This is a genomic window from Streptomyces flavalbus (assembly GCF_042674625.1).
Lineage (GTDB): Bacteria > Actinomycetota > Actinomycetes > Streptomycetales > Streptomycetaceae > Streptomyces > Streptomyces flavalbus.
The window spans coordinates 3009962-3063652 of the sequence record NZ_JBHTEB010000001.1 but is presented as its reverse complement, the minus strand read 5'-3'; the positions used below and the strand labels follow the sequence as shown (position 1 = coordinate 3063652).

The window sequence follows — 53691 nt, the reverse complement described above, 5'->3', positions numbered from 1 at the left end:
CCACGGCCGCCGTCGGCCGTCGGCTGGCCTGGGCCGAGGTCGTCGCCGTGGGGCAGAACGTGCGCACCGTGGAGCCCGGCGACCGGGTGCTGTACGACCCCGAGGACCGCGCGGAGGTCGAGGTGCGGGGGGTGCCGTACGTGCTGATGCGCGAGCGGGACCTGCACGCCGTGGCCGCCGACCGCTTCGAGGGGTCGGAGGACTCCACGGGGCTGTACCTGTAGGGACATCCGACCGAGAAGGGCCGGTGACCGTCGTCACCGGCCCTTCTCGCGCCCGGTTCATGCCGTTTGTTAGCGTTGGGGGCAGCCCGACGAGACGCGCCGTACCGGGTCCAAGGCAAAGACGACGCACCTTTCCGTTGCCGTCCTCGTCTCGGAGGTGCCCGTCATGGCCTGGGTTCTGCTCGTCGTCGCCGGTCTGCTCGAAGTCGGCTGGTCGATCGGGATGAAGTACACCGAGGGGTTCACTCGCCTCGTCCCCAGCCTGTTCACCGGAGCCGGGATCGTCGCCAGCATGGTGCTGCTGTCGTACGCCGCCAAGTCGCTGCCGATCGGCACCGCCTACGGCGTGTGGGTGGGCATCGGGGCCGCCGGGTCGGCGGTGCTCGGGATGGTGGTGCTCGGGGAGCCCGCCACCGCCGCCCGGATCTTCTTCGTCTGCCTGCTGCTCGTCGCCGTCGTGGGCTTGAAGGCCACCTCCGGGCACTGAGGGCGCCACGCCGCCTCAGCCGGTCGTCCCCTGCGTCAGGCCCGGGTCCGGGAAGCCCTCCGGGAAGTCCACGGTCGGGGTGGCGGCGGGGGACGTGCCGGTGGTGGGCGGCGGCGCGGTCGTCGACGTGCCGCCGTCGCCCCCGGTCGTGCCGTCGGGCCGCTCGCTGGCGGTGGTCGGCGGGTGGCTGTCCCGCGCCGTCGGGGTGTCCTCGGGGGGCGGGGCGCTGGACGACGGGGGCGCGCTGCTGGACGGCGGGTCGGTGGGCAGGTCGACGTCCCACTCGTCCGACGCCGTCTGGAGCTGGAGGCTGAAGTCGGTCGCCGGGCGGTCCTTCAGCGCGTCCCGGGTGAACTGGGCCCAGATCTCCGCGGGCGCGCCGCCGCCGTTCATCCGGGGCAGCCCCATGACGTCGTAGAGCGACTTCTGGTGGGCGGTCACCGGGTCCTGGCCGAGTACGGCGACGACCGTGGCCAGGTCGGGCGTGTAGCCCGCGAACCAGGCCGCGCGGTCCTCCTCGGCGGTGCCGGTCTTGCCCGCGGCGGGGCGGCCCGCGGCCTGGGCGGCGGAGGCGGTGCCGTTCTCCACGGTGCTGCGGAGCATCGAGGTCGTGGTGTCGGCGGCCTCCCGGCTGATCACCTGCCGGGTGTTCCGCGCGGGCAGCTCGATCTCCTCGGTGCCGTCCTTCGTCACCTTCTTGACCATGGTGTACGTGCCGTGCTCGCCGTGGTTGGCGAGCGTCGCGTACGCCCGCGCCATGTCCAGGACGCTCGCGGTCGCCGTGCCCAGCGCGACGGACGGGCCCTCGTGCAGTTCCGGGGTGTCGGCGGGCAGGCCCAGGTCGATCGCGGTCTGCCGCACCCGGCCGGGGCCGACGTCGACGGCCATCTGCGCGTACACCGAGTTCACCGACCGGTCCGTGGCCTCCCGCACGGTGATCTCGCCGTAGTCGACCTCGTCCTCGTTCTCGGGGGCGTACGGCTCACCGCTCCAGCCCTGCACCGGGCGCTCGCTGGTGCCGTCGTAGCGCGTGGTCGGGGTGATGACGCGGCCGTCCTGGGTGTTGGCGGCGTTCTGCACGGCCGAGGCGAACACGAACGGCTTGAAGGTGGAGCCGACCTGGTAGTCCCTGCGGGTGGCGCCGTTGGTGTACTGCTTGACGTAGTCGATGCCGCCGTACAGGGCGACGACGTGACCGGTCCTCGGGTCGATGGCGGCGCCGCCCGCGCGGACGTACCCGTCGACCTTGCGGACCTTGGGGTCGAGGCGGGACATGAGCTGGTCCTGGACGGCCCGTACGAAGGCGTCCTGCCGGGGCTTCTGGATCGTGGTCGTGATGCGGTAGCCGCCGTGCTCCAGCTCCTCCGCGCTGACGACGTCGTGCGCGGCCAGGTCCTGCTTGACGGCCTCCACGAGGTAGCCGCGCTGCCCGGACAGGCCGGTGGAGGCGGTGGCCTTCGGCATGGGGAACCGCAGTCCCGCCCGCTCGGCGGCGCCCAGCCAGCCCTCCTTGACCATGCCGTCCAGGACGTAGTTCCAGCGGGCCTCGGCGGCCGACTGGTTCTCCGGGTGGGCCACGACGTCGTACTCGCTGGGCGCGTTGAGGAGCGCGGCGAGGTAGGCGGCGCGGGCCGGGTCGAGGTCGGCGGCGTCGCGGTCGTAGTACGCCTGGGCGGCGGCCTGGATGCCGTAGGCGTTGCGGCCGAAGTAGCTGGTGTTGAGGTAGCCCTCCAGGATCTGGTCCTTGGACGCGGTGCGGTCCAGCTTGATCGCGATGAAGAACTCCTTCGCCTTGCGGGTCAGGGTCTGCTCCTGCGCGAGGTAGTAGTTCTTCACGTACTGCTGGGTGATCGTCGAGCCGGACTGCCTGCCCTTGCCGGTGGCCGTGTTCCAGGCGCCCCGGGCCATCGCCCCCGGGTCGACGGCGGACTCGGTGTAGAAGTCGCGGTCCTCGGCGGCCAGGACGGCGTGCTGGGCGTCCTTGGAGACCCGGGCCAGGGTCACGTTCTCCCGGTTGACCTCGCCGTCCCGGGCCAGCTCGGAGCCGTCGGCGTACAGGTAGACGTTGCTCTGCTTGACGGCGAGGGCGTTCGCGGGCGGGATCTCCACCAGGGTGTAGCCGAGGACGAGGGCGCCGGTCAGCAGCATCACGCCGATGACGAAGGTGCCGAGCACCGTGCGCCAGGTGGGGATGAGGCGCCGCCAGCCGGTGCGTCTGGGGCGCGGGGGCCGCGCTGTTCCCTCGGTCTGCGGCTGCTGCGGCTCGTCGTTCATGGTGGGCGGGGGCTCCTGGTGGTGTGTGAGTGCGCGGGGTGCGGGCGGGTGTGTGGTGTGGGGTCGTTCTGTGAAGACTCTCGCACCGGGCGTTCCGTTGCGCCGCACGGCACGCTTCCGCCGGGAAAACGCGTGGCGGGCGGGTGGGGGAGCGCAGTAGGCTCCTGCGCTTCGGTGTCTGGGGTGAGGGGGCGGTTCCGTGGGTGCGTGGCGGTTGTACCTCGCCGTCACGGTGAGCGGGTTCCGGCGGTACGCGACCTACCGGGTGGCCACCGCCGCGGGGGTGTTCACCAACACCGTCTTCGGGCTGATCCTCGCGTACACCTACCTCGCCCTGTGGGAGGAACGGCCGCGGCTCGGCGGCTACGACCAGGCGCAGGCCGTGACCTATGTGTGGCTGGGGCAGGCGCTGTTCGCGACGCTGGCCATCCAGGGCGGCGGTTTCGAGAACGAGTTCGTGGAGCGGGTCCGGACGGGTGAGATCGCGATCGACCTGTACCGGCCCGCCGATCTGCAACTGTGGTGGCTCGCCGCCGACCTGGGGCGCGCGGTGTTCCAGTTGCTGGGTCGCGGGGTGCTGCCCTTCGCGTTCGGGGCGCTGCTCTTCCCGGTGGCGCTGCCCGGTGACGTGGTGGTGTGGCTGGCCTGTCTGGTCGCGGTGGTGCTCGGGATGGTCGTGAGCTTCGCGATCCGGTACCTGGTGGCGCTCAGTACGTTCTGGCTGCTGGACGGGACCGGTGTCCTCCAGATGATGATGATCACCGGGCTGTTCTGCTCGGGCATGGTGCTGCCGCTGAACGCCTTCCCCGGCGCCCTGGGGGACGCCGTACGGGTGCTGCCGTGGGCGGCGCTGCTCCAGACGCCCGCGGACGTGCTGCTGGGGCAGGCGTCCGGGGTGCGGGTGTTCGCCTTCCAGGCCGGGTGGGCGGTGGCGCTGCTGGCGGTGGGGCGGGTGGTGCAGTCGGCGGCCGCGCGGCGGGTGGTGGTGCAGGGTGGGTGAGACGGAGAGCCGACGTGCGGTGGCGGGCGTCCGCGCGTACTGGCTGATCGCCGGGATGTGGGTGCGGGCGGGTATGGCCTACCGGGCGTCCTTCGTGATGACGCTGGTGGGGAACCTGCTGATCACCGGGCTCGACTTCGTCGCCATCCTGCTGATGTTCGCGCAGGTCGACTCCCTCGGTGGGTACTCCCTGCCCGAGGTCGCGCTGCTCTACGGGCTGTCCGCCACCTCCTTCGGGCTCGCCGACCTCGCCTTCGGGTCGGTGGGGCGGATCGGGGCGCGGGTGCGGGACGGCACCCTCGACACGCTGCTGGTGCGGCCCGCGCCGGTGCTGGCGCAGGTCGCCGCCGACCGGTTCGCGCTGCGCCGGGTCGGGCGGGTGACGCAGGGCGCGCTGGTGCTGGGGTACGCGCTCGCCGTGGTCGACGTCGACTGGACGGTGGTGAAGGCGCTGCTGGTGCCGGTCATGCTCGTCAGCGGCGCGGCGATCTTCTGCGCGCTGCTGGTGGCGGGCGCGGCGTTCCAGTTCGTGGCGCAGGACGCGGCGGAGGTGCAGAGCGCGTTCACCTACGGCGGTACGACGATGCTCCAGTACCCGCCGACCGTGTTCGGCAGGGACATGCTGCGCTCGGTGACGTTCGTGCTGCCGCTGGCCTTCGTCAACTGGCTGCCCGCCGCGTACGTGCTGGGGCGGTCGTACCCGCTCGGCCTGCCGCAGTGGGCGGGGTTCCTGCCGCCGGTGGTGGCGGTGGGGTGCTGTGCGCTGGCGGGGGCGGCGTGGCGGGGTGGGTTGCGGTCGTACCGGAGTACGGGGAGCTGAGGCAGTGGGCGGTCACTTCATCGAGCTGGAGCGGGTGGAGAAGGTCTTCGACGTGCGCAAGAAGACCGGGTTCCTGCGGCGGGAGCGGCGGCGGGTGCGGGCCGTCGACTCGCTGTCGTTCACCGTGGAGCGCGGCGAGATGGTCGGCTACATCGGGCCGAACGGCGCCGGGAAGTCGACGACGATCAAGATGCTGACGGGCATCCTGACGCCGAGCGGCGGTCGGCTGCGGGTCGCGGGGATCGACCCGTCCCGGGAGCGCACGCGGCTCGCGCGCCGGATCGGGGTGGTGTTCGGGCAGCGTACGACGCTCTGGTGGGACCTGCCGCTGATCGACTCGTACCGGCTGATGCACCGCATGTACCGCATCCCTGACGGGCGTTACCGGGAGAACCTGGAGCGGCTGGTGGAGCTGCTGGACCTGGGGGCGCTGCTGGACGTGCCGGTGCGGCAGCTGTCGCTGGGGCAGCGGATGCGGGGCGACATCGCGGCGGCGCTGCTGCACGACCCGGAGGTGCTGTACCTCGACGAGCCGACGATCGGCCTTGACGTCGTGTCGAAGGCGAAGGTGCGGTCGTTCCTGCGGGACGTGAACGCCGAGCGGGGCACGACGGTGCTGCTGACCACCCACGACCTCCAGGACATCGAGCAGTTGTGCTCCCGGGTGATGGTCATCGACCACGGCAGCCTGATGTACGACGGTCCGCTGGCCGGGCTGCACGAGGCGGGGGAGAGCGAGCGGACGCTCGTCGTCGACCTGGAGCGGGAACTGCCGCCGATCTGCGCGCCGGCGCCCGCGCGGGTGGTGCGGGTGGAGGGGCCGCGGCAGTGGCTGGCGTTCCCGGCGTCGGAGTCGGCGGCGGCGCTGGTGGCGCGGGTCGCGGCGGAGTACCCGCTGGTCGACCTGTCCGTGCGGGAGCCCGATATCGAGGCGGTCATCGCGCGGATGTACGAGGAGCGGGCCACGGCGTAGTCGGGGGCGGGGTGCAGTCCGTAGGCTGGGCACCATGACCGACGATGCCCCGGAGCTGCGTGCCTCCGACGCCGATCGCGAACGAGTCGCCGAGGTCCTGCGGGACGCTCTCGCGGAGGGCCGCCTCGACATGGCGGAGTTCGAGGAGCGGCTCGACGCCACGTACAAGGCGCGCACCTACCGGGAGCTGGCGCCGATCACCAGGGACCTGCCGGGGGGCGGGGGCGAGGTGGCGGTGCCCCTGGCGAAGGAGCCCGCGGAGCCCGGGAGTTGGTCCGGGCGGATCGTGGGCGGTGAGGGGTCCTCGCGGTGGGGCGTCGCCGTCATGTCCGGGTTCCAGCGCAAGGGGCGCTGGACCGTGCCGCGGCGGTTCAACTCCTTCGCCTTCTGGGGCGGGGGCGAGATCGATCTGCGTGAGGCGGACTTCGCCGACCGGGAGGTCGTGATCAACTGCGTCGCGATCATGGGCGGGATGAACGTCGTCGTGCCGCCGGGGGTCGAGGTCGAGGTGCGCGGGTTCGGCTTCATGGGGGGCTTCGACCACCGTGAGGAGGGCGCGCCCGCGGCTCCCGGCGCGCCGCGCGTGGTCGTCACCGGGTTCGCCTTCTGGGGCGGTGTCGGTGTCGAGCGCAAGGTCACGCGGGCGGAGCGGCGCCGGTTGAAGGAGGAGCGCCGGGCGTCCCGCAAGGAGGTCGCCGACGCCCACCACCGGATGCTGGAGGGGCACCACGACCTGGCCCGTGGCCTGCACGGGAAGCGCCGCGAACGCCACGAGGACTGAACCGCCCGGGGCGCCCGCGCGTCACAGCTCCGCCGGTGCCGCCCCCAGCAGGTCCGTCAGGTCGACCACGGCCGCCATGCGCGCGTACCCCTTGTCGCTGGGGTGCAGATGGTCCCCGGAGTCGTAGTCCCGGCGGAACCGCCGCGGGTCGTACGGGTCCCGCAGCGCCTCGTCGAAGTCGGCGTGGGCGTCGAACACCCGCCCCGCGCGGATCTCCGCGTTGACCCGCTGCCGTACGGCCTCCCGCGCGTCGGTGTAGCCGCGGTGCCCCCGGAAGGGCATCAGCGTCGCCCCGACGGCCTTGATGCCCCGCGCGTGGGCCTGCCGGACCAGTGTCCGCAGGCCGTCGAGGATCTCGGCGGGGTCCTCGTCGACGTCCGCGGGCAGCGGATCGCGCAGGATGTCGTTGACGCCGAGGTCGATGAAGACGACCCGCACCCCGGTCCGCGCCAGCACGTCCCGCTCGAAGCGGTTGAGGCCGCTCGGGTTGTCCGCGGGCCGACCCAGCCCGTCGGCGAGGACGCGGTTGCCGCTGATGCCCTGGTTGACGACGCCGTACCGGGGCACGTCCGCGCCGTCCTCCGCGGCGGCCCGCAGCCGGTCCGCGAGGAGGTCCGGCCAGCGGCGGTTCTCGTTGACGGTGGAGGTCACGCCGTCGGTGAGGGAGTCACCGAACGCGACGACCGTGCCGTCGGACTCCCGGCTCAGCACGTCCAGCGCGGTCAGGTACCGCCACGCCTCCACCCGCTGGGTGTACGGCACCCCGCTCAGGTCGTCGGCGTGGGCGCCCCGCGCGGCGTACGAGATCTGCCGGGCCGTCGGGTGCCAGGTGACCGGTCCCGCGTCGGTCGGCGCGTACGTCGTGACGAGCACGTCGGCGTCGTGCGGCACCCGCAGCCGTACGGCGTCACTGGTCACCTGCTCCCCCGGGGGGACGACGACGGTCGTGGCGCCCGCGAAGGTCAGCCGCCGCATGGTGCCGGGCGCGGCGGCGGGCGTGCCGTCGGCGGCGGCGAGGGCGAGGGTGGCGTGGGTGAGGGTCAGCGGTCGCTGGCCGTAGAGATTGGAGAGCGTGACACGGGCACTCGTGCCTCCGACGCTGGTGTGCACGACGTTGCGCAGGGACAGCCCCGCGAGGCCGGTCGTCTCGGTGCCGGGCTCGGCGGCGGACGGGGAGGTGGACCATGAACCCACCCAGGTGCCGGTGGACGCGGGCGCCGCGGAGTTCTGCGGGCCGGGGCCACCGGCGAGCGTGCGGTGGTCGGTGCCGTCGTCGAAGGACGCTCCGACGTATATGGCTGCGGACAGGGCCACGATCAGCGCGACGATCGCGGCGAGCAAGGCGCTGTGCCTGGTGGGGGCCGCCCCCACACCCCCAGCGCGACGCCTGGTCATGCGGTTCGGGTCTCCTCGGACGGAAGTGACCGCCCCATGATGGGGCATGGAGCGGTCAGAAGTTGAACAAGGCCCCCCATGCCCCCCATGGGGCCACCGGGGTTCCACGGGAACTTCCCTGACCAGTCAGACGCCGGGAACTCTTGATTCGTTCCGGGAGTAGGACAGACAGGGAGAATGTCGGATGGGTGACGCGTGGAGCGGATGGAACGGCGGACGGACGGAATGACGACTGGGACGGGGCCGGGGTCGGGGCCGGGTGGGGCCACCGGGGCGCGTGGCGTGGCCCGGGACGCGGGCGTGCCCGGCTCCGCCGTCCGCGCCATGAACACCTTCAGCGCCGCCGACGAGGAGAAGCGGCGCGGTGTGCGCCGGATGAAGCTCACCGCCACCGGGCTGCTGCTGTTGGTGGCGCTGGTCTACGCCCTCGCGGAGTGGGCCTCCCACGCGGGCGCGGGCCCCTGGGCCGGTTACGTCGCGGCGGCGGCCGAGGCGGGCATGGTCGGCGCGCTCGCCGACTGGTTCGCGGTGACCGCCCTGTTCCGGCACCCCCTGGGCATCCCCATCCCGCACACCGCGATCATCCCCAACAAGAAGGACCAGCTCGGCGTCTCGCTGGGCGAGTTCGTGGGGGAGAACTTCCTCTCCGAGGACGTCGTACGGCAGCGGCTGCGCGCCGTCGGCATCGCCAGCAGACTCGGCGCCTGGCTCGCGGAGCCGGAGCACGCGGACCGGGTGACGGCGGAGCTGGCGACCGCGCTGCGCGGCGCGCTGACCGTGCTGCGGGACACCGACGTGCAGGCGGTGGTCGGTGAGGCCGTCACCCGGCGCGCCGACGCCCGCGAGATCGCGCCCGGGCTGGGCAAGATGCTGGACAAGGTCGTCGCGGACGGCGGCCACAAACGCGTCGTCGACCTGGTCGTCAGCCGGGCGCACGACTGGCTGGTGCTGCACAGCGAGGACGTCATGATGGCCGTGGAGGGCGGGGCGCCCGGCTGGACGCCGAGGTTCGTGGACAAGCGGATCGGGGAGCGCGTCTACAAGGAGCTGCTGCGCTTCGTCACCGAGATGCGCGACATGCCCTCGCACCCGGCGCGCGGCGCCCTGGACCGGTTCCTCACCGACTTCGCCTCCGACCTCCAGTCCGACACGGACACCCGCGCGCGGGTGGAGCGGCTCAAGAGCGACGTGCTCGCGCGGGGCGAGGTCCAGGACCTGATCGCGTCGGCCTGGACCGCCGTCCGCGCCATGATCGTGTCGGCGGCGGAGGACGAGCGCAGTGAGCTACGGCTGCGGGTGCGGGCCTCGCTGCTGTCGCTGGGCGCCCGGATGGCCGCCGAGCCGTCGGTGCAGGGGAAGGTGGACCGCTGGGTGGAGGGCGCGGCGGTGCACGTGGTGACGACGTACCGCCGGGAGATCACCTCCCTGATCACCGACACCGTGGCGAGCTGGGACGCCGGGCACACCACGAAGAAGATCGAGGCGCACATCGGCCGCGACCTGCAGTTCATCCGCATCAACGGCACGGTGGTGGGGTCGCTGGCCGGGTTGCTGATCTACACGGTGGCGCGGGCGCTGGGGGCGTAGACCGTAGGGGGCCGCGGCTCAGGCGCCGGTGGTCGATCCCGGGCGGACGATCATCAGCACCGTCACCGTGGCCCACAGCAGGTTGAACACGCCGGTGAACATCCCGAGCCGCGCGGTCGCCGCCCGTGTCCCGCCGCCGCCCTCGACGAACACCTCCTGCCCCGGCAGCACCAGCACGACGAGGACCACGGCGGCCAGCGTCGTCAGCGCGATGGACGTGATCAGCCAGGGGTCGCCCATGACGCCCATGGCGCTCGCCGTGGCGAACCCGAACACGGGGACGGCCACGCCCACGGCGGCGTACACCCGGCAGATCCGGTGCAGCAGCCGTACGGTCCCGGCGGCCCCGGTGTCGTCGGGGGCGTCCAGGGCGCGGCGGGCGGCGGGCGGGAACATGCTGGCGGCGACGGTCACGGGGCCGACGGCGACGATCGCGGCGATGACGTGCAGGGCGAGGAGGAACTTGGTCACGGGCCGACGGTAGGCGGCGGGCCGATCTTGGACGAGTGGCAGGAGTGCCAGAGGCCGACGGATTCTCGCCAGCGCCCGTACGGCGGACCGGGCACGGCGGCACCGGTCACAGCGGTTGGCGGAGACCCGTCGTACGCCTACGCTCTCGCCATGCACACCGTGGCCGTACTGGCGCTGGACCAGGTCATCCCCTTCGATCTCTCCGCCCCGATCGACACCTTCGGCTGGGCCAGGCTGCCGGACGGCCGGGAGGCGTACCGGGTGAAGGTGTGCGCCGTGCGGGAGGAGGTGAGCGCCGGTCCGTTCGCGCTCCGGGCGCCGTACGGCCTTGAGGCGCTGGCCGAGGCGGACACGATCATCCTGCCCGGCGTCGCGGAGCCGCCCGACCCGCTGCCGCCCGGGGTCGCGGAGGCGCTGCGCGCGGCGGCGGCGAACGGCACGCGCATCGCGTCGGTGTGCGTGGGCGCGTTCCTCCTGGCCGCCACCGGTCTGCTGGACGGGCTGCGCGCCACGACGCACTGGCGCGCGGCGCCCGACCTGGCGGAGCGCTACCCGGAGGTGCTCGTCGACCCGAACGTGCTGTACGTCGACAACGGGCAGTTCCTCACCTCGGCGGGCGCCGCCGCGGCGCTGGACATGTGTCTGCACATGGTCCGCAGGGACTACGGCTCCGCGGTCGCCGCCCACACCGCGCGGATGTCGGTCATGCCGCTGGAACGGGAGGGCGGCCAGGCCCAGTTCATCGTGCGGGACCCGCCCCGCGTGCCCGCCCCGGCGGGCGCCACGCTGGAGCCGCTGCTGCGCTGGCTGGACGAGCACTGCGACCGTGACCTCACGCTGGACGACATCGCCGCCCGCGCGGGCATGAGCACCCGCACCCTGAACCGCCGCTTCCGCGAGCAGACCGGCACGACGCCGTTGCGGTGGCTGCACCGGGCGCGGGTGCGGCGGGCCCAGCACCTGCTGGAGACGACGGCGTACTCGGTGGAGCGCGTCGCCGCGCAGGCCGGGTTCGGGTCACCGACGGCCTTCCGGGAGCGGTTCCGCCGGGTGGTGGGGACGAGCCCGCAGGGCTACCGGAAGGCGTTCCAGTCGGAGCCGCACGGCACGCCTCAGCGAACCTGAGTCGAGGCTTGTCAAGTTTTCCTCTTCCGAGTTATAAATCTGGGTGTAGGGCATCGCACCAGCACACAGCGCCTGGAAGAGAGGAGAAGGGAGTGACTGTGATGCTCATGCGCACCGACCCCTTCCGTGAATTCGACCGCCTCGCGCAGCAGGTCCTCGGCTCCGCCGCCCGGCCCGCCGCGATGGCGATGGACGCCTACCGTTCCGGGGACGACTTCATCGTCCACTTCGACCTGCCCGGCATCGACCCCGAGTCGATCGAGCTGGACGTCGAACGCAACGTCCTCAACGTCCGCGCCGAGCGCCGCAACCCCGCCCCCGAGGGCGCGGAGATGATCGCCGCCGAGCGCCCCACGGGCACCTTCACCCGGCAGTTGTTCCTCGGCGACACGCTTGACACGGAGCGCATCGACGCCTCGTACGACGTCGGCGTGCTGACCCTGCGCATCCCCGTCGCGGAGGCGGCCAAGCCCCGCCGCATCCAGATCACCGGCGGCGGCAGCGGACGCAGGCAGTTGAGCGGCTGAGCGACTGAGGCACCCCCAGCCCCCCAGCCCTCAGCCCCCAGCCGCGCGCCCCGCGGACCCGGCACCACCCACCGCGGGGCGCGCCAGTCTTCCGGTATTTCGGTCAGGAGGAGAGCCACCGATGTCCACGATGACGATGCCGACCCCGCGTACGCCCGCGCCCGTGGGCGCCCCTCCTGGCTGGGCGGCGCTGATCGACGCCGTGCGGGACGCTGGCCAGTACCCGACGAGAGCGGAGGCCGAGCGCGTCACGCGGATCGTGCTGTCCGCCCTCGGCGGCCACGTCACCGGCGAGGAACGCGTCGACCTGGCGCGGGCGCTGCCCCGGGAGGCGGCCCGGCTGATCGCCGACCAGATCCCGGCGACCCGGCCCCTGACCGCCGTGGAGTTCGTCGACTCCGTCGCCGCCCGCATCGAGGGCGCCACCGCCGCCACCGCCCGCTGGGACGTCAGCTCGGTCCTGAGCGCCCTCCCGACGCTGGTCGGCGACGACCTCGTACGCCGTGTCCTGGCCCAACTGCCCCCGGGCTACGCCCTGCTGTTCGGCATGGCGGAACTGACCCCGACGGCGGGATAGGCCCCGACGGCGGGATAGGACAGATAGGACAGTCACCCGCGAGCGCGGGCCTCCTTCCGGGCCCGCAGCTCGGTCCGGTACCCGGCCGCCACGGCGCTCCCGCCGCCCATGAGCCCCAGCACCGCGACGGCCGGGTTCACGTACGAGGGCACCTCACCGCTGTCGTAACCGCCCCCGTCGGTGGTCTCACACGTGAACCGCAGCGGCAGCCAGCTCACCGAGTAGTCGATGACGTGGAACGCCCGGTCCGACGGCCCGATCGGACCGTCACCCTCCCGGCACGGCCGGATCGGCGAGGAGCTGGCACCCCCGTCCTCCGCGTCCAGCACGGCCCCGCCCACGTACAGCAGCCCCCACAGATACACGAGAACGGCCCCCGCCCCCGCCCCCACGGCGACCCTCTTCAACGCCCGACCACTCCCCGCCCCGCCCTCCCCACCGCCCGGCGAACCCCCCTCCATCACGACGACGGGCGCGGGCCGCCGCCCCACCACCACCGCGGTCACGACGATCCCTACGACGAGAATGCCCAGCGCCACCAGGACCACGACGCTCACGCCACCCCGTGGCAGTCGCCGTAGGCCCGCCCCGACGTGCACCAGCACGCCGCCCCCCGTTGTGGTGGCCACTCCACCGCCCGGCCGCGGGCCGCGAGGGTGGTGGCGTACTGGGGGAGGAGGGTGGTGTCGGTGGGGGAGGTGCCCTCGGAGGCGGCGAAGGCCTCGTAGGAGGGGACCGTGCCGGTGACCGTGCCGAGGTTGGCGGTGCCGGAGGCGGCCAGTTCGCGCAGGGACGCCTCTATCGTCGCCAGGTGCTCCTCGTGCGAGGGGTACTCCGCGGACAGCGACGGGTACGCCGTCAGCAGTTCCGCCAGTTCGTCGGCGGGCCAGTGCAGGATCGCCACCGGGAACGGCCGGGACAGGGCCTCGCGGTAGGCGCCCAGCTCGGCGCGGAGGCGGGAGATCTCGGCCTCCAGTTCGGCCGGGTTGTCCGAGCCCAGGGACCAGACGCGCTTGGGGTCGTGGAGTTCGTCCAGGGACACCGGCATCGAGTGCAGGGTGTCCGCGAGGAGGTCCCAGTCGTCGTGCGGCAGGCCCAACATGCGGCGCACCCGGTGGCGGCCGATGAGCAGGGGGCGGGTGGTGTGCGGGGGTTCCGGGGTGTCCGCCAGGAGGAGCGTGGCGCCCTGCGTGAAGGTCGCCTCCGCCGCCTCCAACTCGTCGTGGGACTCCAGGGCCTCGGCCGCGATGACGTACGGGCCCGGGTCCTGGGGGGCGGTGGCGCGGATGCCGTCGATGATGGCCCGGGCCTCGGCCTCGTGGCCGTACTCCCACAGGTTGGACGCCTTCAGGGCGCGCACCAGGTGCGGGTTCTCCAGGGTGTCGGACGCGGACAGCAGGCGGTCGTAGAGGGTGGCCGCGGCGGGGCGCGCGCCAGCGAGTTCCAGGTGGGCCGCGGCCCGCAGCAGCAGGGCCTCGGCGTCCTCGGGGTACAGGGCGGCGGTTCGCTCCAGGCGGGCCGCTTCGGCGTGGTGGTCGACGTTCTCGGCGGGCGTGTCGGGGCGCATGGGGGACACCGTACTGCCGATCAGTGACAAAGGTGAGGTATGCGCAGGCCAGGGCCCGGCTCCGCCTCCGCCGTCGTCGGCCGCGCAGGGCGGTCCAGTACGTGAACCGGGTCTTGCCGAGTGGACGTTCTGCTTGGAGGATCGACCAGTCCTCCGATGGCTGCGGGGTCATGGGCCGCACTCCCGGCCGCCGTGACGTCGGCGGGCTGCCCGCGATCCAGGGGAGGCCATGACCATGAAGCTGCTGCGAGTCGGTACGGCGGGACAGGAGCGGCCCGCGCTGCTCGACGCTGGCGGGGTGCTGCGGGACCTGTCGGGACTCGTGCCGGACGTCGACGGGGCGCTGCTCGCCGACGAGGGCGCGCTCGGACGGGTCCGGGCCGCCGCCGAGGGCGGGGAACTGCCCGCCCTGGACCAGGCCGGGCTGCGGATCGGACCGCCGGTCGCGCGGATCGGCAAGGTCGTGTGCATCGGGCTGAACTACCACGACCACGCCCGGGAGACCGGCGCCCAGCCGCCCGCCGAGCCCGTCGTCTTCTTCAAGGCCGCCGACACGGTCGTGGGCCCGAACGACACCGTGCTCGTGCCGCGCGGGTCGACGCGGACGGACTGGGAGGTCGAGCTGGCCGTCGTCATCGGGCGGACCGCGCGGTACCTGGAGTCGGCGGCGGACGGCCTCGCGCACGTCGCCGGGTACGCCGTCGCGCACGACGTGTCCGAGCGGGAGTTCCAGATGGACCGCGGCGGGACCTGGGACAAGGGCAAGAACTGCGAGACGTTCAACCCGCTCGGACCCTGGCTGGTCACCGCCGACGAGGTGCCCGACCCGCAGGCGCTGTCGCTGCGGCTGTGGGTGAACGGGGAGCTGAAGCAGGACGGGACGACCGCCGAGCAGATCTTCCCGGTGGGGGAGGTCGTGCGGTACGTCAGCCAGTTCATGGCGCTGTACCCCGGGGACGTCATCAACACCGGGACGCCCGCCGGGGTCGCCTTCGGGCAGCCCGAGCCCAAGCCGTACCTCAGGGCCGGGGACGTCGTGGAGCTGGAGATCGACGGGCTCGGGCGGCAGCGGCAGGAACTCGGGCAGGCGTAGGGCGAGGGCGGGCGCGGCTCAGCCGAGGATCTCCGCCAGGCGCTTCCAGCCCTGCCGCGGCAGGGCGTCCTTCGGGCCGCCGTCCAGCAGTTGGAGCGCCACGTGGTCGGCGCCCGCCGCGTGGAAGGCGTCGATCCGGTCGCGGACGCGGGACTCGTCGCCCCAGGCGAAGACGGCGTCGACCAGGCGGTCGCTGCCGCCGTCCGCCAGGTCGGCGTCGGTGAAGCCCAGGCGGCGGAAGTTGTTGGTGTAGTTGGGCAGGGCCAGGTACATCGCGAGGGTCTCGCGGGCCAGTGCGCGGGCCCGGCTCGGGTCCGGCTCCAGGACCACCTTCAGTTCGGGGGCCAGCAGCGCGCTCTCGCCGAGGATCTCGCGGGCCTGCGCGGTGTGCTCCGGTGTCACCAGGTACGGCACCGCGCCCGCCGCCCGGTCCGCGGCCAGCGTCAGCGTCCTCGGGCCCAGCGCCGCCAGCACCCGGCGCCCGGCGGGTACCCCGGCCGCGTCCAGGGCGTCGAGGTAGGCGACGAGGGCGGTGTACGGGCGCCGGTACTGGTCGGCCAGTTTGGCGTGGCTCACCCCGAGGCCCAGCACGAACCGGCCGGGGTGGGCCGACTCCAGCTCCGCGAAACCGGCCGCGCTGTCGGCGGCCTCGTACTGCCAGATGCTCTGGATGCTGGTGCCGACCACGACCCGGGAGGTCGCCGCGAGCAGGGGGGCGGCGTGGCGCGGGGCGGGGCTGCTGCCGAGCCACAGGGCGCCGTAGCCGAGCTGCTCCAACTCGGCCGCGGCGTCGGCCCGTTCGTCGCGCCGGTCCGGGTCCTCCGAGCGCAGGCCGGGGCTCCAGATGCCGTACCGGCCGAGGCGTTCCTTCAGTGCGGCGGTCATGTGATCCGATCCCTCCGGTGGGCGTGACGGCTGTGCAGTCGTGCCAACCAGAGGGACGCGGGCGGTCATTCCCCTCCGGCGGGGATCAGATCTCGTCCTTCAGGAACTCCTCCAGCGCCTCCACCACCATGCGGTGGTCCTGGAGCTGCGGCAGCCCGGACACCGTCACCGTGCCGACCACGCCCACGTCCGCGACGGTCACCGGGAAGGAGCCGCCGTGTGCCGCGTACGTGTCGGGGTCGAGGCGCGAGGACTCCTCGAACGTCGTGCCCTTGGCCCGGAACCGGGCGCCCACCAGGTACGACGCCGAGCCGTACCGCTCCACCACCCGGCGCTTGCGGTCGATCCACGCGTCGTTGTCGGGGGTCGAGCCGGGCAGCGCGGCGTGGAAGACCTGCTGGCCGCCGCGCCGGATGTCGACGGCGACCGGCGCCTGCCGCTCCCGGGCCAGCCGCACCAGCAGCAGGCCCAGCGCCCAGGCGTCGTCATGGGTGAACCGGCGGAACACCAGACGGCGTTCCTGCGCCTCCAACTCCTCGATGGACGGCGTCAGTTCCGGGGCCATCTTGGGGGTACCGGCCGGGGCCGGGTGTGGCTTGTGGGTCGTCACAGGGTCACCGTCACCTTCTCGCGCGCCGAACGGCGGGCGGCTTCCAGTACGTCGAGGGCGGCGGCGGCCTCCAGCGCGGTCACCGGGGCGGCGGTGCCCTCCCGGAGCGACCGGGCCACCGCCGCGTAGTAGGCGGGGTAGTCGCCGCGCAGGGTCGGCACGGGACGGCCGCCGCCGGTCAGCGGGGACTCGCCGGAGCCGGTACGACCCCACAGCGACTCCGGCTCCACGCCGAACCCGGCGTCCGTGCCGGGGCGCTTGCCGTCGCGCAGGGCGGCCTCCTGCGGGTCGAGGCCGTACTTCACGTAGCCCGCCTTGGAGCCCAGCACCCGGAACCGGGGGCCGAGCTGCGCGGTCGTCGCGGAGACGTACAGGTGGGAGCGGACGCCGCTGGCGTGCGTCAGCGCGATGAAGGTGTCGTCGTCGGTCTGCGCGCCGGGGCGGCGCACGTCGGTCTCCGCGTACACCTCGGTGGCGGGGCCGAAGAGGACCAGCGCCTGGTCGACGACGTGGCTGCCGAGGTCGTAGAGCAGACCTCCGATCTCCGCCGGGTCGCCGGACTCCCGCCAGCCGCCCTTGGGCTGCGGGCGCCACCGCTCGAAGCGGGACTCGAAGCGCCATACGTCGCCCAGCTCGCCGTCCGCCAGCAGCGAGCGCAGGGTGAGGAAGTCGTTGTCCCAGCGGCGGTTCTGGAAGACGGAGAGCAGCAGCCCGCGCTCGTCGGCCAGCGCCGCCAGCTCCCGCGCCTCGGCCGCCGTGCCAGCGACCGGCTTGTCCACGACGACCGGCAGCCCGGCCTTGAGGGCGGCGGTGGCGAGCGGGACGTGCGTCTTGTTCGGGGAGGCGACGACGACCAGGTCCAGTGCGTCGGCGCGGTCGAACAGGTCGTCGGCGGTGGCGGTGAGCCGGACGTCCGGGAACTCGGCGCGGGCCTGCCGCTGCCGGTCGGGGTTGGCGGTGACCACCGTGTCCAGGACCAGTCCGTCGGTGGCGGCGATCAGCGGGGCGTGGAAGACGGAGCCCGCGAGGCCGTAGCCGACCAGGCCGACACGCAGGGGGGTGCCGGGAGGAGTGCCAGTCATGCCACCCACTTTCGCAACGCTGTTGCCAAAGTGCAAGCGGCGGGGACAATGGGTCGCGTGAAGAGGGCGAACGCCGGGGCAGCGGCGACCGGAACCAGCGGCGCGGGCGCCCACCCGCCCGCGCGGCGCGGCCACAACGCCGCGCGCGTGCTCGACCTGCTGCGCACCGCCGGGTCCGAGGGCATCAGCCGCCTGGAACTCGCCGAGCGGACCGGGCTCACCCCGCAGGCCGTCAGCAAGATCACCGCCCGGCTGCGGGCCGACGGCCTCGCCGCGGAGGCCGGGCGCCGCGCCTCCACGGGCGGCAAGCCGCGCACCGTGCTGCGGCTGGTGCCCGACGCCGGGCACGCGATCGGGGTGCACCTGGACCGGGACGAGCTGCGAGCCGTCCTGGTCGACCTCACCGGCGCCGTCCGGGCGGAGCGACGGGTACCGCTCGACCTCGGCGCGGGGGCGGAGGCCGTGGTGGCGGCGGTGGTACGGGAGGTCGACGCCTTGCGCGGGCCGGGGGCGGGGTGGCCGGGGGCTGGGCAGTTGGGTGACGGGCGGCCGGGCGTCGGGTCGCCGGGGGGCGGGCCGTCAGACGCCGGGCTGCCAAGGGGGCGGCGGCCGGGCGTGGGGCCGTCAGGCGCCGGGCCGTCAGGCGTCGGGTCGCGGGGTGTCGGGCCGTCAGGGGTTGGGTTGTTGGGGGTCGGGGTCGCGCTGCCCGGGCCGCTTGACCATGCCCGGGGGGTGCTGCACCGCGTCACCGGCTTCCCCGAGTGGGACGGCTTCCCGTTGCGCGACACCCTCGTACGGCACCTCGACGGCCTGCCCGTCGTCGTCGACAAGGACACCAACGCCGCCGCCCTGGGCCTCGCCGTGGCCGCCCCCGGGGACGGCCACCAGGCCCAGTCCTTCGCCTACCTGCACTTCGGGGCCGGACTCGGCGGCGGGCTGGTCATCGGCGGTGCCGTGCACCGGGGGGCACGGACCGGGGCGGGGGAGTTCGGGCACCAGGTCGTCCAGCTCGACGGGCCGCCCTGCGGCTGCGGCAACCGGGGATGCGTGGAGGCGCTCTGCCTCGCGGCCGTGGCGCGCGGCGACATCGAGGAGGCGGCGCGGGTGCTCGGCACCGGCACCGGCAACCTCGTCGCCCTGCTCGACATCGACCTGATCCTGCTCGGCGGGCGGATCGTCGCCACCGCACCCGACCGGTTCGTCGGCGGGGTCGCCGCCGCCCTCACCGACCGCGCCCGGCGCACCGGCGGGACGGCGGTACCGGTGCGGCTCGTCCCCGGCGGGGGGCGCGAGGTCGCGGAAGGGGCGGCGCAACTGCTGCTGGCGCCGCTGTTCGGGCGGGGGGACGGCGGCGGCTGAGCCGCGTCCACTGATCGGGCGGACCGGGTGGGGCAGTTGGAGGGGCTCCGGTGGCCCGCGCCCCGGGCGGGGGCGGTGATGGTTACATGCGCCGAAGCAAGCCCCCCGCCGCCCTGCTCGCCCCCCTCACGACCCTGGCCGTCCTCCCCCTCGCCATAGCCGCGCCCACCCCCGCGCACGCCGCCCCGCACGCCCCCACCTGCGCCCCCGCCCCCGGCAGCCGGGACTTCCCGGTCACCGCCCGCGTCCACGGCGGCCCCGACGCCTACCAGGCCGGTGGCGGGTACGGCACCTGGTCGATCGACCTGACCAACACCACCGCCCGCCCCTGCACCGGCGTCCACCCCGTCGTCGTACTCGTCGACGAGCGGCGGCGGTTGCGGGCGGGCCAGCCCCAGCTCGAGTTCTACGCGGGCGACCGGCCGCACCCGGTCACCTTCGAGGCGACCGACCAGGACGAGCTGGTCGGCGCCTTCGACGACGGCTTCCCGGGGTTCACGCTGGCGCCCGGCCGTACCCTCACCGTGCGGGTGCGGCTGGCCATCACCTCCGACGCCGTGGCGAACGAGGTCACCGCCAACGCCGCCGTGGTCCACCGGCGTGGCGACGACGGCGACTGGGTCGGCCAGTCCAACGACTACCGCTTCACCATCCGCGCCGACCCGACGGTCCCCGCCCCCGACGACCCGGACCCCGACCCCGGCACCGGTACCGCCACCCCCGACCCCTCCGCCACGCCCCGCCAGGACCGCCTCCCCACGGCCGAGGAAGCCGGGGAAGCCGAGGCCGCCCCCGGGCACCTCGCCGCCACCGGCCGCCCCCCGGCCCTCCCCACCGCCGCCCTCGCCACCGCCCTCACCCTCACCGGCACCGCCCTCCGCCTGCTCACCCGCGGGCGCCGCTGAGCCCGCCGCCACCCTGTCCGCGACGACCCTCGCGTGGACTACCCGAACGACCAGGCACCCGCGCCCCCGTCCGGGCCCGGCGGTCTGGTTCCCGCAAGATCGGGCGTTGCTTAGGCTGGGCGCACAGAGCACCACGTACAGGCGTACGGCAGGAGACACCGCACATGGCAGACCGCAGACCCATCGAGTCATGGCTCACCGACATGGACGGTGTGCTGATCCACGAGGGCGTACCCATCCCCGGCGCCGACGCCTTCCTCAAGAAGCTGCGGGACTCGGAGAGGCCGTTCCTCGTCCTCACCAACAACTCCATGTACACCCCGCGCGACCTGCACGCCCGGCTGCGCCGCATGGGCCTGGACGTGCCGATCGAGAACATCTGGACGTCCGCGCTGGCCACCGCCAAGTTCCTGGACGACCAGCGGCCCGGCGGCTCGGCGTACGTCATCGGTGAGGCGGGCCTGACGACGGCCCTGCACGACATCGGCTACATCCTCACCGACCACGAGCCCGACTACGTCGTCCTCGGCGAGACCCGCACCTACTCCTTCGAGGCGATGACGAAGGCCGTACGCCTGATCAACGGCGGCGCCCGGTTCATCTGCACCAACCCGGACGAGACCGGCCCCTCCACCGAGGGCCCGCTCCCGGCGACCGGCGCGGTGGCCGCGCTGATCACCAAGGCCACCGGCCGCAAGCCGTACTTCGCGGGCAAGCCGAACCCGCTGATGATGCGCACCGGACTCAACGCCATCGGCGCCCACTCCGAGACCAGCGCGATGATCGGTGACCGGATGGACACCGACGTCCTGGCCGGGATAGAGGCCGGGATGCAGACGTTCCTGGTGCTCACCGGGCTCACCCGGCCGGAACAGGTGGAGGACTTCCCCTACCGCCCGTCGAAGATCGTCGACTCGATCGCGGACCTGGTGGAGCGCGTCTGACCGCCAGGTAGCACGGGGATTTAAACCGCCTGTCGGGGCAAACTCACCCGTACGGAGCATTTCCGCCCCCGCTGAGGATGCGGGGGCGGTCCGTGCGGGGGAGTCTCCAGGTGTCTGGAGGTTCACGATGAGTGCCCTGCGACTCACACTCTGTACCGGCGCCCTGGTGGCCGTCGCGCTCACCCCCGCGGCGTACGCGGCGGACGGCGGCGTCACGGTCAGCCCCGCGGCACCGGCGCCCGGCGGTGACATCGCGCTGCGGGTGACCGGCTGCCCCGGCCGGACGGCCGTCGCGGCCTCGGCGGCGTTCGTCGCCGACGCCCGGCTGACCGGCACGGACGGCACCCTGACCGGCGAGACCCGGATCCGCACCGCGCTCGACGTCGGCGTCTACGGCGTCAGGGTCCGCTGCGGCGGCACCGACCGCGAGGCCCGCCTCACCGTCGGCGCGGGCGGCGCGGCGGCACCGACCGGCCACGCCTCGCCGGTCGCCCCGGTCCGCGCGGGCGGCGGCGGCACCGCCCACCTCGCCACCGCCGAACGCTCCGCCGGTCCCGGCACCGCCCACACGGTCACCGGGCTGGTCCTCGCGGGCGTCGCCGCCGTGGCCGTGGCGCTGCGGAGCGTCCGCCGGAGCCGTGGGACGGACTGAACCATGTCCCGACTCCACCCCCGGGGCGGACGCGTCGTCACCGGCGTGGTCTGGGCCCTGCTGCTGCTCGGCCTGTGGCTGTGGGGCCGCGACGTCACCGACGTACGGCACGGCATATCCGCGCCGACCACCGGCGACATGGCGGCGGCCGGACGCCCCCCGACCGCGCCGCTGCCGCCCGCCGCCGAACCCCTGACGGCGGCGCTGCCCCAACGCCTGGACATCCCCTACCTGAACGTGAGCGCCCCCGTCGTGGCCCGCGGCCTCGACCAGCGGGGCGCGATCGACCCGCCGCCCTACGACCAGCCCGGCACCGTCGGCTGGTACGCGGCGGGCGTGCGGCCCGGCGCCGCCGGTACCGCGCTGATGGTGGGACACGTCGACACCGAGACCCGCCCGGCCGTCTTCTACAAGCTGAGCGCCCTGGAGCCCGGCGAGCGCGTCCGCGTCGTCCGCGACGACGGCAAGGTGGCCGAGTTCACCATCGAGGACGTCCAGGTCCTCCCCCGCGACCGCTTCGACGCCCGGCAGGCGTACGGGCCCAGGGAGACCGGCCGCGCCGAACTCCGGCTCGTCACCTGCGGCGGCACCTTCGACCGGGCGAGCCGCAGCTACACGGCGAACGTGGTCGTGTCGGCGTACCTGACGGGCACGGGCCTGTGACGACTCCCTGGCAGGGCGAAGACCCGGCCCGGTCGACGACCTGGCTCCCCCGGAGGCCGCCGACCGGGCTGGTCCTCGACCGCGCGCGCACGGGCTGCGGGAGTAACCCGGCGTCCAGCGCGGGAGGCGTGGATGTCACTCAGGGCGGGGGTCGGCCGGGGTCTGGGGCCGTCCGGGAAAACTCTAGAACACCTGACCGGTCCGGGCCTAGAGACGAAAACCCGCACACCCTAGGGGTCGGCGTGCCCGGCCTCCCGGCGCAGCGCCGCGTCGTCCGCGGTGCGGTCGACCACCGCCGCCGCCACCTGCCGCAGGGGCACCTGGTGGCGGCGCGCGTACCGCCGCAGCGCCGTGAACGCGTCGTCGGGGGTGGTGCGCCAGCGCTCGGCGAGCATCCCCTTGGCCTGCTCGATCGGCACCCTGCTGGCCAGGGCCCGCTCCAACTGCTGGGCGCGGGCGCGGCACTGGTGGTACAGGGTGCGGTTGTGCAGTCCGAGGACCACCCCGTCGGCGAGGCTCTGCGCCAGCCGTGGCGCGGTCGCCCCGGTGGCGCCCGGCAGGAACACGTTCAGCGCGCCCAGCACCCGCTCACCGCGCCGCAGCGGCACCGCGAACGTCGCCGTGACCCCGTGCCGCAGCGCCCGCCGGGTGAACCCGGGCCACTGGACGACCGCCCGCGCCGACCCGAGAGCCACCGGCTCCACCGGCCGCCCGGCGCGGTAGCTGTCCAGGCAGGGCCCCTCCTCGCGCTGGACGGCCAGCAGTTCCAGCGCCAGCTCCTCGCGCGTGCCGCTCGCGGTCAGGGAGGTCACGCGCCCCTCGTCGAACAGCATGATCCCGGCGGCCCGCGCCGCCAGCAGCTCCACGCAGCGGTCCGCGAGCCGCCGTAACTGCCGCCCCTCGTCGACGTGTTCGGTGAGCGTGTCGGCCGCCTCGACCAGCGCGGCGGCGACCCGGAGTTCCCGGGTGCTGTCGTCCATGAACATGAACCGTTCGTCTCCCCTCAGGCTGTCACCGACCGACGTCAAGCCTGCCTCCGGCGTTCCTGGCCTGGGAGCGGCCTCGTCACCTATGTCAGGATTGAGGCTGGAACAGTGCACCCAAGGGGGAGTTGGATGTACGGCACGAGGGGGGCGGCCGGAGCGCGGGCGGCCATGGCGGCGCTGGGGGCGGCGCTGCTGGTCGCGGGGTGCTCCTCCGGCGACGGGGGCGGCGGAGACGGCGGCGCCGACGCGGGCGCCGGGATCACCCAGCAGCCCAAGGACGCCAACCCGTTCTGGGTCAATCCGGACGGCACCGCGGCCCAGCAACTCGCCACCTACGAGAAGTCGGGCAAGGACGCCGAGGCCGCGAAGATCCGCAGGATCGCCGAGCAGCCGACCGGCGAGTGGATCAGCCCCGACCAGCCCGAGCGGGACGCCCGCGGCTTCACCGAGGCCGCCGCGGCGGCCGACCGCACGGCGCTGCTCGTCCTCTACAACATCCCGCACCGCGACTGCGGCCAGTACTCCGGCGGCGGCGCCGCCGACGGCGACACCTACCGTGGCTGGATCGACGCGGTCGCCCAGGGCATCGCCGACCGCCCGGCGACGGTGATCCTCGAACCCGACGCCGTACTGCACCTGGTGGACGGCTGCACCCCGGGCGAGTTCCACGAGGAACGCTACGACGTCCTGAAGTACGCCGTCGGCAAGCTGAAGTCGCTGAAGTCCACCAAGGTCTACCTGGACGCGGGCAACGCGGGCTGGGGCAACCCCGACCAGATCTTCGAGCCGTTGCGGCGGGCGGGCGTCGACCAGGCCGACGGCTTCTCGGTGAACGTCTCCAACTTCTACTCCACCGAGGACTCCATCGCCTACGGCAAGAGCCTCTCCGCCAAGATCGGCGACAAGCCCTTCGTCATCGACACCAGCCGCAACGGCAACGGCCCGTACACCGCGGGCGACCCCGCCCAGAACTGGTGCAACCCCCCGGGCAGGGCCCTGGGCGAAACCCCGACCACAAAGACGGCCGACCCGTTGGTCGACGCCTACCTCTGGATCAAACGCCCAGGCGAATCAGACGGCGAATGCAAGGGCGGCCCAAGGGCGGGCGAGTGGTGGCCGGAGTACGCACTGAAGCTGGCGGACGGATAACTAAGGCACTCGAACCCACCGAGCCTCACTAGGCGTCCCCTCCCTGTCCGCGACGAACAGCATGTACCACCCACCCTGCACCAGGTTCCGATTCTTCGGCACGCTCACCGTGACCTCGTCCCCGGACGTCTCAAACTCCAGCGCGATCGACCGCTGGTCCACATCCGTCACATGCGTCGACGCACTCGGCCGGATCAACCGCGCCGACTTGATGGCCGAGGCGTCCTCCGAGCGGAACCTCCCGGACCCCCCGCGCTCGATGGACTCCGGCCCGCCGGAAAGGGAGGGCCGCGACCCCCCGTACAGATACGGCGGCGTGTAGATCTCGATCCGCTGCTCGAACTCCCCGGGCTTGCTGTTCGCCTTGTCCGCGTACAGCGAGTCGGAGCCGAAGAACATCACCCGCCCGTCGGGCAGCAGGATCGACCCGGAGTGGTAGTTCCGCCCCACCAGCGGATCGGCGACCCGCCGGAACGTGTTCGTCCGGGTGTCGTAGATCCGCGCCTGCCGGATGTCGGAGTCACCGCGCCCGCGGTAGTCCTCGGACCCACCGGAGACGAGAACCGTGTCGTCGGGCAGCACGGACGCCTGCGGGTACCGCGTCCCCTTCTCCAGCGGCGGTCCGTCCCGGAACCGCGGTTCGTCCTCCTTGAGGTCCACGAGCCGCGTCTTCGCACTGGACAGCGTGGACTCCCCGACCCCGCCACCGCCGATCACCAGGTACCGCTCGTCCTGCGCCGGGGGCAGCAGCACCGTGCCGGACGTCTCCATCCGGTCGGCGTCGCTCAGCCCGGGGATCTCGCGGAACGTGTTGGTGTCCACGTCCCAGACGCCGGGGTCGCGCCCCACGTCGTCCGGCCCGTAGCCCGCGTTGGAACCCGAGTAGAAGACCTTGCCGTTCCGCATCAGGAACAGCGCCGGGTACGTCGGGAACTGCCGGACCTTGTCGGTGTAGCTCCACTTCCTCGTCTCGGGGTCGTAGACCTCGTTCTTGCCCGGCACCAACTGGCCGATGTCGTCGAGCCCGGAGACGCTGAGGACCCTGCCGTCGCTGAGCGTGGTCAGCGTGGGGTACCAGCGGGCCTCGTTCATCGGGTCGACCTTGATGTACCTCTCGGCGACCGGGTCGAACTCGTAGGCGTCGCGGATGCCCTGGAAGTCCTTCTTGTCGAGCGCGAGCTTCTCCGCCATCCCGTAGGTGTTGCGCGCGTCGGCCCCGGACAGCCCCTGGACGCGGTAGTTGTCCTGGGTGCCGGTCTCGTACCTGGCGCCGGACCGCTGCGCCTCGATGTAGACACGGCCGAGCCCGGGGTCGTTGTGCAGGAACGCGCCGGTCTCCGGGTCGAACACCTTCTTCGCGCGCGGCACCAGCACCGGGTCCTTGGAGACGAACGTCTTGCCGTTCTCCCTGCCGGTGAACCTGGTGCCCGCGGGCAGCGTGATCGGCTTGTCCGGGTTCTCGTTGTGGACGACCATCAGGCCACCGGCCTTGGTGACGTCGCCCTTGAGCTTCTCGTACCGCTTGGTGCCGCCCGCGATCAGCAGGTTGCCGTCGGCGAGCTGGGTGTGGCCGGTGCAGAACAGGTCGTTGGGGGTGGGGACCTTCTTGACGGTGTTCCTCACCGGGTCCCAGACCCTGGTGTCGAACCGCTTCGCGTCGAAGTTCTCCTGGTCGTTCCCGGAGCCCGCGACGAGCAGCACCTTCCCGGTGCGCAGCAGCGCCGCGTGGATGGTGTTCTGCCGGTACTCCTCGGGGAACTCGACGATCTCCCAGTGGCCGTTCTCGGCTTTGTAGCCGGGTCTGTTGATCTGGTACTGGTGGTATTTCTCCGACCCGAAGCGGTACAGCCACGGCCCGTTCATCCCGGCCAGCGCGACCACCACCGCCGTCCCTATCGCGAGGCGACGGGCACGGCGGCGGCTGGCACGGTCCTTCATTCCTTACGTCCCCCCAGCCCGCCCAGGGCGATCCGCAGGGTCCGCTCGCTCTCCCCGGGGTCCGCGTCGGCCCAACTGGGCCGCTGCTGCGGGGTGTGCGCCGCGTACCGGGGCGCCGCGTCGCGCGGCTCGGGCACCGCCGTCGGCGCGGCGGGCCGACGGGGCAGCCCCCGCGGCGCGTGCCGCCAGGCGACGACCGGCGCCGCGGTGATCAGCAGCGCGAACGACGCCCAGACGATCATCGCGGGGTGCGCGTGGCCGAGCGTGAACCCGGCGGCGATCGAGCCCCCGAAGACCGCGATGAAGTACCAGTGGTAGCGGAAGGTGCCGAACCAGGTGTCCGGGCTGGCCGAGTCCCCCTTGGGGGTGACGACGAACCTGCTCTTGCGGCGCAGTACGGCGTCGACGAGGGCCTTGGCGTACAGCGGCGCCGACAGCGCGGACATCACCATGCCCGCCACCCCGCCGGAGCCCTCCGGCTCGTGCGGGGAGACGTTGTGGCGGCGGTTCCAGACGTAGAGGCCGATCTGGAGGGCGGTGGCGTTGCCGTAGAGCATCAGCCACACGGCGGGGTCGATGCTCACGCCCGAGGCGCCGAGGCCGAGGAACAGCACGCAGCTCAGCGCCGCGAGAATCCAGTTCAGGGCGGACATCGGATAGAAGATGATCATCATCGTGTAGTTGAAGAGCCTGCTCGGCGGCAGCGAGTACCAGCCCTTCCAGTACTGCTTGAGGATCGTCTCGTACGTCCCGCGCGACCAGCGCATCTGCTGGGTGAAGAAGTCCGTCCAGGCGTTCGGGCCCTCACCGACGGCGAGCACGTCCGGCGTGTAGACCGAGCGCCACTTGCGGCCGGTCGCCGGGTTCTTCGCGCGGTGCATCTCGAACCCGGTCGCCATGTCCTCGGTGATCGAGTCGTACAGCCCGCCGATCTGCTTGAGCGCCTTGACGCGTACGGCGTTGGAGGTGCCGACGAACATGGGCGCGCCGTACCTGTTGCCCGCGCGCTGGATCAGGGCGTGGAAGAGGAACTGCTGCGACTCGGCGGCCTTGGTGACGAAGTTGTCGTAGTTGCCGTACACCTGCGGGCCGATGACGAAGCCGACGTCCGGGTCGCGGAAGAAGCCGAGCATCCGCTCCAGGTAGTTGGGCAGCGGCACGTGGTCGGTGTCGACGGAGGCGAAGAAGTCGTAGTGGTCGCCGTGCGCGTCGAGCCAGGCGTTGTAGTTGCCGTGCTTGGTCCTCGCGCGGTGCGGGCCCTTGGCCTGGTTCCAGTGGGGGACGCCCTTGCGGGAGAAGTGGTGCACGCCGAGCCGCGCGCAGACCGCCTTGACCTCGGGGTCGTCGCCCTCGTCGAGCAGCCAGACGTGCAGCAGGCCCCGGTGGCGTATCCGCACCGCCGCCTCCAGGGTCCTCGTCACCATCTCCAGCGGCTCCTTGCCGGGCACGAAGGAGGTGAGGAAGGCGACGCGGGTGCCGGGCTCCGGCACCACCGGGACCGGGTCGCGGGCGACCAGGGTGGCGTGCGCGTTGGACAGCACGTTCATACAGCGGAAGAACTCGATCAGGCCGATCGAGACCAGCATCACGACGTCGAGCGCGGGCAGGAAGTCGTACTCGGCGTGGTCGCGTTCGGTCCAGTGCGAGGGCTGGAGCAGCCAGGCCAGCAGGACCAGCGACAGCAGCGGCGCGGCGGCCAGCATCAGCGCCACCCGTACGCGGTGCGGCTCCTGGGAGATCAGGGAGCGGTAGCGCACCCTGTACGGTCTGTTCGGATCGGGCTGGGTGAGGGGGCCCGCCAGTCGGCTGTAGTGCTCGTAGTCGTATCTCGGCAGCGACTTCCTGATCCGGCGGAAGGTGCCGGTGGTGCTCATCCGGTGGGTCGGCACCCGGAGCTGGGTGGTCGGTGACGGGTCCTGGTTCCGCCCGGCGCCCCTCGGCGTCGGCGTCGACGTCATGAGTCATCCCCCCACACGCTTGGTCAGTGCGTGTATGTCGGTTCCTGGCGTCCGTTCCAGTCCCCCGACCGGCACGGGCGTGTCAGTGGCGGGCGGCGGTCACCACGAGGTCTCCCCACCCTATAGACATGGACTGCCGCCTTCCGGTTCCTTCGGAAGTCGGCCGAGCGCTCGGACGGGCACGCGAAAGGCCCCCCGCTACCGCGGAGGGCCTTGCTGTCGGTGCGCCGCCAGGGACTCGAACCCCGGACCCGCTGATTAAGAGTCAGCTGCTCTAACCAACTGAGCTAGCGGCGCCTGCTGACGGCGTTAACTCTACATGACCTCCGGGGGTGCCCCGGACCACGGCGGCGGGGGACGGGTGGAAGCACGGGGGCGCCCGGCGGGGGCGCGTACATCGTTCGGACCGTCAACATGCGCGCCCGGCGGACAGTTGGAAAACTGATCAACACGCACAGCCGTGCACCAGCGTGAGCATGTCCCGCGGGAGTGTGAGGGAGGTCGCATGGAGCCACCGGTCTCCCGGCTCATCCAGAACGAGGCCACCACCGAGATCCCCGTCCACCTGCTGTTCCGTGACGAACCCGGGCCCGAGCCGGTCTCCGTGCCGCTCGGGCCCGCCGTCGTGACCGGCCGCCGCCGCCCCGCCGCGGCGAAGCCGCGCCCCGTGCCGGAGGTCGACCCGGAGCTGGTGGAGCGGCCCGCGCGGGTGCTGCCCGGGGCGGTGGGGGTGCTCGCCGGTGCCGTGGGGGCGGCCGGGTGCGCGGGCACGTCCTGGTGGGCGGGGCTGCTGCCGCCCGGGGCGGTGGCGGCGCTGGGGCTGCCCGCGTCCGCCGGGGCGGGGCCCGGTCCGGCGCAGTGGGCGGCGTACGCCGGGGCGGGGGCGCTCGGACTCCTCGGGTTCGGCGGGCTGGCGCGCGGGCGGACCGGGCGGGCCTGGGTGCTCGGGCTGTTCGGACGGTACCGGGGGACCGTGCGGCGGACGGGGCTGCTGTGGGTCAACCCGCTGCTGCTGCGCCGCCGGGTGGACGTCCGGCTGCGGCACTGGCGCAGCGAGCCGGTGCCCGCGGTCGACGGGGCGGGGGTGGCCGTGCGGGTGGCGGTGCTGGTGGTGTGGCGGGTGCGGGACACCGCGCGGGCGGTGCTTGGGGTCGAGGACTACGAGCGGTATCTGCGGGAGTGCGTGGAGGCGGCGCTGGTCAGGGCGCCGGTGGCGGGTCCTGGCGCCGCCGCGGGCGTGGCCGGGGAGGCGCTGACCCGGCTGGTGGCGCCGGAGGCCGCGGCGGTGGGCGTCGAGGTGTGCTCGGTGCGGCCGGTGCGGGTGGAGTACCCGCCCGAGGTGGCCGCCGCGACGCACCGGCGCCGGATCACCGAGCTGGACGCCCGGCACCGGGCGAGCGTGCTGACCTCGGTGGTGGACTCCGTGGAGGACACGGTGACCCGGCTGACCGTGCGGGGTCTGGTGGCGCTGGACGACGGCGAACGCAAGGCGCTGGTGAAGGACCTGACGGTGGCGTTCTGCGCCGGGCGGGGCGGTGAGGCGGGGCCCTGAGGCACGGGGCGGGCGGCCCCGGAACGCGTCCCGCGATTGGTATGGACATGTTCAAGGGTCAGCCATAATCTGGGACTTGGTCTAGACCTGCACGGCTCACTGATCTTCCCCCACGTCCCAGGAGCGGCAGTATGCACCGAAAGACCAAGTTGTCCGCCGCGCTGGTGGGTCTCGCCACCACCGGCGCCCTCGTGCTCTCCTCCGGTGGAGCCAGTGGTCACGGCTACACCGACCTCCCCATCAGCAGGCAGAAGCTGTGCCAGAACGGCACGGTCACCAACTGCGGCGCCATCCAGTGGGAGCCGCAGAGCGTCGAGGGGCCCAAGGGCTTCCCGTCCTCCGGGCCCGCCGACGGCCGGATCTGCTCCGCGGGCAACACGCCGTTCGCCGCGCTCGACAGCCCGCGCACGCCCTCGGGCGGCGCCTGGCCGACGACGCGGGTGAGCGGCGGGCAGAGCTACACCTTCCGCTGGCAGTTCACGGCGATGCACGCCACGACCGACTTCAAGTACTACGTCACCAAGCCGGGCTGGAACCAGGACCACGCGCTGGCCCGCTCCGACCTCAACCTGACCCCGTTCCTGACGGTCCCCTACGGCGGTCAGCGCCCGCCGTCGACGCTCTCGCACAGCGGCACCCTGCCGTCCGGGCTGAGCGGACACCACGTGATCCTCGCGGTGTGGACGGTCCACGACACCGGCAACGCCTTCTACGCCTGCTCGGACGTCACCTTCTGACGGGCGGCCCGCACGGGCGCACGACAAGGGGCCCCCGCCTGAAGCGAGGGCCCCTCATACCGTGCGCCGCCAGGGACTCGAACCCCGGACCCGCTGATTAAGAGTCAGCTGCTCTAACCAACTGAGCTAGCGGCGCATGACTCCCGCCGTCCGCTTGACCTGCGCCTCGCGGCGGCGACGGAGAAAATACTACCTGGTCCACGGGGGTGGTCCCGACCACGCGCACGAAGGCTCAGATCGCCAGCGACAGCAGTACCGGCGCCGCGTTCCGGTTCAGGGCGTCGGCGGCGCGGCGCAGCCGGTGGGCGTGCTCCACCGGCAGGGACAGCGCCAGACAGCCCGCCGTGGCACCCGCGGTGAGCGGCACGGCCGCGCAGACCGTGCCGACCGCGTACTCCTGGAGGTCCAGGACGGGCACCGTCGGCGGCTGCGACTCCAGCCGGGACAGCAGCAGCCTGTCGCTGGTGATCGTGCGCGAGGTCAGCCGGGCCATCTTGTGCCGGTGCAGATGGTCCCGGCGGCCGTTGTGGTCGAGCTGGCCCAGCAGGCTCTTGCCGATCGCGGTGGCGTGCGCGCAGGAGCGGAAGTCGACCCACTCGTTCACCTTGGGGGTGGCCGGGCCGTCCGCGTACTGGTCGATGCTGATCTCGCCGTCGACGTAACGGCTGATGTAGACGGCCGCGCCCACCGAGTCGCGCAGCCGGTCCAGGGTGCCCTGGAGCTGCTCGCGCAGGGCCCGGTCACGGCCCTGGGCGGAGCTGAGGCGGGTCAGCGCCGCGCCGGTGGCGTACGTGCCGTCGGCGATCTGCTCGACGTACCCCTCACGGCGCAGCATCCGCAGGAGCGTGGTCAGGCGCTCCGTGCCGAGGCCGGTGTGACGGGCGATCTCGGTGTCGGTGACTCCGGTGGAGCGCCGCGCCACCGTCTCCAGGACGCGCAGGGCGTCCTGGGCCGAGTGGTACGGCGCGGTCGGCTCGTGCTGAAGCGCCACGGTGTTCCCCCTGCGCGCTCGCGGTGCGGGCCTCGGTCCGGTCGGTGGGTCGGGTTCGGGTCGGCGGTGGGCCGCTGATCCGGCGGCCGGATCCTTTCCACGATAACCGCCCGGAAGCGCTCGGTGAGCGGATGTTCACAACATTGCGGGGCCACCGGAGCGGAGCCGGTCCCCCTGGCATATGCCGAGCGGACCGGCGCCGCCGGTAACCTCACAGCACCGCGCTGAGGAAGGCGCGCGTGCGTTCGTGCTCCGGCTCACCGAAGATCCTCTCCGGCGGGCCGGACTCGATGATCTTGCCGGAGTCGAACATCATCACCCGGTCGGAGATGTCCCGGGCGAAGTTCATCTCGTGGGTGACGCAGAGCAGGGTGATGTCGGTGGTGTGCGCGATGTCCCGCAGGACGTCGAGCACCCCGGCCACCAGCTCCGGGTCGAGGGCCGAGGTCACCTCGTCCAGGAGGAGGATCTCCGGCCGCATGGCCAGCGCCCGCGCGATCGCCACCCGCTGCTGCTGGCCGCCCGACAACTGGGTGGGGTGCGCGGTGATCTTCTCCTCCAGGCCCACCAGCCGGAGCAGGTCCCGGGCCCGCTCCTCGGCCTCCGCGCGCTCCATGCCGAGCACGTTGACGGGGGCCTCGGTGATGTTCTGGAGCACGTTCATGTTCGGGAACAGGTTGAACTGCTGGAAGACCATGCCGATCTTCTTGCGGATCTCCCGCTGGTGCCGCTCGTTGGCGGGTTTCAGCGTCCCGCCCGGACCCGGCATGTGGCTCAGCGGCTGCCCGTCGACGTGGATCGTGCCGCCGCTGACCTTCTCCAGGGTCATCAGCAGCCGCAGGATCGTGGTCTTGCCGGAGCCGCTCGGCCCGATCAGGGTCACGTGCTGGCCGCGCTCGACGGTCAGGTCCAGATGGTCGAGGACCACATGGGCGCCGTAGCGCTTGACCACCTGGTCGAACGCCACCAGGTGCCCGGGGGCCGCCGCGGCGCCGGTGGGCGCGCGGTCCTCGGGGGTCGTCTTCTGCAGGGGGTCGTCAGTGGCCAAGACGCTTCTCCAGCTTTCTCATCAGCAGCGAGGTCGGATAGCTCGCCGCCAGGAAGATCAGGCCCGCGAGGGTGAACGCCTCGGCGTACACGAAGTGGGTCGCGCCGTACTCGCGGGCTTCGGCGACCATCTCCTGGACCGTGATCACGGCCAGGAACGGGGTCTCCTTGAACATCGAGATGGCGTAGTTGCCGAGCGCGGGCAGCACGTTGCGCACCGCCTGCGGCAGGATCACCGCCTGCCAGGTGCGGCGCCGCGACATCGACAGCGCCCGGCACGCCTCCCACTGGCCCTTCGGCACGGCGTCGATGCCGGACCGGTACACCTCGGAGAGGTAGGCGGCGTAGTGGATGCCAAGCACGGTGATGCCGATGGTCAGCGGCTCGACGGTGTTGAAGACCGCGTACGCGCCCACCAGTTGCACCAGCAGCGGCGTGGACCGCACGAACTCGGTCAGGGCCCGCACCGGCACCGTCACCCACCGGGACGGCGCCCGTCCCGCCATCGCGACGACGAGTCCCAGGACGGCGGCGACGGCGGTGCCGAGGACGGTGGCGAGCAGGGTGGTCTTGAAGCCCTCCCAGAGCAACGGCCACGCGTCGGCGACCGCGCCCCAGTCCCATTCGTAGTTCACAGCGAGCCTCCCGCCGTCATCGAGGGCCGCTCGGCGGCCTCAGCGGTCCGGGGGCGCAGCAGGCCCCTGGCCGGGGTGCCCCGGCCGAGGCGGGACTTGGCGTGCCGCTCCAGCAGGTTCATCAGCAGCGTCAGCGCGTAGGCGAGGACGAAGTAGATCACCAGCAGCGTCACGTACGCCCAGGTGGTCTCACCAGTGCGGTCGCGCATCTGCTGCACCACGGACGTCAGCTCGGCCGCGGAGATCAGCCACAGCAGCGGCGTGCACTTCAGGAGCTGGATCAGCAGGTTGGTGAACGGCGGGATCATCTGCACCCACGCCTGCGGCAGGATCACCCGCCGCATCCGCTGCGCCGGCGTCATGTTCAGCGCGAGGGCCGCCTCCCACTGCGCCTTCGGTACGGCGTTCAGGGCGCCGCGCACCACCTCGGAGCCGTACGCCCCGTAGTTCATGCCGAACGCCAGCACCCCGCAGAACAGCGGCGTCAGCTCGTAGCCGAACATCAGCGGGAAGGCGTAGTACAGCCAGAAGAGCTGGACGTACAGCGAGGTGCCGCGGAAGAACTCCACGATCACCCGGGAGGTGCCCCGCACCAGCACGGGGCGGGAGTTCGCCATGAAGCCGAAGACGAAGGACAGGGCGAGGGCGACGGCGGCGCCGAAGACCGTCGCGGAGACCGTCACCCAGAGCCCCGACCACACGTCCGGCAGGTGGTCGAAGAAGTACGTGTAGAAGTCACCCATGCGTGAGAGGTCCCGTCAGGCCTTGCACAGCTCGGCGGTCTTCAGGTCGGCGGGCGGGATGGTGTCCTTGCCGAAGCCGTACTCGCCGACCAGCTGCACATAGCGGTCCGGGTCCGAGGTGATCTTCTTCAGCTCCCGGTTGAAGGCGTCCCGCAGGTCCTCGCTGCCCTTGCGGAACACGGCGCCGCCGGGGCTGTACTGCTTGACCCCGTCGACCTCCGGCACGAAGGACTCGGTGACCTCAAGGCCGGAGTTGTTCCTGGCGAGCCAGTTCAGGGAGATGCCGGTCAGCAGGAAGGCGTCGATCCGGCCGCCCTTGACGGCGTCGGCGCCGTCCTGCGGCTTCTGGAGCGTCTTGATGTCGCCCTCGGCTATCCCGGCGGCGGTGGCGTAGTTCTTCTCCACGGCCCCCGACATCACGCCGATGCTCGCCCCGGCCTCCTTCGCCGACGCCAGGTCGGTGATGCCCTTGGGGTTGCCCTTCTTCACCATCAGCGCGGTCGGCGAGATGAACTCGGGCTCGGAGAACAGGGCCTTCTCACAGCGCTCCGGGATGATCGCCATGCCCGCGCTGATCACGTCGTACTTGCCCGCCTGGAGCCCCGGGATCAGCCCGTCCCACTCGGAGAACGTGGGCCGCAGCTCCTCCACCCCGAGCGCCTTGAAGATCTCCGCGTGCAGGGTCGGCGCCTCCCCCTTGAGGTCCCCGTTCTCCTCGTACCCGTACGGCGCCTCGTTGGCGTAGGCGACCTTCACATAGCCCTGCTTCTTGAGCTGGTCCAGCCGCGACCCCTCACCGTCGCCCGCAGCGTCGGTCTTGCTGCAGGCCGTGATCAGTCCGGGCACGGCGACGGCACCGCCGACGGCCGCGGTTCTGGTGAGGAAACCCCTGCGGGACAGGTTCGGGAACTGCGTCATGGACGTGCAACCTCCAGAGTCTCGCCAACGTGCGGACGGCCAGTGGGGGCGCCTGCCCGATGGCCGGGGGGTATGCCCCGCGACCGGGGGATGTGATGCAACGGTGACCTGGAGGAGACCGGTCCGTGTTCGGGGGCGTCGTGTTCCTCGCCCGCTCGGTGCGGGCGGCGCGTCACCGTTCCGAGCCATCGATGTGCGTCTCCCCCCCGGCTGGGGTACGGTGATCACACGCCGGTCGGCGGGGTGGAAGCCCTACAGGCCGGTGGTGCGTTGGTGGTCCAAGTCAAGACGCCCCACTTCCTGTGGGGAGATGCAGGTGCAAGCCCTGCCCGGCGCTCTGGATGAACGCTGAACGCGATGAGCCCCGGTTCCGGGAAACGGAACCGGGGCTCATCGCGTTCGAGGTGCCCTCAGACGACCTGGACCAGGGGCTCGCGGGTGAACAGCGCGCCGAGGCGCGGGGCGTTCACGCGGCGGTCCGCCAGGCGGAGGGCCTCCCAGACCGTCACCTGGTTGGCCGTCAGGATGGGTTTGCCCAGGTCCTTCTCGATGGCGGGGATGTGTGCCGCCGTGTGCAGGGCCGTGTCCGGCAGCAGGAGGACCTCCGCGTCCGGGCGGTCGGCCGCGCGGGCCAGCGCCGCGACCTCCGCCTCGCCCCAGGTGCCGACCTCCGCCGCGGTGACGACGCCGGAGCTGTGCACGCCGACGACCTCCAGGCCGCCGGTGCGCAGGAAGTCCGCGAAGAGCTGGGCCACGTCCTCCGGGTAGGTCGCGCCGACGGCGACCCGGCGCGCGCCCAGCTCCCGTACCGCGTGCACGAAGGCGAACGAGGTGGAGGACGCCGCCATGCCCGCCGTACGCGCGAGCGCCCGGACCTGTTCGTGGGCGCCCTCCCAGCCGTGCACGAAGCTGCCGCTGGTGCAGGCCCACACCACCGCCTCCGCGCCGGTGAGCCGGAGTTCCTCGACCCCGGCCGCGAGGCGCTCGGGGGAGCCCATCTCACGCAGGGCGTCCACGCGGTGCGCGTCCTCCCCGATGTCGGTGTGCACCAGGTCCACCCGGATGTCGCTGCCCAGGAGTTGTTCGATGCGTGGGTAGTCGTCCTCGGCGGAGTGGCCCGGGTAGAGGAATCCCAGTGCTGTCATGTCCAGCCTTCCCTACGTGTTCGTCATTCCGGCGCTTCGGGGACCTCCGGCGCCGCCCTCGGCACGTCCGGTGCCTCCGGCAGGTCGGGACCGCCGCGCGCCGCCGGGTCCGTCAGCGCCTGGTACGGCCCCACGGCACGGGTACCCAGTCGGCGCAGCGCCGCCCACATCGTCACTTGGTTGGCCGAGATCACCGGTATCCGCAGCTCCGCCTCCAACTGCGGGATGACGTCGTACGTGGGCAGGTTGGTGCAGGAGATGAACAGGGCCTGCGCGGTGCCGGGGCGGCTCACCGCCTGCCGGGCCATGGCGGCGACCTCCCGGTACGGCACCTTCCAGATGTGCCGGGTCAGGCCCATGAAGGCGCAGCCCGCGACCGTGACCCCGGCCTGAGCGACGTACGCCTCAAGGGACCGGGTCACGGACACGGTGTACGGCGTGACCAGCGCGATCCGGCGCACGCCCAGCTCGGTCAGCGCCTCCAGCAGGGCGCCGGAGGTGGTCACCGCGGGGACCGTGCCCGCGCGGACCATCGCCTCGCACATCGCGCGCTCGCCCGCGAGCCCGCCGACGAAGCTGCCGGAGGTGCAGGCGTAGGCGACGACCTCCGGGGCGACGGTGATCAGGGTGCGCACCGCCTCGCCCAGCGTCTCGTGCTCGCTGACCAGCCGGGCCAGGTCCAGGCTGACCTCCACCGGGACGTACGGGGTGCGGGTGACGTGCAGGGAGACCTCGTCCGGCACCCAGCGCCACAGCTCGCGGTCGAGCGCGAAGTCGAAGGGGGCCACGACGCCGACTCCCCGCTGGGGAGCGGGCCCGCCGAGAAAGGTAAGGTCCATAGCCACGCACCGGCCTTACGCTGCGAAGTGGAACGGCGACGGACCGTGCGCCACGGCCGTGTTGACGAAGGTAGGTTCCGGTGCGAGCGTGGTCAATCCGCCCGCGTCACCACCAGGTCAACACCTGGTTAATGTCGTTGCAAGCCGGTGCCCACCTAGCGCGGAGACGCTGCTGCCGATGACCCTCCCCACCCTCCTGGTGCTGGACGCCGAACCACCGCCCCGCCTCGGACGGCTCACCGGCCGGGTGCGGGTCGAGCACGCGGACGCGACCACGCTCGCCGAGCGGCTGCCGTCCGCCGACGTGCTGCTGGTGTGGGACTTCACCTCGCACGCCGTGCGCGAGGCGTGGCCGGGCGACGGGCCCCGGCCGCGCTGGGTGCACACGGCGAGCGCGGGCGTGGACCATCTGATGTGCCCGGAACTCGCCGCGTCCGACACGGTGGTGACCAACGCGCGCGGCGTCTTCGACCAGCCCATCGCCGAGTACGTCGCCGCGCTGGTCCTCGCCATGGCGAAGGACCTGCCGCGCACCTGGGAACTCCAGCGCGGGCGGACCTGGCGCCACCGGGAGAGCCAGAAGGTCGCCGGGACGCGCGCCGTGGTGGTCGGCTCGGGGCCGATCGGGCGGGCGATCGTGGCCGTGCTCAAGGCGCTCGGCGTCACCACCGCCCTGGTCGGCCGCACCCCGCGCACCGGTGTCCACGGGCCGCGGGACCTGGACCGGCTGCTGGCCCGCGCGGACTGGGTGGTCGCGGCGGCGCCGCTGACCGACGACACGCGCGGGATGTTCGACGCCCGGCGGTTCGGGGTGATGCAGCCGTCCGCGCGGTTCGTCAACATCGGCCGCGGCGGGCTCGTCGACGCGGACGCGCTCGCGGACGCGCTGGCCAGGCGGTGGATCGCGGGGGCCGCCCTGGACGTGTTCGAGCGGGAGCCGCTGCCGCCGGACAGCCCGCTGTGGGACGTGCCGGGGCTGATCGTCTCCCCGCACATGAGCGGGGACACGGTCGGCTGGCGGGACGAACTCGGCGCGCAGTTCGTGGAGATGTACGAGCGGTGGGAGAAGGGCAGGCCGCTGCCGAACGTCGTCGACAAGCGCCGGGGATACGTCCCTGGTCACTGAGGCTCCCTGGAGGGTGGATGACCGACCTCGACCTCACCGCACTGACCGCCGTACGGCTGCTGCGCGGCTACCGAGAGGGCGAGTTCAGCCCGGTCGACGTGGCGCGGGCCGCGCTGGAGCGGGCCGGGCGCATCCAGCCGGAGGTCAACGCCTTCGTCCGGCTGACCGGCGAGGACGCGCTCGCGCGGGCCCGGGAGTCGGAGGAGCGGTGGCGGCGCGGGGAGCCGTGCGGGCGGCTGGACGGGGTGCCGGTCACGGTGAAGGACATCCTGCTGACGCGCGGTCACCCCACCCTGCGCGGCTCGCGCGCCGTCTCCGCCGACGGCCGCTGGGAGGAGGACGCGCCGTCCGTGGCCCGGCTGCGGGAGCACGGTGCCGTCTTCCTGGGGAAGACCACGACGCCCGAGTACGGCTGGAAGGGCGTCACCGACTCCCCGCTGAGCGGTGTCACCCGCAACCCCCACGACCACTCCCGTACCGCGGGCGGCTCCAGCGGGGGCGCGGCGGCGGCCGTGGCGCTGGGCGCGGGGCCGCTGGCGCTCGGCACGGACGGCGGCGGGAGCGTGCGCATCCCGGCCGCGTTCTGCGGGATCTTCGCGCTGAAGCCGACGTACGGCAGGGTGCCGCTGTACCCGGCGAGCGCGTTCGGCACGCTGGCGCACGTGGGGCCGATGACGCGGGACGCGGCGGACGCGGCGCTGCTCCTCGACGTGATCGGGGTGCCGGACGCCCGGGACTGGTCGGCGCTGGGTCCGCCGCCGGGGTCGTACGAGACGGCACTCACCGGCGGGGTGCGCGGGCTGCGGGTGGCGTACTCGCCGTCGCTGGGCGGTCAGGTGGCGGTCGCTCCCGCGGTGGCGGCGGCGGTGCGGGCGGCGGTGGAGCGGCTGGCGGAGCTGGGCGCGCACGTGACCGAGGCCGACCCGGACCTCACCGACCCGGTGGACGCCTTCCACACCCTGTGGTTCAGCGGGGCGGCGCGGGTGACGCAGCACCTGGACGAGCGGCGCCGCGCGCTGCTGGACCCCGGCCTGCGGGAGATCTGCGCGCGGGGGGCGCGGTACTCGGCGCTGGACTACCTCGCCGCGGTCGACGTCCGCATGGACCTGGGGCGCCGCATGGGCCGCTTCCACGAGTCGTACGACCTGCTGGTCACGCCGACGCTGCCGATCACGGCGTTCGAGGCGGGGGTGGAGGTCCCGAAGGGGTCGGGCCAGCGCCGCTGGACCTCCTGGACGCCGTTCACCTACCCCTTCAACCTGACCCAGCAGCCCGCCGCGAGCGTCCCGGTCGGCACCGACTCGGATGGACTGCCGATCGGCCTCCAGCTCGTGGCGGCCAGGCACCGCGACGACCTGGTCCTGCGCGCGGCGCACGGGCTGTACGAGGCGGGTACGGCGGCGGCGCTCAGGCCCGGCGGAAGCTGAGCGTCTCCCCGGCCGCGCCGGAGCGCCACAGGTCGTTGCACGCCTCCGCCATCGCGTCCAGCCCGTCCACGACCTGCCCCCAGACGATGCCGGGCACCCAGCCGACGTCCCCGTTGAGCAGCAGGTTGTTGCGCTCGTAGAAGAGGGCGAGGTCGACGAGGGTGGCGCCGGGGGTGACCTCGCGGTCGTAGCCGTAGGCCCGGGTGCCGAGTTCGGCGCCCGCGAAGGTGAAGTAGCACAGGTCGCCGGGGATGGGGGTGACCGTCGGGTTCTCCAGCGGGGGCTCCGCGGGGGCGAACGGCGGGAACAGGGCGTAGATCTCGTTGCGGGCGTACTTGGCGTGGTAGACGTCGCCGCTGAGCGGCAGGGCGTCCCAGACCGCGGCACAGGTGACCGGCGCACGGTCGTCGAGGAGCCGCGCGGCACAGCGGACGCCACGCTTGGCGAGGGACAGTTCCAGGAAGCGTTCGGCCATGGGGGGACCCTCCCCGCGGACGGTCACTCCTACCCTCCCGTACGACACGGGGTCGTCCCGTTCCGGGTGGAGCGCGCGCTCCCTGCCCACCCCCACCAGGAATAACCCCCCGCCACCCCCTGTTGGCACCGGGGCGAAGCAGCCGACCCGACGTAGTAGGAGGCACCCCACCGTGGAAGAGATCCGGGGCACCGCGCAGGGGGACGCCCCCGTTCCCCTTTCCGTACTCGACCTGGTCACCGTGGGGGCCGGGCGTACCGCCAGTGACGCGTTGCGGACGAGTGTGGAGCTGTCGCGGCTCGCGGAGGGGCGGGGGTTCCACCGGTACTGGGTCGCCGAGCACCACTCGATGCCCGGGGTCGCCTCCTCCTCGCCCGCGGTGATCCTCGCGCACCTCGCCGCGCACACCGACCGCATCCGGCTCGGTTCGGGCGGGGTCATGCTGCCGAACCACGCGCCGCTGGTGATCGCGGAGCAGTTCGGGACGCTGGAGGCCATGGCGCCGGGGCGGATCGACCTGGGGCTCGGGCGGGCGCCGGGCACCGACGGGGCCACCGCCGCCGCGCTGCGGCGCACCGACCGGCTCAACGAGGGCGCCGACGACTTCCCGGAGCAGCTCGCCGAGCTGACCCGGTTCCTCGACGACGACTTCCCGGACGGGCATCCGTACCGGCGGATTCATGCCGTTCCGGGCCCGGTGCAGGCCACCTCCCCGGGCGGCGTGCAGTCGCCGCACCGGCCGCCGATCTGGCTGCTCGGGTCCTCCGGGTTCAGCGCCCGGCTCGCGGGGCTGCTCGGGCTGCCGTTCGCCTTCGCGCACCACTTCTCCGCGCAGAACACCATCCCGGCGCTTGACCTGTACCGCGAGACCTTCCGGCCCTCCGCCGTCCTCGACGAGCCGTACGCCCTCATCGGCGTCTCCGCGCTCGCCACCGAGGACGAGGCCGAGGCCCGGCGCCAGGTGCTCGCCGCCGCGCTGAGCATGGTGCGGCTGCGCACCGGGCGGCCGGGGCTGGTGCCGACGCCGGAGGAGGCGGAGGCGTACGAGTTCAGCCCCATGGAGCGGGAGTTCGTCAGCTCCTGGAACGCCAACGTCGTCCACGGGACGCCGGACCAGGTCCGTGCCGGGCTCGACGACCTGCAGAAGCGGACCGGCGCCGACGAGCTGATGATCACCGCCAACGCGCACAGCGGCGATGTACGCCTGCGGTCCTACGCGCTGATCGCCGACGCCTACGGGCTGCCCACCGCGGGCTGACCCACCGGCGGGCGCAGCAGTTCGGAGATGCGGTCCGGTGGCACCGGGCGGGAGTACAGCCAGCCCTGCCCGGTGTCGCAGCCGATGTGCCGCAGCCGCTTCGCCTGCGACGACGTCTCCACGCACTCCGCGGTCACGGTCAGCCCCAGCCGGTGCGCGAGCTGGATCATCGCCTCGACGATGACCTCGTCGGCGCCCGTCCCGTCACCGGCCGCCCCTTCCCCCTCGTACTGGAAGCCCTTCACGAACGAGCCGTCCAGCTTGAGGACGTTCACCGGGAGGCGGCTGAGGTAGGCCAGGTTCGAGTAGCCGGTGCCGAAGTCGTCGATGGCGATGCGCACGCCCATCTCGCTGAGCGCCTTGAGGGCCTGGAGGGGGCGGCCCGCGGAGCCCATGACCGCCGACTCGGTCAGTTCGAGCTGGAGCAGGTGCGGGGCGAGGCCGGTCTCGGTGAGGATGCCCGCGACGTCGGCGACCAGGTCGGAGTCCCAGACCTGGCGGACCGCCACGTTGACGCTGACGAACAGCGGCGGCTCGCCCGGGTGGTCGAGCTGCCAGCGGCGGGCCTGGCGGCAGGCGGTGGCCAGCACCCAGCGGCCGAGCGGCACGATCGCGCCGTCCTCCTCGGCCAGTCCGATGAACCGATTCGGCGTTAGTACGCCGAACTGTGGATGGTCCCAGCGGACCAGGGCCTCGACGCCGTTCAGCCGCCCGTCGGACATTCCGACCAGCGGCTGGTACTCCAGGACGAACTCACCCCGGTCGATCGCCTGGCGGAGCGTGGAGGCGAGGGCCTGCCGGGTCATGCGGTGCGCGTTGCGCTCGGGGTCGAACAGCGTCCAGCGGGCCTTGCCGTCCGCCTTCGCCCAGTACAGGGTCGTGTCCGCGGCCTGCATCAGGCCCGTCGCCGTGGAGCCCGCCGCCCGGCGCTCCACCACGCCGATCGACGCCGACACCGACAGCCGCTGGCCCACGAGGTCGAAGGGCCGCTGGAGCGCCGTGAGCGCCGACTCGGCCAGGTCCGCGAGCTGTTCGGTGCCGGTGGAGCCCTCCACCAGGAGCGCGAACTCGTCGCCGCCGAGTCTCGCCACCAGCGGCGCGCTGGCGCGGGTGTGCCCGGCCTGGTCGGCGCACCGGGTGAGGCGTTCCGCCACGGCGGCCAGCAGCCGGTCGCCGACGCGGTGGCCGTGGGTGTCGTTGACGGCCTGGAAGCCGTCGAGGTCCAGGTAGCACAGGCCGATCCGGCCGGTGCCGCCGCGCTCGTAGGCGCCCGACTCGACGGCGGCCGACAGGCGTTCGAAGAACAGGGCGCGGTTGGGCAGCCGGGTCACCGGGTCGTGCATCTGCAAGTGGCGGAGCCTGGCCTGGAGTTCGCGGTGGGCGCTGATGTCGTCGACGGACAGCAGCACGCCCTCGGGCAGCGGGGAGACCGTCACCCGCACCCAGACCGCCGCGCCGTCGGGGTGCTTGATCCGGCGCGAGCAGCGCAGCCTGGCCTGACGGCCGCGGAGCACCTCGCGGTACGCGTGCCAGGCGCGCGGGTCGGCGGAGAGGCCGACCAGATCGGCGGCGACCCGTCCGGCCAGCGGCTCCTCGCCGGTGCCGAGGAGTTCCCCGAGGGCGTCGTTGGCGCTGACCACCAGGCCCTCGCGGTCGACGACGGCCATCGCCAGCGGCGCGGTCGCGAACGCCGACCGGAAGGGCGGCGCCGCTCCGGCCCCGGAGCCGGGGCCGGTACGAGGAGGCGCCTTGTGAATACTCTCTGTCACGGCTGGCCCGATGAGGTCTGCCGCGGGCGTCGGCCCTTCGGACGTTCCGCTCACCGCTCGCTCCCGCAGTGCACTTGTTCCGGTCGGTCGCTGGTCGACCTCTGTCCGGCAGGAAATCCGACAGGAGATCTGACAGGAAATCCGGCAGGAAACGGTCAGGAAAGTGTGCCGATCATAGGGGTTGGGGCCCCGCCGTGCAGCCACTGTCCCGTGTCCGTCCAGTGTCGCGGACGACACCGCACTTCTGACAGATCGTTTCTGCCCACGCCGGGGCGGCTTCGATCCTGCCGGGCCGGATTGTGACGTTCCGTGAGCGGTCGGGGGTGTCGGTGCCGGGTCGATGCCGGGTCGATGCCGGGTCGGTATCGGGCATACCCCCTCTCACTCATCTGATGCAGATAAAGAGGGCATACGACAACAAAGTCGCACAGGGTGGATGCGGAGTCCCCTGAACCGCATCCGGAGGTCCCCGTGCAGGTGCCCGTGCCGCCGACGCCCCCGCGGCTCACCGCGCGTACCCGGGCCGTGCTCAAGGCGCTCGGCCGCGCGGCGCTCCGGCCCCGACTGCGCAGCACCGCCGCCGTGTTCACCACCCTGTCGGCGCTCGCCGCCACCTCCGTCGTCACCGACCCGTCGGTGGCCGAGCCGCTGGAGGCCGCCCCCTGCGCGCTGCCCCGCACCGACGCCCACCACTCCGAGGGCCTCGACACCTGGAACGCCGCCTATCCGCGCCCGAGCCGGGCGGCCGACGCGGTGATGGTCTTCCTCTCCTTCCCCGACGCCCGGCCCCGGGTGACGCCCCGGCAACTGGCCGCCGACCACTTCCCCGCTACCAGCCGCTTCTTCGCCCGCGCCTCCTACGGCAGGTTCACCCTGCGCCCGCACCCGCTGCGGCAGTGGATCCGGATGCCGCGCCCGTCCACCGCGTACGCCATACAGCGCGACTGGAGCCCCGAGCACCGCGCCGCCTACCTGCGCGACGCCCTCGCCGCCGCCGACGACCGGGTGGACTTCTCCCGCTACGACGTCGTGTACTTCGTCGCCGACCCGCACGCGCCCGGCGTGGACTCCGACGCCACGAAGGTCGTCAACCTGGACATGCCGCTGCGCGCGGACGGCACGGCGATCCGGCGGGTCGTCACCGTGTTCGAGAACCATCCGCCGGACCGGCTGGTACTCGCCCATGAGACCGGGCACGTCTTCGACCTCCCCGACCTCTACCACCGGCCCGTCGACGGCACCGGCGACTGGGACACCTACGTCGGGGACTGGGACCTGATGGGCAGCCAGTTCGGACTGGCGCCCGACCTGTTCGCCTGGCACAAGTGGAAGCTGGGGTGGCTGGAACCGTGGCAGGTGGTGTGCCTGCCGCCGCCCGGGAGCGGGGACGGTGTCTCCCGGGTGACGCTGGAGCCGCTGGCCGCCGGGCCGGGGGTGCCGGTCACCGGTGCCGCGGGGGCGCCCGCCTTCGGGCTGGGCCGGGGGACCAAGCTGGCGGTGGTGCGTACGGGGCCGGACCGCGCCCTCGCCTTCGAGGCGCGCGCCCAGGTGGGCAACGACCGGGCGGGCTGCCGGGCGGGCGTCCTGGTGTACCGCGTGCACAGCGGTGCCGAGTCCGGGGACGGGCCGGTCCAGGTGATCGACGCCCATCCGCGCACCGAGGCGTGCTGGGAGAACTCCGTCTACCCACCCCTCGCGGACGCCCCGGTCGCCCTGGGGGAGACCTTCACGGTGCCGGGGGAGGGCGTACGGGTGGCGGTGGAGGCGCGGACGGCGACGGGCGCCTGGAACGTGAAGATCACTTCGGCGTGACCGGCTGGTGGTGGGCATGACGAAGGGCCCCTCGCGTGAGCGAGGGGCCCTTCGGTGTCGTGCGCCGCCAGGGACTCGAACCCCGGACCCGCTGATTAAGAGTCAGCTGCTCTAACCAACTGAGCTAGCGGCGCCTGCTGACGTCGTAGACCTTAGCACCCTGGTCGGCGGGGTGCGAAATCGATAAACGGGCGGTCGCGCGGGCCGCCCGGACCGCCGACCAGAGCAGGACCTCCGGGCCGGGCAGCCAGGGCTCCCGGGTGTCGGGGGCGATCAGCCAGCGGGCGCCGGAGCCGCCGGGCGCGGGGGCCGGGGGCGGGACGGTCACCGAGTCGCCGGTGCCGTGGCACAGCAGCGGCGGGATGGACGCCGTACGGCCGCCCCACTCCTCCCAGGCCAGCAGGGCGGGCAGCCGCTGGGCCGTGCCGGGCGCGGCGAACAGCAGCATCCGGCCGCGGAACACCGCGACCGGGCCCGAGCCGGGACCGTCCTCCCAGAGCCGGTCCAGCATCCGGCGCCCGAACAGGGCGGGCGCGCTCACCACGTCGAAGGCGGCGCCGCAGGGCAGGACGGCACCGCCGTGCGGATACGTTCCTGCGGAGGCGAGCCAGGCGGTGCCGTCCGGGGTGGTCCGAGTGCTGCTGCTCATGGCAGATACATGTACCGGGGGTGAAGAGCCCGCTCCGGGGAGTCGCGGGAAGCCGGGACAGCGGCGGGGGCGGACGGGTATCGTGCGCGCGGCCGTCCCGGGGCGCTCACACCACGTCGGGGCTCTGGCCCTCCCCGCCGCCGCGCAGCAGGTCGCGGCCGAACTCGACCATCTTCTTCGCGTAGTCCTCGGTCCAGTCGGCCCGCTCGGCGATGTCCGCCGCGGTCAGCCGGTCGAAGCGGCGGGGGTCGGCGAGCTGGGCCGCCGCCATCGCCTGGAACTCCACCGCGCGGTCGGCCGCGGCCCGGAACGCCTGCGTCAGCTCCGTCGCCCGCGCCAGCAGCGCGCGCGGGTCGTCGATCGACTCCAGGTCGAAGAAGTGCTCCGGGTCGGAGGCCGCCTGCGCGGGCTCGAAGAGCAGGGGCGCGGGGCGTAGCCGCGGTTCGTTCCGACGCGGCGTGGGCTCCGCCATGTCTACTCCTCCTCGTACGGTTCCGGCGGCACCGCCTGCGGGCGGGCCACCGTCCATTGTCCCGCGCCCGCGCAAGAGGGCCGCGGGATCGTCAGGGACGCCAGGTCACCCGGTGTTCCGCGAGGCCCGCGCCGGTGCGTCGGTCACGGGTGCCACACCACCCGGTGTTCCGCGAGGTGTGCCAGGACCGCGTGGTTCGCTTCCCAGCCGTCCGGGAACTTCACGACCGTGCCGAGCTGGACCGGTTCCGTGGACGGGTAGTCGTCGAGGAGGTCGGTGACGCCCTCGCGGCAGACGACGACGCAGGCGTGGCGGTGGCGGGAGGTGAGGACGCACAGGCGGCCGGTCTCCAGGTGGAACGCGGTCGCGTCGGGGCGGCCGGACAGCGGGTGCAGGACCACGGTGACGTCGAACTCGCGGCCCTGGAGCCGGTTCGCCGTGTCGACCGTCACGTCCGTCACGCCCAGGTCGGCCAGGTCGGCGCGGACCGCCGCCGCCTGGTCGCGGTGGGCCGTGCCGACGGCGACGCGGTCGGCGGTGAGGGGGGTCGGCGCGGGGGCGCGCTCCGAGTGCGCCGCGCCCTCCCGGTCGAGCAGGCGCCGGACCACCGTCGCCACCGCGCGGACCGCCTCCGGGTCCGTGCGGGGCGTGTGCCGCGCGGGCAGCTCCAGCAGGCCCCAGCCGGACGCCGCGGCCTCGTCGATGACCCGGTCGGGGGCCGAGCCGTCCGACGGGGCGGCGAAGGTGAGGCGCCGGTCGCCGTGGTCGGTGCCGCTGCGGAACGGCGTGTACGGGTAGAACGCGTCCGACACCAGCCGGGCCGCCGACGCCGGGAGCCGCCAGGACACCGGCAGCCGGTGCTGGCGCAGGCCCGGGTTGTGCGCCAGGAGGGTCGTCACCGCGGACGCCGAGGGGTCGTACGACAGGCCCGCCCACTGCTCGCCGCCGACGATGGAGAACGGGTCGAGCTGGCCGGGGTCGCCCACGAACAGCGCCCGCTCGAAGAGACCGGCCACCGCCAGCAGCGCGTCCGAGCGCATCTGGTACGCCTCGTCGACGATCGCGTGCCGCCACGGCTCGTCGGTCTTCACGTGCGCCCACTTCGCCGCCGTGGAGATCACCACCGGCAGCCCGGCGAGGTCGCCCGCCTTCGCCGACTTGCGGACCTGCGGCAGGTCGTCGAGCGCCTTGTCGTACGGGTCGGCGTCGCTGCTGTGCAGTCGGCCCACCGGCAGCTCGGGGTTCTTCTCCGCCAGCCGCACCACCAGGTCGTCGACCTGGGCGTTGGTCTGCGCGACCACCATCAGCGGGCGCCCGGCGTCGGCCAGCTCCAGCGCGGCGCGCACGACGAGCGTGGACTTGCCCGCGCCCGGCGGGGAGTCGACGACCACGCCGCGGTCGGGCCCGTGCAGGGTGTCCGCGAGGATCGCGGCGGTGGCGCGGGCGGCCTCGGCGCCCGGGTCGAAGGCCGTCGTCGTCACAGCACGTCCTCCTCGGTCGTCGGGTCGGCGGGCTCCGGCGCCGCCTCCCCGGGCGGGCCGCCGTGGGTCCACGGGGTGTCCTCCGGGTCGGGCAGCTTCGGGCCGCCGCGCTGCTCGTGCTCGAAGAGCGTGAAGCAGATCCGGTCGCCCTTCTCCGGAACCGCCCCGGGCTCCGGCTCCTTGCCGCGGCCCATCTTGTCCAGCACGCGCAGCACCAGCGCCCCGTCGTCGGCGTGCCCGACGAACTCCGCCGACTGCGGCTTGCCGCCCAGCGAGCGGTACACCTTCAGCCGCTCGGCCAACTGCGGTCGGTCGTCGGTGCGGACCGTCAGCAGGGGGCGCGGGGCGGGGCGCCTGCCCTCGCTGTACGCCATCACGACGTCCACGACCTCGCCCGCGAACGCCTCCCCGGACAGCCGCCGCCCCGCCATCACCAGCGGGTCGTCCAGCGCCTCCTGCGCCTCCAGCCGGGCCTGCTCGCGCTCGCGCGTGGCCAGCTTGTTCGCCGCGGTCACCGCGTCGTCGCGGCGCGGCTGCGGGGGCTCGCCCGCCAGGACCCGGTCGCGGTGGCCGGTGAACGACCAGCGGTCGCGGGTCCACCGCTCCGCCACGCGCGCCCCCTCGGGCAGCTCCCGCAGCAGGTCAAGGCCGCGCCACACCGCGTCCCACGTCGGGCGGGTGACCTTCGCGACCAGCGCGCGGATCTCCTGCTCGGCGACGGTGACCGCGCCCAGCCGGTCGTCGGCCTCCAGGCCGTCCTCGGCGGCGGCGAGGGCGGTGCGGGCGCGGTCGTAGCGCTCGATGGCGGGGGCGAGCAGCCGGTTGTCGAACGCCGGGTCGGTCGCGGGGCCCGCGGGCGGGCACACCAGTTGCCCGTCGGTGTCCCGGTCCAGTTCGGCGCGCAGGGCCGCCTCGGCGCCGGAGGCACCCGGCGGCGGGTCGATCCAGGCGAGCAGGGCGCCCAGGTGCTGGTCCTCCAGGGTGGACTGGCCGGTCGCCCAGTGCCGGGACAGCAGGTCGGTGAGGGCGAGCAGGAGCGAGGAGCCGGGGACCCGGGCCCGCTCGCCGTAGTGGGTCAGCCAGCGGCCAAGCAGCGGCACGCGCGGGGGCGCCGGGTGCGGGTTCTCGGGGTCCTGCTCGGCGGTGCGGCGAAAGCGCGTGGAGCGGCCGAGGAGCCGTACGAAGTCCAGGCCCGCGCGGCTCGGCACGATGAGCTGCGGGGCGTCCGCGCACAGGTCCACCTCGACCTTGACCCGCTTGCCGGTCTCCGGGTCGGTCTCGGTGCGCTCGGCGGCCTCCACCACGTCGGCGTACGCGTCGACGTAGGGCAGCACGACATCGGCCAGCTCGGCGAGGAACGCGAACCGCAGGTCGCGGTCGCGGGGCTGCGGGACGGTCAGGAGGCGGGGCGCGTCCCGGTCGGTGCCGACCAGCGCGCCGAGCGGCGCACCGGCCTCACCCGCGGTGGTGAGCGGCACGAACACCAGGGGCCGCTCGGACAGGTGCCGGTGCCGGACGGTGGCGGCGGGCTGGGCGCGGCCGGTGTCGACGGCCTCAAGCCGGGCCAGGGTGCTGATCAGCGACATACGGCCGCCCCCTCGACGGCACCGGAACGCCCCGCGCCTTCGACGGCACCGGAACGCCCCGCGCCCTCGACGGCACCGGAACGCCCTTCGAGGGCCTCGGCGCGCAGCCGTGCCGCGCGGCGCAGGGCCGCCACCGCCGGGTCCTCGGGGTCGCCGTGCTCGCCGCGGGCCGCCGCCAGCACGTCCCCGACCGTGGTCAGGCCGCCCAATTCGGCGCGGACCGACCGGCCCAGGCTGGTCACCGCGCCGTCCGCGCGGGAGCGGTCGCGGCAGTGGAACGCCAGCTCACAGGCCGACAGGCACTCCGGGGTGTACGTCGCCGGGACCGACTCCACCGCCGACGTGAGCCGCTCCGCGGGCAGGTCGGGGGCGAAGCACACGCCCTCGGGCAGACTGTCCGCGATCTCCTCGATACGGGTCAGCCGGTCCAGTTGGCGGCGGGTGACCGCGCGCTGCTTGCGGACGTCGACGGCGGAGGCGGCGGGCAGGTTGGAGAAGTCCTTCGGGCAGACCAGCAGGACGCGGTGGCCCACTCGCGCGGGCGGGTCGAGCCGGGCGGCGACCTCCTCAAGCGCCAGCACGTACACCGCCGCCTGCCGGGCCGCGGCGCCCACCTTCGCCGGGTCCGCCGCGCCGTCCAGCATCGGGAACGACTTGATCTCCACGACCGTCCACCGGCCGTCCGGGTGCACCACCACCGCGTCCGGCTCCAGGAACGCCGGGGACCCGGCGACCTCCAGGGCCAGCATCGGATGGTCGAGCAGCGTCCAGCCGCCCGCCTCGGTGGCCTCGCGCAGCGCCAGCGCCGTCCGCGCGGCACGCCCCTGCGGACCGGACGCCGACAGGTCGGGCACGCTCGCGGCGGCGGGCGGCTCGGCGCCCGCGTCCAGCCGCTCCCGGGCGAGCCGCAGCAGCTCCGCGCCGCCGTCGGCCTTGACCCGCGCCTCGAACGCGTTGCCCCGCATGAAGGCGAACTGGGACTGCCCGAAACCGGACGGCGAGCCCAGCGCGCCCGCCAGCCGCGCCTTGTCCACCCCGGCGCCGTCGAGGATCGCCCGTCGTCTGCACCCGGGGTTGGCGGCCAGCGCCGCGAGGGCGCGTGCGTCCAGTGCCTTCGCCGGTACGTCCGGACCGCGCAGCTCAGCGAGCCGGTGCCGGAGCGCCGTCCCCCGCGTCCTTGGGGGCGGCACCCGGGTCGGCTCCGGCTGTGAGCCGCGACTCGCGCTGCCGTGGAATTCGTTCACCCGCCGAAGTCTGGCATCCGCCACTGACAATTGAGGCGGGTGCGCCGCCGGAGCCGTCCGTGGCCGGTGCGATCCGCGCCGCCAGCCAGCCCCGCGCCCGCAGCGCGGCCCGCGTCACCAGCGGGGTCAGCAGCAGCCCGACGCCCATCACGGCGGCGCCCGCCGCCGCGTCGAGGAAGTAGTGGTTGGCGGTGCCCATCACCACGATCGTGGTCACCAGCGGGTAGACCACGCCCGCGATCCGCCCGAGCCGGTTGCCGCTGTACCGCCACAGCATCACGCCGCACCACAGCGCCCAGCCCACGTGCAGGCTCGGCATCGCCGCGTACTGGTTCGTCAGCCCGCCGAGTCCCCGCGGCGCGCTGGCCTCCCCGGCCCACCAGCCGTACGAGCTGTACTGGGCCATCGTGTCCACGAAGCCGTGCCCGGGGTCGAGCAGCCGGGGCGGGCAGGTCGGCAGCAGGGTGAAGCCGATCAGGCCGATGAACGTCGACGTCATCAGCCAGGTGCGGGCCGCCCGGTACTGCAGGGTCCGGGAGCGGAAGAGCCACACCAGCACCAGGGGGGTGACGACGTAGTGCAGCGAGGCGTACCAGAAGTCGGCCGGTACGCCGAGCCACGCCTCCCGTGTGAAGAGCCGGTTCAGCGGGTGCTCGGCGTTGATGCGCAGCACCTTCTCGATCCTGAGGATCGTCAGCCCGTGGTCCACCGCCGAGGAGACGTCACCGCGGGCCAGCAGGCGGCCCGCCGAGTAGCAGGCGTACACCAGGAGGATGAGCGGCAGCTCGGTCCACCAGCGCAGCCGGAGCCGACCGGTCGTCTCGGTGCCCGGTGTCTCGGCGTGCGGCATCCGATCGCCCTCCCCCTTCTCGTCGCGCGGCGCCAAACGGCCGGTCGCCCACTTTACGGTGTACGTGCACGCCCGGCGGGGGTGCCTCGGCCCTGAGAGACGCAGAGATCGCCCTGTGGGTTGCCCCAGCACAGCGTGCGCGATGATGGAGGGGTTCCGCCTCCCGTTTACCCGAGAAGGTCGCTCATGGCACCGCGCATCCTGTTGGCCCGGCATGGACAGACCGCGTGGTCGCTCTCCGGCAAGCACACCGGCAGGACCGACGTCCCCCTCCTGGAGGAGGGGCGGCAAGGCGCGAAGCTCCTGGGCGAGCGGCTGCACCGGGCGCCGCACGACGGACTGCCCGGCGTCGAGGTGCGCACCAGCCCGCTGTCCCGCGCGCGCGAGACGTGCGAACTGGCCGGGTTCGGGGACCGCGCGACGTGCTGGGACGCCCTGATGGAATGGGATTACGGCGCCTACGAGGGATTGACGCCCGACGACATCCAGGCGGTCCGGCCGGGGTGGCTGATATGGCGGGACGGGGTCCCCGAGGGGGAGAGCCTCGCCGAGGTGACCGCCCGCGCGGACGCGGTGGTCTCCTGGGCGCGCGGGCTGGACGGCGACGCGCTGGTCTTCGCGCACGGGCACATCCTGCGGTCGATCGCGGCGCGGTGGCTGGGGCTCCCGCTCGACTTCGCCGCCCGGATCCGGCTGAACCCGACCAGCCTGTCGGTGCTGGGGTGGGCGTACGGGGAGCCCGCTCTCGAAACCTGGAATGACATCGGTCACATGGCCGCGTGACGTGACGTGAGCCGGGCGGCGGGGAGCGTGGGTGCTCAGCCGTGCCGCGCCATCTGGTGCGGCACCCGGTGGCGTTCCAGGAACTCCGACACCTGCGAGGTCCCCCGGTGCGGCAGCAGCACCCGGGCCGTGCCCGCCAGCATCGCCTGCACCCGGGACGACTGCACCTGGTCCAGGAGGTCCAGCACCCGCATCCCCGCCGCCGCGGCCTCGTCCGGGCGCCCGCCGCGCGCCAGGTCGTCCGCCAGCTCGGCGGTGTAGAGGGCGATGTTGCGGGTGAAGTGCGGGTCCTGGAGGCGTGCCGCCCGTCGCGCGTGCCGGGCCGCGCGCGGCCAGTCGCCCAGCATGGACCAGCACTGCGCCTCCAGCCCCTCCAGCTCGGCCTCCCCGTAGAAGGTCATCCACTCGGGGTCGGCGTCCGAGGGGCCCCGCGCGAAGAGGGCCTGCGCCCGCGCGAGCGCCTGTTCGCATCCGGCGCGGTCGGCGAGCCCCGCCCAGCCGCCCGCCTCGCGCAGCGCGAGCAGCGACATCAGCCGGGCCGAGCCCAGCGGGCGCGCGATGCGCTGCGCGGCCTGTGCCGCGCGGACCGCCTCCCGGGGGCGCCCGGTGTCCCGGGCGAGGAACGCCGTGTTGCAGAAGGCGTGCGCCTCAAGACCCGCGTCCCCGGCCATCCGGGCGGTGGCGAGGGCCTCGGCGTAGTGGGAGCGGGCGTCGTCGAAGCGGCCGGAGTCATGGGCCAGCCAGCCCACGGAGATGGCCAGTTCACCGGCGCCGGAGTGCAGCCGGTCGGCGGTCGTCTGCCGGGTCGTACCGGCGTCCAGGAGTGCGTAGGCGGCGCGCAGTGGAGCCGCCGCGCGCCGGTAGAGGCCGTCCGCGCCGTGCCGGTCGTCGAGCAGCCGGATCTTGCGTACGGTCTCCTCCAGCGCGTTCGCCTCGCTCGCCCCGGCACGCCCCAGGGGACGCTCCACGGCGGCGGCGTCGAAGGTGAGCCCGAACGGGCCCAGCGAGGCGGCGGCCACCGTGGCACCACCGCCGGTCATGAATGCGCGACGCAGCACGTCGCTCTCCTCGTGGTCGTCGTACGGATCCTGTGGGCCGTACAGGTCCTGTCTGTCATACGGCTCACAGTCCTCACGCGTCTCACTGGTGACGTCCGGAGGGCTCGTGGTGTGCACGGGGGGCGCCTCCGGAGCGGTGCGCGCGCCGCGTCCGCGTACGGACGAGCGGGGCGCGAAGCCCAGGTCAGTGAGCGTACGGCCGGGGAACATGTGCAGGAACACCCGTTCGTACGCGTAGTTCGGGCAGCGGATCTCGCCCGACTCCACCCGGCCGATGTAACGCGCGTCACAGCTAACGCGTTCACCGATCTCCCGGGCGGCCCGGCGGACCGCCGCCGCGAACTCGGCGGGCGAGCGCCCGCCGCGCAGGCCGCGGAAGACGAGGTTGGGCCGGACTGGCCGGTCGGGCTGAGACGAGGTCACCGTTGACGACGCCATGGCCGGGTCCTCTCGTGCGAACCGTCGAACCATGCCGGATCATGGGCGAGTTGCCTCGATGGCGGCATGACCTCCCGGTTTCCGGCGAGCAAGAACGTACCTGCTGTGCCGGGTCCGCCACGCGGTGTTTGGCTACAAACCGGATATCTCATCCCCGATCTGCCATGAAGTGCCATCCTTTGCGGCGGACTTCCGCCGTAGCCGTTGACGCGGCCGGGCGTTGAACCCGGTGGACCGGGAGCCGCCCGACTCCCGGCCCGCTCGCCCAAGGAGGGTTTCGTGGTGGAGGCCGGGATGGAGAGATCGACCCCGACGACGACAGCGACGGTGACGGCGACCGGCTGCGACGTCGTGACCGTACCGGCGCGGCAGGGACTGGAAGCGGTCGACATCCTCCGGCGGGGCGCCGTCGACTCCGTCGGCCCCGTGCTGCACGACGACGACCGCGGCACCCTCGGCTTCGTGGTCCCGCCCGGCACGGCGGACGCGTGGGACGTCCCCGGCAGCGTCTGCACCCAGACCGACGGACGCGGGCTGAGCCTCGTACCCGAACCGCCCGTGGCGGGCGCCGACTGGCTGCTGCCGCCCGACGAGGCCGACCACACCACCGACCCGGCCGACCTG

General features: G+C 73.3%; 52 protein-coding genes, 3 tRNA genes and 1 riboswitch (2 of these 56 only partly in view). Of the genes, 25 read left to right on the top strand and 30 right to left on the bottom strand.

Features of this window, described 5'->3' with window-relative positions:
* Together ACFQZ6_RS13655 and sugE are read left to right on the top strand one after the other, a co-directional pair.
* On the top strand, positions 1-224 hold the 3' portion of the coding sequence (locus tag ACFQZ6_RS13655; protein WP_360212947.1) for a GroES family chaperonin. 136 nt of this gene lie to the left of the window's left edge; only the last 224 of its 360 coding nucleotides appear in the window; its start codon lies beyond the left edge, outside the window; its stop codon occupies positions 222-224.
* Positions 225-291: 67 nt separating this feature from the next.
* A riboswitch (guanidine-III (ykkC-III) riboswitch) is annotated at positions 292-355 on the top strand.
* A 35-nt stretch (positions 356-390) separates the two neighbouring features.
* The gene (gene sugE, locus ACFQZ6_RS13650) at positions 391-711 is read left to right on the top strand and encodes a quaternary ammonium compound efflux SMR transporter SugE (protein WP_381608074.1); all 321 of its coding nucleotides are present in this window, start codon (positions 391-393) and stop codon (positions 709-711) included.
* A 15-nt stretch (positions 712-726) separates the two neighbouring features.
* On the opposite strand, the gene ACFQZ6_RS13645 is transcribed toward sugE, so the two are convergent.
* Complete coding sequence (locus tag ACFQZ6_RS13645; RefSeq protein WP_381608072.1) at positions 727-2985, bottom strand: transglycosylase domain-containing protein; 2259 nt, start codon at positions 2983-2985, stop codon at positions 727-729.
* Positions 2986-3184: 199 nt separating this feature from the next.
* Between ACFQZ6_RS13645 and ACFQZ6_RS13640 the strand changes: the two genes are divergently transcribed.
* Genes ACFQZ6_RS13640 through ACFQZ6_RS13625 form a run of 4 tightly spaced genes read left to right on the top strand, consistent with a single transcriptional unit; the run spans position 3185 to position 6559 of the window.
* A complete protein-coding gene (locus tag ACFQZ6_RS13640) occupies positions 3185-3985 on the top strand; it encodes an ABC transporter permease (protein WP_381608070.1) in 801 nt (266 codons plus the stop codon).
* A gap of 55 nt (positions 3986-4040) precedes the next feature.
* Complete coding sequence (locus tag ACFQZ6_RS13635) at positions 4041-4805, top strand: ABC transporter permease (protein WP_381618297.1); 765 nt, start codon at positions 4041-4043, stop codon at positions 4803-4805.
* A gap of 4 nt (positions 4806-4809) precedes the next feature.
* The gene (locus ACFQZ6_RS13630) at positions 4810-5778 is read left to right on the top strand and encodes an ABC transporter ATP-binding protein (RefSeq protein ID WP_381608068.1); all 969 of its coding nucleotides are present in this window, start codon (positions 4810-4812) and stop codon (positions 5776-5778) included.
* Between the two features lie 34 nt (positions 5779-5812).
* Positions 5813-6559 (top strand): DUF1707 SHOCT-like domain-containing protein, encoded by a 747-nt coding sequence (locus ACFQZ6_RS13625; RefSeq protein WP_381608066.1) that lies wholly within the window; start codon positions 5813-5815, stop codon positions 6557-6559.
* 21 nt (positions 6560-6580) lie between these two features.
* Here the strand turns inward: ACFQZ6_RS13625 and ACFQZ6_RS13620 are convergent, their stop codons facing one another.
* Positions 6581-7954 carry an SGNH/GDSL hydrolase family protein gene (locus tag ACFQZ6_RS13620; protein ID WP_381608064.1) on the bottom strand — a complete coding sequence of 458 codons (1374 nt, stop codon included), beginning with the start codon at positions 7952-7954 and terminating at the stop codon, positions 6581-6583.
* Positions 7955-8179: 225 nt separating this feature from the next.
* Here ACFQZ6_RS13620 and ACFQZ6_RS13615 point away from each other — a divergent pair, with 225 nt between their 5' ends.
* Positions 8180-9541, top strand: coding sequence for a DUF445 domain-containing protein (locus tag ACFQZ6_RS13615; protein ID WP_381608062.1), 1362 nt, complete (start codon positions 8180-8182; stop codon positions 9539-9541).
* Between the two features lie 18 nt (positions 9542-9559).
* On the opposite strand, the gene ACFQZ6_RS13610 is transcribed toward ACFQZ6_RS13615, so the two are convergent.
* The gene (locus tag ACFQZ6_RS13610; protein ID WP_381608060.1) at positions 9560-10012 is read right to left on the bottom strand and encodes a hypothetical protein; all 453 of its coding nucleotides are present in this window, start codon (positions 10010-10012) and stop codon (positions 9560-9562) included.
* 150 nt (positions 10013-10162) lie between these two features.
* Between ACFQZ6_RS13610 and ACFQZ6_RS13605 the strand changes: the two genes are divergently transcribed.
* The 3 genes from ACFQZ6_RS13605 to ACFQZ6_RS13595 all read left to right on the top strand — a co-directional run bounded on the left by ACFQZ6_RS13605 (position 10163) and on the right by ACFQZ6_RS13595 (position 12241).
* On the top strand, positions 10163-11137 hold the full coding sequence (locus ACFQZ6_RS13605; protein ID WP_381608058.1) for a GlxA family transcriptional regulator: 975 nt from the start codon (positions 10163-10165) through the stop codon (positions 11135-11137).
* A gap of 101 nt (positions 11138-11238) precedes the next feature.
* A complete protein-coding gene (locus ACFQZ6_RS13600) occupies positions 11239-11664 on the top strand; it encodes an Hsp20/alpha crystallin family protein (RefSeq protein ID WP_381618294.1) in 426 nt (141 codons plus the stop codon).
* 130 nt (positions 11665-11794) lie between these two features.
* Entirely contained in the window at positions 11795-12241 is a 447-nt protein-coding gene (locus ACFQZ6_RS13595; protein ID WP_381618292.1) for a DUF2267 domain-containing protein, read from the top strand.
* A 32-nt stretch (positions 12242-12273) separates the two neighbouring features.
* On the opposite strand, the gene ACFQZ6_RS13590 is transcribed toward ACFQZ6_RS13595, so the two are convergent.
* Together ACFQZ6_RS13590 and ACFQZ6_RS13585 are read right to left on the bottom strand one after the other, a co-directional pair.
* Positions 12274-12798 (bottom strand): hypothetical protein, encoded by a 525-nt coding sequence (locus ACFQZ6_RS13590; RefSeq protein ID WP_381608056.1) that lies wholly within the window; start codon positions 12796-12798, stop codon positions 12274-12276.
* The gene (locus ACFQZ6_RS13585; RefSeq protein WP_381608054.1) at positions 12795-13808 is read right to left on the bottom strand and encodes an SEC-C domain-containing protein; all 1014 of its coding nucleotides are present in this window, start codon (positions 13806-13808) and stop codon (positions 12795-12797) included. The genes ACFQZ6_RS13590 and ACFQZ6_RS13585 overlap by 4 nt, the downstream gene beginning before the upstream one ends.
* Positions 13809-14043: 235 nt before the next feature.
* Between ACFQZ6_RS13585 and ACFQZ6_RS13580 the strand changes: the two genes are divergently transcribed.
* Positions 14044-14901 (top strand): fumarylacetoacetate hydrolase family protein, encoded by an 858-nt coding sequence (locus ACFQZ6_RS13580; RefSeq protein WP_381608051.1) that lies wholly within the window; start codon positions 14044-14046, stop codon positions 14899-14901.
* An 18-nt stretch (positions 14902-14919) separates the two neighbouring features.
* Here the strand turns inward: ACFQZ6_RS13580 and ACFQZ6_RS13575 are convergent, their stop codons facing one another.
* The 3 genes from ACFQZ6_RS13575 to ACFQZ6_RS13565 form a co-directional block, all read right to left on the bottom strand.
* Positions 14920-15786 (bottom strand): LLM class F420-dependent oxidoreductase, encoded by an 867-nt coding sequence (locus tag ACFQZ6_RS13575; RefSeq protein WP_381608049.1) that lies wholly within the window; start codon positions 15784-15786, stop codon positions 14920-14922.
* An 85-nt stretch (positions 15787-15871) separates the two neighbouring features.
* Positions 15872-16351, bottom strand: a complete 480-nt coding sequence (locus tag ACFQZ6_RS13570) for a heme-degrading domain-containing protein (RefSeq protein WP_381618289.1) — start codon at positions 16349-16351, stop codon at positions 15872-15874.
* A 41-nt stretch (positions 16352-16392) separates the two neighbouring features.
* Entirely contained in the window at positions 16393-17478 is a 1086-nt protein-coding gene (locus ACFQZ6_RS13565) for a Gfo/Idh/MocA family protein (RefSeq protein ID WP_381608047.1), read from the bottom strand.
* Positions 17479-17526: 48 nt separating this feature from the next.
* On the opposite strand from ACFQZ6_RS13565, the gene ACFQZ6_RS13560 reads away from it, so the two are divergent.
* The 5 genes from ACFQZ6_RS13560 to ACFQZ6_RS13540 all read left to right on the top strand — a co-directional run bounded on the left by ACFQZ6_RS13560 (position 17527) and on the right by ACFQZ6_RS13540 (position 22001).
* On the top strand, positions 17527-18837 hold the full coding sequence (locus ACFQZ6_RS13560; RefSeq protein WP_381608045.1) for an ROK family transcriptional regulator: 1311 nt from the start codon (positions 17527-17529) through the stop codon (positions 18835-18837).
* 86 nt (positions 18838-18923) lie between these two features.
* Positions 18924-19742 (top strand): hypothetical protein, encoded by an 819-nt coding sequence (locus ACFQZ6_RS13555; protein WP_381608043.1) that lies wholly within the window; start codon positions 18924-18926, stop codon positions 19740-19742.
* Between the two features lie 164 nt (positions 19743-19906).
* Positions 19907-20686 carry an HAD-IIA family hydrolase gene (locus tag ACFQZ6_RS13550; RefSeq protein WP_381608041.1) on the top strand — a complete coding sequence of 260 codons (780 nt, stop codon included), beginning with the start codon at positions 19907-19909 and terminating at the stop codon, positions 20684-20686.
* 127 nt (positions 20687-20813) lie between these two features.
* The gene (locus tag ACFQZ6_RS13545; RefSeq protein ID WP_381608039.1) at positions 20814-21338 is read left to right on the top strand and encodes a hypothetical protein; all 525 of its coding nucleotides are present in this window, start codon (positions 20814-20816) and stop codon (positions 21336-21338) included.
* A 3-nt stretch (positions 21339-21341) separates the two neighbouring features.
* On the top strand, positions 21342-22001 hold the full coding sequence (locus tag ACFQZ6_RS13540) for a class F sortase (protein WP_381608038.1): 660 nt from the start codon (positions 21342-21344) through the stop codon (positions 21999-22001).
* A 230-nt stretch (positions 22002-22231) separates the two neighbouring features.
* Here ACFQZ6_RS13540 and ACFQZ6_RS13535 read toward each other — a convergent pair whose 3' ends face one another.
* Positions 22232-22981, bottom strand: a complete 750-nt coding sequence (locus ACFQZ6_RS13535) for an ANTAR domain-containing protein (RefSeq protein ID WP_381608036.1) — start codon at positions 22979-22981, stop codon at positions 22232-22234.
* Between the two features lie 135 nt (positions 22982-23116).
* Here ACFQZ6_RS13535 and ACFQZ6_RS13530 point away from each other — a divergent pair, with 135 nt between their 5' ends.
* Entirely contained in the window at positions 23117-24136 is a 1020-nt protein-coding gene (locus ACFQZ6_RS13530) for a glycoside hydrolase family 6 protein (protein WP_381608034.1), read from the top strand.
* Here ACFQZ6_RS13530 and ACFQZ6_RS13525 read toward each other — a convergent pair whose 3' ends face one another.
* From ACFQZ6_RS13525 to ACFQZ6_RS13515, 3 genes are all read right to left on the bottom strand, one after another.
* Positions 24137-26074 (bottom strand): galactose oxidase-like domain-containing protein, encoded by a 1938-nt coding sequence (locus ACFQZ6_RS13525; RefSeq protein ID WP_381608032.1) that lies wholly within the window; start codon positions 26072-26074, stop codon positions 24137-24139. It lies immediately after the preceding gene.
* Positions 26071-28032, bottom strand: coding sequence for a glycosyltransferase family 2 protein (locus tag ACFQZ6_RS13520; RefSeq protein WP_381608030.1), 1962 nt, complete (start codon positions 28030-28032; stop codon positions 26071-26073). The genes ACFQZ6_RS13525 and ACFQZ6_RS13520 overlap by 4 nt, the downstream gene beginning before the upstream one ends.
* 223 nt (positions 28033-28255) lie before the next feature.
* A tRNA-Lys gene (locus tag ACFQZ6_RS13515) sits at positions 28256-28329 on the bottom strand.
* A 208-nt stretch (positions 28330-28537) separates the two neighbouring features.
* Between ACFQZ6_RS13515 and ACFQZ6_RS13510 the strand changes: the two genes are divergently transcribed.
* Positions 28538-29584 (top strand): SPFH domain-containing protein, encoded by a 1047-nt coding sequence (locus tag ACFQZ6_RS13510; protein WP_381608029.1) that lies wholly within the window; start codon positions 28538-28540, stop codon positions 29582-29584.
* Between the two features lie 131 nt (positions 29585-29715).
* Positions 29716-30321, top strand: coding sequence for a lytic polysaccharide monooxygenase auxiliary activity family 9 protein (locus tag ACFQZ6_RS13505; protein WP_381608027.1), 606 nt, complete (start codon positions 29716-29718; stop codon positions 30319-30321).
* A gap of 62 nt (positions 30322-30383) precedes the next feature.
* Here ACFQZ6_RS13505 and ACFQZ6_RS13500 read toward each other — a convergent pair.
* The 8 genes from ACFQZ6_RS13500 to ACFQZ6_RS13465 form a co-directional block, all read right to left on the bottom strand.
* Positions 30384-30457, bottom strand: a tRNA-Lys gene (locus ACFQZ6_RS13500).
* 96 nt (positions 30458-30553) lie between these two features.
* Positions 30554-31312 carry an IclR family transcriptional regulator gene (locus ACFQZ6_RS13495; protein ID WP_381608025.1) on the bottom strand — a complete coding sequence of 253 codons (759 nt, stop codon included), beginning with the start codon at positions 31310-31312 and terminating at the stop codon, positions 30554-30556.
* A 211-nt stretch (positions 31313-31523) separates the two neighbouring features.
* A complete protein-coding gene (ehuA, locus tag ACFQZ6_RS13490; RefSeq protein ID WP_381608023.1) occupies positions 31524-32360 on the bottom strand; it encodes an ectoine/hydroxyectoine ABC transporter ATP-binding protein EhuA in 837 nt (278 codons plus the stop codon).
* The gene (ehuD, locus tag ACFQZ6_RS13485; protein ID WP_381608020.1) at positions 32350-32994 is read right to left on the bottom strand and encodes an ectoine/hydroxyectoine ABC transporter permease subunit EhuD; all 645 of its coding nucleotides are present in this window, start codon (positions 32992-32994) and stop codon (positions 32350-32352) included. Before ehuD ends, ehuA begins: the two co-directional genes overlap by 11 nt.
* The gene (gene ehuC / locus ACFQZ6_RS13480; protein WP_381608018.1) at positions 32991-33737 is read right to left on the bottom strand and encodes an ectoine/hydroxyectoine ABC transporter permease subunit EhuC; all 747 of its coding nucleotides are present in this window, start codon (positions 33735-33737) and stop codon (positions 32991-32993) included. The genes ehuD and ehuC overlap by 4 nt, the downstream gene beginning before the upstream one ends.
* 15 nt (positions 33738-33752) lie before the next feature.
* Positions 33753-34655: an ectoine/hydroxyectoine ABC transporter substrate-binding protein EhuB gene (gene ehuB / locus ACFQZ6_RS13475; protein WP_381608016.1), complete on the bottom strand. Its 903-nt coding sequence runs from the start codon at positions 34653-34655 to the stop codon at positions 33753-33755.
* Between the two features lie 410 nt (positions 34656-35065).
* Positions 35066-35800: a maleate cis-trans isomerase family protein gene (locus tag ACFQZ6_RS13470; protein ID WP_381608014.1), complete on the bottom strand. Its 735-nt coding sequence runs from the start codon at positions 35798-35800 to the stop codon at positions 35066-35068.
* A 23-nt stretch (positions 35801-35823) separates the two neighbouring features.
* Entirely contained in the window at positions 35824-36639 is an 816-nt protein-coding gene (locus tag ACFQZ6_RS13465) for a maleate cis-trans isomerase family protein (protein WP_381608012.1), read from the bottom strand.
* A 178-nt stretch (positions 36640-36817) separates the two neighbouring features.
* Here ACFQZ6_RS13465 and ACFQZ6_RS13460 point away from each other — a divergent pair, with 178 nt between their 5' ends.
* Positions 36818-37765, top strand: coding sequence for a D-2-hydroxyacid dehydrogenase (locus tag ACFQZ6_RS13460; protein ID WP_381608010.1), 948 nt, complete (start codon positions 36818-36820; stop codon positions 37763-37765).
* A 17-nt stretch (positions 37766-37782) separates the two neighbouring features.
* A complete protein-coding gene (locus tag ACFQZ6_RS13455; RefSeq protein WP_381608008.1) occupies positions 37783-39192 on the top strand; it encodes an amidase in 1410 nt (469 codons plus the stop codon).
* Here ACFQZ6_RS13455 and ACFQZ6_RS13450 read toward each other — a convergent pair.
* On the bottom strand, positions 39173-39667 hold the full coding sequence (locus ACFQZ6_RS13450; protein WP_381608006.1) for a DUF3830 family protein: 495 nt from the start codon (positions 39665-39667) through the stop codon (positions 39173-39175). The two genes, ACFQZ6_RS13455 and ACFQZ6_RS13450, sit on opposite strands and share 20 nt — an antisense overlap.
* A gap of 172 nt (positions 39668-39839) precedes the next feature.
* On the opposite strand from ACFQZ6_RS13450, the gene ACFQZ6_RS13445 reads away from it, so the two are divergent.
* Positions 39840-40925, top strand: coding sequence for an LLM class flavin-dependent oxidoreductase (locus ACFQZ6_RS13445; RefSeq protein WP_381608004.1), 1086 nt, complete (start codon positions 39840-39842; stop codon positions 40923-40925).
* Here the strand turns inward: ACFQZ6_RS13445 and ACFQZ6_RS13440 are convergent.
* Positions 40901-42748, bottom strand: coding sequence for a putative bifunctional diguanylate cyclase/phosphodiesterase (locus ACFQZ6_RS13440; RefSeq protein WP_381608002.1), 1848 nt, complete (start codon positions 42746-42748; stop codon positions 40901-40903). The genes ACFQZ6_RS13445 and ACFQZ6_RS13440 overlap by 25 nt on opposite strands.
* A 471-nt stretch (positions 42749-43219) precedes the next feature.
* Between ACFQZ6_RS13440 and ACFQZ6_RS13435 the strand changes: the two genes are divergently transcribed.
* Positions 43220-44506 (top strand): M6 family metalloprotease domain-containing protein, encoded by a 1287-nt coding sequence (locus ACFQZ6_RS13435; RefSeq protein ID WP_381618286.1) that lies wholly within the window; start codon positions 43220-43222, stop codon positions 44504-44506.
* A gap of 60 nt (positions 44507-44566) precedes the next feature.
* Here the strand turns inward: ACFQZ6_RS13435 and ACFQZ6_RS13430 are convergent.
* The 7 genes from ACFQZ6_RS13430 to ACFQZ6_RS13400 form a co-directional block, all read right to left on the bottom strand.
* Positions 44567-44640: transfer RNA gene (locus tag ACFQZ6_RS13430), tRNA-Lys, on the bottom strand.
* On the bottom strand, positions 44631-45155 hold the full coding sequence (locus ACFQZ6_RS13425; protein ID WP_381608000.1) for a hypothetical protein: 525 nt from the start codon (positions 45153-45155) through the stop codon (positions 44631-44633). Before ACFQZ6_RS13425 ends, ACFQZ6_RS13430 begins: the two co-directional genes overlap by 10 nt.
* A 106-nt stretch (positions 45156-45261) precedes the next feature.
* Positions 45262-45627: a hypothetical protein gene (locus ACFQZ6_RS13420; protein ID WP_381607998.1), complete on the bottom strand. Its 366-nt coding sequence runs from the start codon at positions 45625-45627 to the stop codon at positions 45262-45264.
* 143 nt (positions 45628-45770) lie between these two features.
* On the bottom strand, positions 45771-47108 hold the full coding sequence (locus ACFQZ6_RS13415) for an AAA family ATPase (RefSeq protein WP_381607996.1): 1338 nt from the start codon (positions 47106-47108) through the stop codon (positions 45771-45773).
* A complete protein-coding gene (locus ACFQZ6_RS13410; RefSeq protein WP_381607995.1) occupies positions 47105-48694 on the bottom strand; it encodes a hypothetical protein in 1590 nt (529 codons plus the stop codon). The genes ACFQZ6_RS13415 and ACFQZ6_RS13410 overlap by 4 nt, the downstream gene beginning before the upstream one ends.
* Positions 48685-49884, bottom strand: a complete 1200-nt coding sequence (locus ACFQZ6_RS13405) for a hypothetical protein (protein WP_381618283.1) — start codon at positions 49882-49884, stop codon at positions 48685-48687. Before ACFQZ6_RS13405 ends, ACFQZ6_RS13410 begins: the two co-directional genes overlap by 10 nt.
* Positions 49835-50788 carry a phosphatase PAP2 family protein gene (locus ACFQZ6_RS13400; RefSeq protein WP_381607993.1) on the bottom strand — a complete coding sequence of 318 codons (954 nt, stop codon included), beginning with the start codon at positions 50786-50788 and terminating at the stop codon, positions 49835-49837. Before ACFQZ6_RS13400 ends, ACFQZ6_RS13405 begins: the two co-directional genes overlap by 50 nt.
* A gap of 186 nt (positions 50789-50974) precedes the next feature.
* On the opposite strand from ACFQZ6_RS13400, the gene ACFQZ6_RS13395 reads away from it, so the two are divergent.
* Positions 50975-51571 carry a histidine phosphatase family protein gene (locus tag ACFQZ6_RS13395; protein ID WP_381607991.1) on the top strand — a complete coding sequence of 199 codons (597 nt, stop codon included), beginning with the start codon at positions 50975-50977 and terminating at the stop codon, positions 51569-51571.
* A gap of 35 nt (positions 51572-51606) precedes the next feature.
* Here the strand turns inward: ACFQZ6_RS13395 and ACFQZ6_RS13390 are convergent, their stop codons facing one another.
* A complete protein-coding gene (locus tag ACFQZ6_RS13390) occupies positions 51607-53067 on the bottom strand; it encodes a hypothetical protein (protein WP_381607989.1) in 1461 nt (486 codons plus the stop codon).
* A gap of 294 nt (positions 53068-53361) precedes the next feature.
* On the opposite strand from ACFQZ6_RS13390, the gene ACFQZ6_RS13385 reads away from it, so the two are divergent.
* On the top strand, positions 53362-53691 hold the 5' portion of the coding sequence (locus ACFQZ6_RS13385) for a hypothetical protein (RefSeq protein ID WP_381607987.1). The gene runs 57 nt beyond the window's last position; 330 of the gene's 387 nt are visible here — the first part of the coding sequence; it begins with the start codon at positions 53362-53364; its stop codon lies beyond the right edge, outside the window.

Excerpts from the sequence above, each read along its gene's own strand:
- ACFQZ6_RS13390 (WP_381607989.1), bottom strand. The coding sequence starts at position 53,067 with ATGGCGTCGTCAACGGTGACCTCGTCTCAGCCCGACCGGCCAGTCCGG.
- ACFQZ6_RS13525 (WP_381608032.1), bottom strand. The coding sequence starts at position 26,074 with ATGAAGGACCGTGCCAGCCGCCGCCGTGCCCGTCGCCTCGCGATAGGG.
- ACFQZ6_RS13520 (WP_381608030.1), bottom strand. The coding sequence starts at position 28,032 with ATGACGTCGACGCCGACGCCGAGGGGCGCCGGGCGGAACCAGGACCCG.
- ACFQZ6_RS13410 (WP_381607995.1), bottom strand. The coding sequence starts at position 48,694 with ATGTCGCTGATCAGCACCCTGGCCCGGCTTGAGGCCGTCGACACCGGC.
- ACFQZ6_RS13465 (WP_381608012.1), bottom strand. The coding sequence starts at position 36,639 with ATGGACCTTACCTTTCTCGGCGGGCCCGCTCCCCAGCGGGGAGTCGGC.
- ACFQZ6_RS13460 (WP_381608010.1), top strand. The coding sequence starts at position 36,818 with ATGACCCTCCCCACCCTCCTGGTGCTGGACGCCGAACCACCGCCCCGC.
- ACFQZ6_RS13565 (WP_381608047.1), bottom strand. The coding sequence starts at position 17,478 with ATGACTGGCACTCCTCCCGGCACCCCCCTGCGTGTCGGCCTGGTCGGC.
- ACFQZ6_RS13505 (WP_381608027.1), top strand. The coding sequence starts at position 29,716 with ATGCACCGAAAGACCAAGTTGTCCGCCGCGCTGGTGGGTCTCGCCACC.
- ACFQZ6_RS13575 (WP_381608049.1), bottom strand. The coding sequence starts at position 15,786 with ATGACCGCCGCACTGAAGGAACGCCTCGGCCGGTACGGCATCTGGAGC.
- ACFQZ6_RS13530 (WP_381608034.1), top strand. The coding sequence starts at position 23,117 with ATGTACGGCACGAGGGGGGCGGCCGGAGCGCGGGCGGCCATGGCGGCG.
- ACFQZ6_RS13620 (WP_381608064.1), bottom strand. The coding sequence starts at position 7,954 with ATGACCAGGCGTCGCGCTGGGGGTGTGGGGGCGGCCCCCACCAGGCAC.
- ACFQZ6_RS13400 (WP_381607993.1), bottom strand. The coding sequence starts at position 50,788 with ATGCCGCACGCCGAGACACCGGGCACCGAGACGACCGGTCGGCTCCGG.
- ACFQZ6_RS13585 (WP_381608054.1), bottom strand. The coding sequence starts at position 13,808 with ATGCGCCCCGACACGCCCGCCGAGAACGTCGACCACCACGCCGAAGCG.
- ACFQZ6_RS13510 (WP_381608029.1), top strand. The coding sequence starts at position 28,538 with ATGGAGCCACCGGTCTCCCGGCTCATCCAGAACGAGGCCACCACCGAG.
- ACFQZ6_RS13545 (WP_381608039.1), top strand. The coding sequence starts at position 20,814 with ATGAGTGCCCTGCGACTCACACTCTGTACCGGCGCCCTGGTGGCCGTC.
- ehuB (WP_381608016.1), bottom strand. The coding sequence starts at position 34,655 with ATGACGCAGTTCCCGAACCTGTCCCGCAGGGGTTTCCTCACCAGAACC.
- ACFQZ6_RS13635 (WP_381618297.1), top strand. The coding sequence starts at position 4,041 with ATGTGGGTGCGGGCGGGTATGGCCTACCGGGCGTCCTTCGTGATGACG.
- ACFQZ6_RS13425 (WP_381608000.1), bottom strand. The coding sequence starts at position 45,155 with ATGAGCAGCAGCACTCGGACCACCCCGGACGGCACCGCCTGGCTCGCC.
- ACFQZ6_RS13600 (WP_381618294.1), top strand. The coding sequence starts at position 11,239 with ATGCTCATGCGCACCGACCCCTTCCGTGAATTCGACCGCCTCGCGCAG.
- ACFQZ6_RS13555 (WP_381608043.1), top strand. The coding sequence starts at position 18,924 with ATGCGCCGAAGCAAGCCCCCCGCCGCCCTGCTCGCCCCCCTCACGACC.
- ACFQZ6_RS13455 (WP_381608008.1), top strand. The coding sequence starts at position 37,783 with ATGACCGACCTCGACCTCACCGCACTGACCGCCGTACGGCTGCTGCGC.
- sugE (WP_381608074.1), top strand. The coding sequence starts at position 391 with ATGGCCTGGGTTCTGCTCGTCGTCGCCGGTCTGCTCGAAGTCGGCTGG.
- ehuC (WP_381608018.1), bottom strand. The coding sequence starts at position 33,737 with ATGGGTGACTTCTACACGTACTTCTTCGACCACCTGCCGGACGTGTGG.
- ACFQZ6_RS13605 (WP_381608058.1), top strand. The coding sequence starts at position 10,163 with ATGCACACCGTGGCCGTACTGGCGCTGGACCAGGTCATCCCCTTCGAT.
- ACFQZ6_RS13395 (WP_381607991.1), top strand. The coding sequence starts at position 50,975 with ATGGCACCGCGCATCCTGTTGGCCCGGCATGGACAGACCGCGTGGTCG.
- ACFQZ6_RS13470 (WP_381608014.1), bottom strand. The coding sequence starts at position 35,800 with ATGACAGCACTGGGATTCCTCTACCCGGGCCACTCCGCCGAGGACGAC.
- ACFQZ6_RS13550 (WP_381608041.1), top strand. The coding sequence starts at position 19,907 with ATGGCAGACCGCAGACCCATCGAGTCATGGCTCACCGACATGGACGGT.
- ACFQZ6_RS13560 (WP_381608045.1), top strand. The coding sequence starts at position 17,527 with ATGGGTCGCGTGAAGAGGGCGAACGCCGGGGCAGCGGCGACCGGAACC.
- ACFQZ6_RS13645 (WP_381608072.1), bottom strand. The coding sequence starts at position 2,985 with ATGAACGACGAGCCGCAGCAGCCGCAGACCGAGGGAACAGCGCGGCCC.
- ACFQZ6_RS13595 (WP_381618292.1), top strand. The coding sequence starts at position 11,795 with ATGACGATGCCGACCCCGCGTACGCCCGCGCCCGTGGGCGCCCCTCCT.
- ACFQZ6_RS13580 (WP_381608051.1), top strand. The coding sequence starts at position 14,044 with ATGAAGCTGCTGCGAGTCGGTACGGCGGGACAGGAGCGGCCCGCGCTG.
- ACFQZ6_RS13615 (WP_381608062.1), top strand. The coding sequence starts at position 8,180 with ATGACGACTGGGACGGGGCCGGGGTCGGGGCCGGGTGGGGCCACCGGG.
- ACFQZ6_RS13450 (WP_381608006.1), bottom strand. The coding sequence starts at position 39,667 with ATGGCCGAACGCTTCCTGGAACTGTCCCTCGCCAAGCGTGGCGTCCGC.
- ACFQZ6_RS13625 (WP_381608066.1), top strand. The coding sequence starts at position 5,813 with ATGACCGACGATGCCCCGGAGCTGCGTGCCTCCGACGCCGATCGCGAA.
- ACFQZ6_RS13420 (WP_381607998.1), bottom strand. The coding sequence starts at position 45,627 with ATGGCGGAGCCCACGCCGCGTCGGAACGAACCGCGGCTACGCCCCGCG.
- ACFQZ6_RS13570 (WP_381618289.1), bottom strand. The coding sequence starts at position 16,351 with ATGGCCCCGGAACTGACGCCGTCCATCGAGGAGTTGGAGGCGCAGGAA.
- ACFQZ6_RS13540 (WP_381608038.1), top strand. The coding sequence starts at position 21,342 with ATGTCCCGACTCCACCCCCGGGGCGGACGCGTCGTCACCGGCGTGGTC.
- ACFQZ6_RS13535 (WP_381608036.1), bottom strand. The coding sequence starts at position 22,981 with ATGGACGACAGCACCCGGGAACTCCGGGTCGCCGCCGCGCTGGTCGAG.